Here is a 57,671-nt window from a genome sequence, read left to right as displayed (position 1 = left end):
ACCATTATTTCCATTTTTTGGGTTTATTATTTGTTTTTTTAATTCTTCTACTTCGGCAACTATTTTAGGCAGATTTTTGAAATGAACATACGATTTATTAAAATCGGTATATCCAAGAGACGGTGTCCCTTGTAATATTTCATCGTCCTTAATGTTTCTTGCTACTCCTGACTGAGCCTGCAATCTCACATTATTTCCTATTGTCAAGTGTCCTGCGATACCTACTTGCCCGCCAATCATACAGTTTTCACCAATTTTTGTAGAACCGGCCACACCTGATTGCGCTGCAATAACGGTGTTTTTGCCAATTTCAACATTATGTGCAATCTGAATCTGATTGTCTAATTTAACTCCCTGTCTTATGATTGTCGAACCAAGAGTTGCTCTGTCTATTGTTGTATTGGCACCGATATCAACGTTATCTTCGATAATAACATTACCAATTTGTGGTACCTTACTGTAAACTCCTTCTTCATTCGGAACAAAACCAAAACCATCCGCACCAATGATAGTGCCGGAGTGAATGGTACAATTGTTACCAATTATAGTTTCAGAGTAAATTTTAGCGCCTGCAAAAATATACACATTATCGCCAATAACAACATTATCGCCAATAAAACTGTTTGGGTAAATTTTTACATTATTACCTAAAATCACGTTTTGTCCAATATAACTAAAGCTTCCTAAGTACAAATTGTCTCCGTATTTAGTGCCTTCTGTTATATAAGACTGCGGTTCTATGCCGTTTTTGTTTAATTTAACCTGATTGTAAAACTCTAAAAGCTTAGAAAAAGAAGCGTAGGCATCTTCTACTTTTATTAAAGTTGTGGTAATTTCCTGCTCAGGCACAAAGCTATCATTAACAATAGTTACAGATGCTTTAGTCGTATATATGTGGTTGATATATTTTGGATTGGCCAAAAAAGTAAGCGATCCCTCCTCACCTTCTTCTATTTTAGATAATCGAGAAACTTCTACATTGGGATTCCCAACAACTTCTCCTTCTAAAATTCCCGCTATTTGTTCTGCTGTAAATTTCATTGCGACAAAAATATAAAAAATAGATTTTAAATGTTAATTTTAGATAAGTTGTTTTGGGAAACAGATGTAATATTTTGTTACCAATTTAGATAAAGACCTTAAATTCAGCTGATCAGATGCTTCTACAACATCTTCAATTGTTTTGTCTTTTTTCAAAATTCGTATCGGTTCAGCTTCTTTACTGTAGGCCTGATTTTTGATTTTCCCACCAAAAATAAAATAACCCGCTTCTAATTGTGTAATATGGTGTTCGTTAGCGAATTCTTCTTTCAGAGATTGCAATTCTTCGGCCGGTATTTTTTCTGCAGTAAGCTTAATTTTAAGCAAATCTCTGTTAATAAGCATTTTGCTTAAAGTGGAAAGAATAAAATCATCCTGTTTCTGCCAGGCCTTTAAAGCACTGATAATATCAAAATCATCAAGTTGAGAGAATAAATCTAATTTTTCGGCGTCAAAGTCCTCTAAAGTCACTCTGTTCTTCATAAAATACATAAGAGGCTCACTGCAAGGCAAAGACACTCCTTTTAAAGTCAGTTCTCTTGCTCTTTTCAGTACCCTCATCAAAATCAATTCAGCCACCAGACTCGTTTTATGCAAATAAGCCTGCCAGTACATCAGCCTTCTTGAAAGCAAAAACTTTTCGACTGAATAAATTCCTTTTTCTTCAATCACCAAAATACCGTCTACCACATTCATCATCTGAATTAAACGCTCAGAGTTGACATTTCCTTCCGCTACACCGGTATAAAAACTATCTCTTTTCAAATAATCCATTCGGTCCATATCCAACTGACTGGAAATCAATTGCAACATGAATTTTCGATGATAATCCCCCTTAAAAACCTGAATGGCCAGACTCAGTCTTCCTTCAAATTCTTCGTTTAACTGGTTCATAAACAACAATGAAATAGCTTCATGGTTCACATCTTCCACAATACTCTTCTCCATCGCGTGTGAAAAAGGGCCATGACCAATGTCATGCAGTAAAATTGCAATGTACAACGCATTCTCTTCTTCAGCTGAAATTGCAACTCCTTTAAAACGAAGTGTGTCTACAGCCTTTTGCATGAGATGCATACAGCCCAAGGCATGATGAAAACGTGTATGATTAGCACCGGGATAAACCAAATACGACAATCCCATTTGCGAAATGCGGCGTAAACGCTGAAAATACGGGTGCTGAATTAGGTCGTAAATAAGTTCGTTCGGAATGGAAATAAACCCGTAAATGGGATCATTAAATATTTTTAACTTATTGATATGAGTCACTATTTGGTTATTTTTAAGTCAACAAATATAAGTAATTAACTATAACGAAGTTTGCGTTTTTTGCTTAAAAATTGCTAAACCTTTAGTCTGAATATCAATTTAATAGCGATACCTTAAAAACTTATTCTGTAAAAATTACCATTCTCAATTCTGAAATTTATACTATTTTTAATACTTTTTAAGTTCTATACTTCTAAATTGCATTAAAATAAAAATCGTTTATGGACAAGATAAAAATACTTTGGGTCGATGATGAAATCGATCTTTTAAAGCCACATATATTATTTCTGGAGAAAAAAAACTACACCGTAACAACTTCTAACAACGGCTTAGATGCTATTGCTTTATTTGAAGAAGACAATTTTGATATTGTTTTTTTAGATGAGAATATGCCCGGAATGAGTGGTCTGGAAACGCTTTCTGAAATGAAAGAGAAAAAATCGGCAATCCCGATGATTATGATTACCAAAAGTGAAGAAGAATACATCATGGAAGAAGCCATTGGTTCTAAAATCGCTGATTATCTGATCAAACCGGTTAATCCCAATCAGATTTTACTGAGTTTGAAGAAAAACCTGGATCATTCGAGGTTGATTTCTGAAAAAACAACCTTAGATTACCAAAAAGAATTCAGAAAGATCTCTATGGAATTGGCCATGGTAAATTCTTTTGAAGACTGGATAGAACTCTATAAAAAATTGATTTTCTGGGAACTGGAGCTTGAGAATATTAACGATCAGGCGATGATTGAAATTCTTGAATCTCAAAAGGTTGAAGCCAATTCGCAATTCGGAAAATACATCGAAAGAAACTATGAAGACTGGTTTGCGCCAAAAGCAGACAAACCTATTCAGTCGCACAATTTGTTTAAAGAATTAGTGGTTCCGGAAATCAAAAAGAAAGACAAGCCGATTTTATTTGTCGTAATTGATAATCTTCGTTACGATCAATGGAAGTCCTTTGAAACTGTGGTTTCTAATTATTACAAACTGGAAAAAGAAGTACCTTATTTTTCTATACTTCCAACAGCTACGCAGTATGCGCGTAATTCTATTTTCTCTGGTCTGTTACCAATAGAAATGGAGAAACAATTTCCGCAGTACTGGAAAAACGACGTAGAAGATGGTGGTAAAAACCTGTATGAAGCCGAATTTCTTTCAGCACAACTAAAGCGTTTGGGTTTAAATATTAAGGAAGATTACTTTAAAATCACCAACTACGCCGGCGGAAAAAAACTGGCAGAAAACTTCAAAGCTCTAAAAGGCAACGATTTGGTAACTGTTGTGTATAATTTCGTCGACATGTTGTCGCATGCCAAGACCGAAATGGAAGTTGTAAAAGAATTAGCCTCTGATGATAAAGCGTATCGTTCGCTCACGTTAAGCTGGTTTAAAAATTCCCCTCTTCTGGAAATTATTCAGCAGGCGCAGCTGTTGGGCTTCAAACTAATTCTAACCACCGATCACGGTACTATTAATGTAAAAAATCCTTCGAAAGTTGTTGGAGATAAAAATACAAGTTTAAATTTGCGCTACAAAACCGGGCGTAGTTTAACGTACGAGCAAAAGGATGTTTATGTGGTAAAAGAACCTAAAGTGATTGGTTTGCCTGCCATAAACATGAGCAGTTCGTTTATTTTTGCTAAAAATGATTACTTTTTAGCTTATGTAAACAACTACAATCATTATGTGAGTTATTATAAAAACACCTATCAGCACGGAGGAATTTCATTAGAAGAAATGATTATTCCGTTTTTAGTATTTAATCCGAAATAAAAAGATTTCAGTCGCAGTTTTCAGTTTTCAGCAGAGACTGTGAACTGTGACTAATTAAAATAAACAAGAAATGAATATCGTTTTTTCATTAGATCAAATCAAAGAAGTAGCAGAGCAAATTTTAGCCTCAAATCCAAAAAAAATCATCCTTTTTAATGGAGAAATGGGTGCTGGGAAAACTACTTTAATCAAGCAGTTGTGTAAAAGCCTGGGAGTTCAGGACGCGACCAGCAGTCCAACTTTTTCTTTAGTTAACGAATACTATACTACTAGTAATCAAATTATTTATCATTTTGACTTTTACCGATTAAACAAAGAAACCGAAGCTCTGGATATGGGTGTTGATGATTATTTGTACTCTGGAAACTGGTGTTTTATAGAATGGTCTGAAAAAATAGCGAATCTGCTTCCGGAAGAAACTTCTACAATTTCAATTGAGTTGCAGGCAGACGGACAGAGAAAACTTGAATTAAATTAATTACACAAAGATTCACATAAGCAGTAATAAAAATGCTTAACGAATTTTTGAGAAACAAGATTGAAAATGAATACCCAGGACACAGTCGAAATAATTCCTTTCTCTTCCGATCTGAAAGAGCATGTAAAAATCTTAAATATAGAATGGCTCCAAAAGTATTTTAGAGTTGAAGAAAGAGACCAAGTGGTCCTTTCCAATCCACAGGAAGAAATTATAGACAAAGGCGGATTGATTTTTTATGCCAGATACAAAGGTGAAATCATTGGAACGGTTTCTTTGATGAAAATTAATGATACCACATTTGAATTGAGTAAAATGGCGGTTTCAGATAAAGCACAAGGTCTTGGAGTTGGAAACAAACTATTAGAACACTGCATGACCGTTGCCGAAAACAATAATATCAAAAAGCTATTCCTGTATTCCAATCGCATACTGCTTCCCGCGCTTCATTTATATGAGAAATTTGGTTTTATTGAGGTTCCTTTGGAAGATGTAAGTTATGAAAGAGCAGATATAAAGATGGAGAAAATTCTGTCTTAATTCTTAAACAAGTATTAGCAGAATTTTTACATTGATTTTAAAACTTTTTACGTAATTTGTACTCTTAATTTTTCGCACCACCCATGTCAATTACCTTAACCCCATTTACGAAACAGCAATTGTTGCCACAAGAAGAAAAACTTGAAATTGGCCGATTCAAAAGCGAGCTTTTTATAGGAATTCCTAAAGAAACGAGTTATCAGGAACGTCGTATTTGCCTGACACCGGATGCAGTAAACTCTTTGACCTATGAAGGTCACAGAGTAATGATTGAGGCTGGAGCAGGAGAAAGTTCAAGTTATACAGATAAAGAATACTCAGATGCCGGGGCTGAAGTAACAAAAGATACTAAAAAAGTTTTTGGATGTCCGTTGTTGCTTAAAGTTGAACCCCCGACAATAGCTGAAATCGAAATGATTAATCCGGAAACGATTATAATTTCGGCCATTCAGTTAAAAACGAAGAAAAAGGGATACTTTGAAGCTTTGGCTCAAAAAAAGATCACAGCACTTGCTTTTGAATATATTAAAGACGAAGACGGATCCTATCCTGCAGTAAAATCATTGAGTGAGATTGCCGGAACAGCTTCTATTTTGATTGCTGCCGAATTAATGATCACAGATGAATTTGGAAAAGGTCTTTTGTTTGGAAACATTACCGGAGTCCCTCCTACTGATGTTGTCATATTAGGAGCCGGAACTGTTGGTGAATTTGCTGCCAAAACGGCTATAGGTCTTGGTGCGAATGTTAAAGTTTTCGACAATTCGATTACCAAACTACGCCGTTTACAAAACAACCTGAACCAACGCATTTTTACATCAACCGTTCAGCAAAAAGCCTTGTTAAAAGCTTTAAGACGTTGTGATGTTGCGATTGGTGCTATGCGTGGCAAAGAACGTTGCCCGATTATTGTTACGGAAACCATGGTGGAACACATGAAAAAAGGTGCTGTAATTGTCGACGTGAGTATTGATACCGGCGGATGCTTTGAAACTTCGGAAGTTACCACTCATGAGAAACCAACTTTTATTAAAAGCAATGTTCTTCATTATTGCGTACCTAATATACCTTCACGATACTCTAAAACAGCTTCGTTGTCCATAAGTAACATTCTGACTCCTTACTTGCTTCAAATAGCGGAAGACGGTGGCTTGGAAAGCGCGATCAGATGTAATAAAGGATTAAAAAACGGAATTTACCTCTATCACGGAATCCTTACCAACAAAGCAATTGGCGAATGGTTCGATTTACCGGATAACGATATTAATTTACTTGTATTTTAAAGGAACTTTAGTGTACCTTTGCAAAAAAAATATTTCATGAAGTTCGTACATCGTTTTGCTTATTATTTGATTGGTTTGGTTATAGGATGTTTTTTTGTAGCCCTTGTGTTCAGTGGAAAAGATACACGTTGCAATTACTTTCCAAACGCCAGAGTTTTAAACAATTTACGTACGAAGCCTTTTCAGTATTCTGATAAAGCAATTCAAACTTTAAATGAAAAATGGGTTGACACTGCTGATATTAAAAGTACACTGACTTATGGAGATGTTGATTTTGATAAAAGCAATGTACCGGCAAATAAAGGAAAACTTTACATCATTGAAGGTAAAACCGCTAAAAACCAAGAGATTATATTAAAAGTAGTTAACTACGAGGATAAAGCGATTCTAGAGGATATTATCAAAAAAGATAAAGAGTAATCACTGTTATCTCCAATAAAACTTTATTGGTTATTGTTTTTTTTACAACCATTCAATGGCTTTTATTCCTTTAGATTTCAGAAATTCATTTGTTTTACTAAAATGCTTGTTTCCGAACCATTTTCCCTGGTTAGCACTCATTGGTGAAGGATGCCCGGATTCTAGAACACAATGTTTTGAACGGTTAATTTTAGCCCCTTTTTTCTGAGCAAAGCTTCCCCATAATAGAAAAACAACATTCTCTTTCTGATCAGAAATAGCTTGAATTACAGCATCCGTAAACAAATTCCATTTCAGATGTTTGTGACTGTTTGGACTATCTTTACGAACGGTTAATGAAGCATTTAAAAGTAAAACGCCTTGCTGTGCCCATTTTTCAAGATTCCCTGAAGTTGGCATAAAAATAGAATCGAGATCATCATTTAATTCCCGATAAATATTGCGCAGTGATGGTGGAATTTTGACCAAATCATTTACAGAAAAGCTCAAACCATTGGCCTCTCCTTCTCCATGGTAAGGATCCTGTCCAATAATGACTACTTTTAAGTCTTCAAAAGCACAGCTGTTAAAAGCTGAAAAAATCAATTCTTCTGGTGGGTAACAGGTATGTGTCTGATATTCTGTTTCCAGAGCTGCTGTTAAGGCTGTAAAATAGCTTTTTGAGTTTTCTTCTTTAAGTACCGCTTCCCAGCCTGGAGAAAGATTGATTTTCATTTTTTGATTTTTATTACAAATTACGCAAAGTTTTCTTCAAAGTACTAATTAATAGTGCTATTTCGTTTTAAAACTTTGTAACTTTGAACCTTTACAACTTACGATATATAATGATATCTATTACCGAAAAAACATTACAAGATTTACAATTTCCAACAGTACTCGAAACCATTTCTGCAGGCTGTAATACTGATATTGGAAAAGAAAAAGCTTTACAAATAACTCCTTTTAGAGATAAAGAAACATTTATGCAGGCTTTAATGCAAACATCGGAATATGTTTCCTCTTTTCAAAATAACAATGCCATTCCCAATCATGGGTTTGACGCGATCACGCACGAAATTAAGTTTCTGGCTATCGAAGATAGTTTTCTGGAAGTGGGTAGCTTTAGAAAAATTGCAACCCTTTCTTCAACCTCCAACTTTTTATTAAATTTCCTTAAAAAGTTTGATGATTATTATCCGAATCTAAACGCCAGAGCTTCACGTGTTGAATACACCAAAGACATCGTAACGACCATTGATGCAATTGTAGACAAATACGGAGAGATCAAAGACAATGCTTCGCCGGCTTTACTAAGCATTCGACAAAACATGAATTTGGTTCGTGGTAAAGTAAATCAGAGTTTTGGAGTAGCCCTGACGCAATACAATAGCCTTGGTTATTTGGATGATATTAAGGAAAGTTTTGTACAAAACCGTAGAGTCTTAGCTGTTTTGGCCATGTACCGCCGAAAAGTGAAAGGTTCTATTTTAGGAAGCTCAAAAACCGGAAGTATTGCTTATATCGAACCCGAAGCTACTTTACAATACTCGAGGGAACTGGCAAATCTGGAATACGAAGAGAAAGAAGAGATTACCCGAATTTTAAAACAGTTGTCTAACGCGATTCGACCGCACTTACCTTTGTTAATCGAGTATCAGGAATTTTTAAGTGATATTGATGTTGTTGCCGGAAAAGCAAAATACGCCAATAGAATCAACGGAATTTTGCCTGCCATTACCGAAGAAAGAAGATTGTTCTTCAGAGAAGCATATCATCCTATTTTATACCTGAACAACAAGCAGAAAAACGAAGTTACGCATCCTCAGACTATTGAATTAAAGCAAGACAACCGAATTATTGTTATTTCAGGACCAAATGCGGGGGGGAAAACTATTTCCTTAAAAACAGTTGGTTTGCTGCAATTGATGTTGCAATCAGGAATGTTGATTCCGGTGCATGAGCGAAGTGAAACATTCTTGTTTGACAGAATTTTAACGGACATCGGAGATAATCAATCTATTGAAAATCATTTAAGTACCTATAGTTATCGTTTGAAGAACATGAATTACTTCCTGAAGAAGTGCAACAAGAAAACCATGTTTTTGATTGACGAATTTGGTACAGGTTCTGATCCTGAATTAGGAGGTGCTTTAGCAGAAATATTTCTTGAAGAATTTTACCATCGTGAAGCTTTTGGAATTATTACCACGCATTATTCCAACCTGAAAATTCTGGCCAACGAATTGCCTTATGCAACCAATGCGAATATGATGTTTGATGAAAAAACATTAGAACCGATGTACAAGTTGGCGCTGGGACAGGCCGGAAGTTCGTTTACTTTTGAAGTCGCGCTGAAAAATGGAATCCCTTTTGGATTGATTAATCGTGCCAAAAAGAAAATCGAAGTGGGTAAAGTTCGTTTCGACAAAACCATTGCTACACTTCAGAAAGAACGTTCCAAGCTTGAAAAAACATCTCTTAATTTAAAAGAGGAAGAAACCAGGGCTCGTGAGGAAAGCAAAAAGATGGAAAACATCAATGTAAAAATCAAGCAAAAATTGGAAAGCTATCAGGAATTGTACGACAGCAACCAAAAGACGATTTACATAGGTCAAAAAATAGAAGATATTTCAGAGAAATACTTTAACAATAAAAACAAAAAAGAGCTTATTGGGGAGTTTTTGAAAATTATAGAAATTGAAAATTCAAAACGTAAAAAAGCTACTCCGAAAGAAGTCAAGGCCATAATCGAAAAGAAAAAAGAAGTAATTGCCGAGATTACGGTAAAAGTGGAAGAAATTCGAAAAGAGAAAAAAGAGAAGAAACTTAAACCTGTAATCGAAAAACCAAAACCAATTTTAAAAGTTGGTGACAGAGTCAGAATGCTTGACGGAAGATCTGTTGGAAGTATTGATGCCATCGAAAAAAATAAGGCAACTGTCAACTACGGAATTTTTACTTCAAAAGTAAGTTTGGATGAATTGGAATTGGTGGAAGCTGTTAAAAAGTAAATTTTGAGCTCTAACCCTGTTTTTGAACCTTTGAAAGTTTAAAAAATAGGCAAAAATTAAAATAAAGCGATTTACACAACGATTTCTTAAAAGACAGTTATGAAGATGGATATTTTTCAAAAACAGCTTACATTTAATTTATGAAAGCTGTTTTTGATTTATAAAATTTATTGATTTTATTATTTTAATAAACAAAACTAATACGGAGTGATTGTCATCATTTTTGATATTCCCTGAAACTTAAAACCTGAAATTTTTCGTCAAATGCAAAATCTTCCAAAAAACAAAAAAATAATCCTCTTTGACGGTGTTTGCAATTTATGCAACGGTGCTGTTCAGTTTATCATCAAACATGATAAAAAAGATAATTTTCGTTTTGTGGCTTTGCAATCTGAGTTGGGAATTGAAATTTGTCAATATATTGGTGTGGATCAGAAGAAAATAGATAGCATTATTTTATACGATCCCGGTGTTGCCTATTATCTTAAATCATCTGCCGCAATTGAAATTGCCGATAACTTTGGTGGAATTTACAGCTTGCTTTCTGTTTTTAAAATTTTACCTGAAAAACTTCGAAATTACCTTTATGACTATGTTGCGAAAAACCGTTACAAATGGTATGGCAAAAAAGAAAGCTGCATGATTCCGACTGTGGAATTGAAGGCTAAGTTTCTTTAAAATTCAAATTCCAAAATTTTCAAATTTCAAATTCCAATATTTAGCGCAATCTTTGTCACTTCGACGAAGGAGAAGTTACATTCGAAAATCGACAAAGATTGAAGAAATACTTTATGGAGTTTCTAGTATGATTTCTCGTTCCTCGAAATGACACCTGGTTTGTAGTAATAAAAATTCCAAATTCCAATTCTTAGCGCAATACTTGTCACTTCGACGAAGGAGAAATCTCATCCGCAAATCGACAAAGATTTACTGTAATAAAAAATCCCAAATTCACGATAATTGGAATTTGGGATTTTTTTTATTGAAAATTTAGACTTTATTATCTAATCAATTTTCTGTATTTTAAACGTTTTGGAGTTAAATCACCACCTAAACGTTTCTTTTTGTTTTCTTCATAGTCAGAGAAACTTCCTTCAAAGAAATATACTTCTGAATCACCTTCGAAAGCTAGTATGTGTGTACAGATTCTGTCCAGGAACCATCTGTCGTGAGAAATAATTACAGCACAACCAGCAAAATTCTCTAAACCTTCTTCAAGTGCACGTAATGTATTTACGTCAAGGTCATTCGTTGGCTCATCCAGTAAAAGAACGTTTCCTTCTTCTTTCAATGTCATCGCTAAGTGCAAACGGTTACGCTCTCCACCTGACAACATTGATACTTTTTTGTTTTGCTCACCACCTCCAAAATTGAAACGTGATAAGTATGCTCTTGAATTTACCTGCTTACCTCCCATCATCACCAATTCCTGACCGTCGGCAAAATTCTCCCAAATCGATTTGTTCGGGTCAATGTTTGAGTGTGACTGATCTACATAAGCGATTTTTACCGTTTCACCAACTGAAAATTCCCCGCTGTCAGTAGCCTGCTCTCCCATAATCATTTTGAAAATAGTCGATTTACCGGCACCGTTTGGTCCAATGATTCCAACAATACCTGCTTGTGGCAAAGTAAAGTTCAGATTGTCGTATAATAATTTATCTCCAAAAGCTTTGGCTACATTTTTTGCTTCTATCACATTTGTACCTAAACGTGGACCATTTGGAATGTAGATTTCCAAGTTTTCATCCAATTGTTTTTGGTCTTCATTTAATAGTTTGTCGTAGTTCTGTAAACGAGCTTTTTGTTTAGTCTGACGACCTTTTGCTCCCTGACGAACCCACTCCAACTCGCGCTCTAAAGTTTTTCTTCGTTTAGAAGCAACTTTTTCTTCCTGAGCCATACGGCTTGATTTTTGATCCAACCAAGAAGAATAGTTTCCTTTCCATGGAATACCTTCACCTCTGTCTAACTCTAAAATCCAACCTGCAACATTATCTAAGAAATATCTATCGTGAGTTACTGCAATTACAGTTCCTGCATATTGTGCTAAATGCTGCTCTAACCAAAGAACTGACTCAGCATCAAGGTGGTTGGTAGGCTCATCCAGTAACAATACATCGGGCTGTTGCAACAACAAACGACATAAAGCTACACGACGACGCTCACCTCCTGAAAGGTTTTTGATAGGCGTATCTCCCTCCGGAGTACGTAACGCATCCATCGCGATTTCAAGTTTGGTATCAATTTCCCAAGCTCCAAGAGCATCAATTTTATCTTGTAAAGCCGCCTGACGATCCATTAGCTTGTCCATTTTATCCTGATCTTCGTAGTTTTCAGGTAAACCAAACAAATCATTAATCTGATTGTACTCTTCAAGAACAGCCATAGTTTCAGCAGCTCCTTCACGAACAATTTCGATTACAGTTTTAGAATCATCAAGAATTGGTTCCTGCTCTAAATAACCAACGGTATAACCTGGTTGAAAAACAACATCACCCTGATAGTTTTTATCAACTCCGGCAATAATTTTTAAAAGTGATGATTTTCCTGAACCATTAAGACCTAAAATACCAATTTTAGCTCCGTAAAAGAAACTCAGGTATATATTTTTAAGAACTGGTTTGTCTGCTCCCTGATAGGTTTTACTCAATTTTTGCATTGAGAAAATTACTTTCTTATCGTCTGACATATTATGTTTATTGTTATTAGTTTATTTTTTAATTTGATAGTGCAATTGACGGTGAATTAGACTCTTCCTTTCAAAGCGTTAAAAACCCAGGCGATAGAGAAAAAACCAACTCCAACTGCAACAAATCCCCAACCGGAAACGTCTCTGTATCTAAAAGCGCCAAGACCTATAAGTAACAATCCCATAAGTACCATTATAAAAGTAGCCCATCCTAAAATGGTATTTTTATTCATTCCCATAATTGCGTTATTAGTATTTTAAAAGTAGTATTTTTTTAGAGATGCAAATATCGTGAATTTTCGTAAATCTTAGACCGTTTTTTGTACAACATATTTTAAAATTGTTTTGCACAAAATATCAGGATTTATTGGCTTGTCTAGTTTTTCTAAAATTTTAGCCTTCTGAAAATTATTACTGCATATATTTTCTGAAATAGCTGTCAGCGCTACGATTGGTATTTCAGGTTTTAAACCGCTAATAATTTCTGATGCTTCAAACCCATCCATAACAGGCATCATAATGTCCATCAGTATTATGGCGTATTCTTTTTCTTTTACTTTTTCTATTGCTTCAAGACCGTTATTGGCCACATCACATCTAAAACCTTTGCTGATTAAAATTTTACTGGTTAACAGCTGATTTATTTTATTGTCTTCCACTAACAAAACTTCAATATTTGGGAGCTCCTCTTTTTCTTCCTGATGATTTGCAAAACAGGATTCATTTTGAATTTCTTTACAAATGTCAAAATCAATTATAAATGAAAAAGTAGTTCCTTTATCCTTTGTAGATTTAACTTCAATCGTACTATTGAAAAGTTCTAAGGTTTTTTTGATAATCGACAACCCCAGTCCACTCCCGCCATAATTAATATTGATTTCAGTGGATTCCTGTATAAAGGGTTCGAATATTTTATTTTGAACGCTTTCTGAAATTCCAATTCCTGTATCAGAAATCTCAAATTTAACACTGGCTTTATCGTTGTTAACGTTAATCAGTGCTGCTTTTAAAGTTACTGTGCCATTTTTTGTAAATTTTGTAGCATTTGTCATCAGCTCCATGATAACCTGAGTGAATCTTATTTCATCACTCTTTAAAGTCTGTGGAATTCTGTCATCAAAATCAAGTAATATGGTATTGTTGTTCGTCGTATTGATTTTAAACATTTCAATAACAGCGGTCAATATCTCTTTAAGATTAACATCTTTAAACTGTAAATTAATCCTATCGTCTCGTTTTAGATTTTTAAAATCTACTATATTATTGATAAAGCCTAAAAGGTAATCGGAAGAAAAGTTTAAGTTTTTAATATAGTCTTTCTTAAGTTGTTCCGATTTTTCGTTTTCAAGTAAGTAGGCTGTTCCTCTGATCGTATTTAAAGGAGTTTTTAATTCATGAGTTACCACATCAAGAAAATTATCTTTTATTTTTGAGGCCTCATTTAGCTCTTTGTTTATTTTTTCTAACTCTGAATTTTTCCTCTCCAAAATCAAATTAACCTTCATTTTATACTGATAGGCTCTAAATTGAATCATAAATAACACGATGAGTATTGTAACTAGCAGCAATGAAAAAAAGAGCAGATAATTTTTATAAGATTCACTTACACTTTCGAGTCTGGCTTCATTAATTTTTCTCCTATTTTCAATATTTTTTATTTTTAAAGTATTATTCAATTTGTTTGACTTTTGAATAAGCCTCATTCTGTATTGATTGAGTCTGATATACTTTGATACTGAGATTTGATAAAATTTTGTTGCAGTTGCCAGATCGCCGGTATTGTAATAATACATTGCCTTTAATTCATTCAGCTTTGCGTCATAAGGAACTCTTCCGTCAGCGTAGGGTACTTGAGTTTTCTCTACAAGTTGCAGATACTTATAAACGCTATCATTTTCTTTCAGGTGGTAATAATCTTCGGAAATGAAGAGGTATAAATTGGGAATCTTAAAATTATTCTTCTTCGAGGTATTGCTTTTTTTAATGTTTTCAAGCGAAATCATAGCAAAATCTATCGATTTCTTGTAGTCTTTATGGGACTTATAGTAGGCCGAGAGGTTGTAGTTTATGTTGATATTGTCCTCATTGTTGCCATATTTTTTTATTAATCGTTGCGCTTTCAAGTCGTACTGATGAGACAATGACTTGCTGCCTTCGTAATATCTTAAATCGCCAAGGGCTTCGTACAATAGCGCCAATTCCCGCTTGTTATGGTGTTTCTTTAAGATCTGAAAATTTTCAAAGAGATACGCATTCGGGGTTCCAAAACTTCGTAAATAAGAGATCAGCTTGATACTTTCTCTGTGAAAAAGCAAAAGACCTGCAGTATCTTTTCTTGACTTTAAGGAAGCTTCTGTTGCATTTAAGAGTTTAAGCCCCGAAAGATGATTTTGAACATTCTCCGTTCGGATTAGTTTTTTTATACTATCAATCTTTGACACTATAGCATCAGGGTTTGTTTTTAAGAGTATTTGAGACTGGGCATAACTCTTAAAAACAGTAGATAGGCAGACAAATAACACAAGAATGATTTTTATTCTTGTATTGCATAGGTTTAAGGTAGATGGGGTCACCGAATTGTTTTATGTAAATATTCGGGAAATATAACAAAATTACATTGTCTTTGCTAAAATTATAGTCAATTAATTATATATTATTATGGTAAATCTCTTATATAATTGTGTCTGTTTTGAGTATTTAGTAAAGAAAAAGCCAAATACTCTTCATTAATCAGGATTTTAAGCAGCTCTAGTTCACAGGAATAAATTTGGGCAAAGAATACATTTAATTCATACAAAGACACTTGCGGTAAAATGTTATCCTTAAATTATTAATTAAATATTTTATAGAGCATTTCTTTTAATAAATCAGATTGTGGCAATGCATTAGCCCCTACTCCTTTGCTTTTAACGTCAACATCGCGCAAGGCTCCTACAATCTGACTTACTTTACGCATAGGATAATTTTTTATGGCCAAATCATACTCCTTTAAAAAATAAGGATTTACACCAATTGCTGCTGCAACATTTTTCGGATTTTTATCTTTCAGTCCATGATATTTTAGAAGCTGAACAAAGAATCCAAACACTAATCCTGTTGTCATAACCAGTGGATATTCCTTCGGATTATGTGCAAAATTCTCTGCAATTTTATAGGCTTTCAGCTGGTTTCGCTCCCCTATCGCTTTTCGCAGCTCAAAAACATTATAATCTTTACTAAAACCAATATTCTCCTCAATATGCTGGGGAGTTATCATGGTGCCTTGCGGTAAAATAATCTGAAGCTTTTCGAGTTCGTTATTAATCTTACTCAAATCGGTTCCTAAAAATTCAACCAGCATTGCATTGGCTTTTGGATCAATGGTGTATTTTTTTCCAGCAAGAACACGCTTTATCCAGTCACCAACCTGATTTTCATATAATTTTTTACTTTCGTAAACGACTCCTTTCTGAGCGAGTAGTTTGGTTACTTTTTTTCGTTTGTCGAGTGTTTTATATTTGTAACAAAAAACCAATACGGTTGTCTGCATTGGATTGGCGACATAAGATTCGATTTTGTCAATTGTTCTCGATAAATCCTGTGCTTCTTTTACAATAACAACCTGACGATCAGCCATCATAGGATAGCGCTTGGCCGTTGCTACTATATCTTCAACAGAGACATCTCTTCCGTACAAAACGGTTTGATTGAATCCCTTTTCTTCTTCAGCAAGCACATTTTGCTCGATATATTCCGATAATTTATCAATATAATAAGGTTCTTCCCCCATTAAAAAGTAAATTGGTTTTATATCTCCCGCTTTTATCTCATTAACAATTTTTACAACTTCGTCCATTAAAATTTTGTTTCAAGTTTCAGGTTTTTGCTTATGGTTTCAAAACTTGAAACTTTAAATCAGAAACCTGAAACTATTTTATATTTTTGTCTTATGTTAAAACTAAATTTTCCAACATATACTTTCCGATTCAAAAATAGCGAAAATAAAGTGTCAATTTTTGATGAAATCAGGAAAAAATTTATCATTCTTACTCCTGAAGAATGGGTTCGCCAACATGTTGTTCGGTTTCTGATGATTGAAAAAAAGTACCCAAAATCGTTAATAAACGTTGAAAAAGTACTTACGGTCAATGGCTTGCGAAAAAGATACGATGTAGTTGTTTTTAATTCTGATGGCTCTATACATATATTGGTAGAATGCAAAGCACCCGAAGTTAAAATCTCGCAGGCAACTTTTGATCAGATTGCGCGTTACAATATGACAATGCAGGCACGGTTTTTGAACGTCACAAACGGACTTAGTCATTTTTACTGTCAGATGGATTTTGAAAATGAAAAATATCAGTTTTTAAGAGGCTTACCGGATTATAACGAATAAAATAATATTAAAATAAATAAAAATTACTTTTGGATAAAATAGCTGTTGTAATTTTAAATTGGAATGGAGTAAAATTGCTGGAACAATTTTTACCTTCTATTATTCAATTTTCTGAGGGAGCTCAAATATATGTAGCTGATAATGCTTCAACAGATGATTCTATAAGTTTCGTTAAGAACAATTTCCCTACGATCAAGATCGTTCAAAACAATGGTAATCATGGCTTTGCAAAAGGTTACAATGATGCTTTGCAACATATTGACGCTGAGTTTTATGCTTTGGTGAATTCAGATATAGAAGTAACTCAAAATTGGCTTAATCCTATCATTGAAACTTTTAAAAATGAAAAGTTAACCGCTATTATTCAGCCGAAAATTCTGGACTATAAAAACAAAGAATACTTTGAATACGCAGGTGGAGCCGGTGGTTTCATTGATAAATACGGATTTCCTTTTTGTCGCGGACGTATTTTTGATACTATCGAAAAAGATAACGGGCAATACGATGACAACTGTGAGTTGTTCTGGGCATCAGGAGCTTGTTTTTTTATCAGAAGTGAAGTCTATCATGACCTGGGAGGTTTTGATGAAAGCTTTTTTGCGCATCAGGAAGAAATTGATTTGTGCTGGCGTGCTGCAAATGAAGGACACATCATTAAGTACAATTCGGCTTCAATTGTCTATCATGTTGGAGGAGCCACTTTGCAACAAGGGAATCCCAAAAAGACCTTTTTAAATTTTAGAAATTCATTATTAATGCTTGTCAAAAATTTACCAAAAAAGGGATTGTTTTTTGTGATTTTCTTCCGAATGGTTTTAGATGGTATTGCCGGTATTCGTTTCCTTACACAAGGAAAGTTCGGGAATACTTTTGCCATTCTGAAAGCGCATTTCTCTTTTTATTGCATATCTTTAAAATACCTTAGGAAACGTAAAGATTTCCAGATACAACAATACTATACCGTGAAAAGTATCGTTTACTTGTATTACATAAAGAAATTACTTGTATTTAAAGAAATCTTTAACAGTAATCAAAATATTAAGAACTAAATTTGTAATCAACGTTTAATTAAATATAATACCTATGAGAAAAATAGTTATCGCACTATCAGTATTAATGGCCTTAACTTCGTGTGTATCGAAAAAGCAATATGCTGCTTTAGAAGCTAAGAACAAAGAGATACAAGATTTATTAAACTCTTGCACAGTTAAATTAAATACTTGTCTCGAAGAAAAAGCAGGATTGGCAGCAACTGCTGAAAGCTATAAACAACACAATCAGGACTTGATCAGTACTTCTAAGGATTTAACTGTTTTAACTACTAAAGGAGCTGAGAACCTTGAAAAATCTTTAGAAAGCTTAAAAGAAAAAGATTTAAAAATATCTAGACTTCAGGATGCTTTAACTAAAAAAGACAGTGTAACATTGGCTTTAGTTACAAGCTTAAAAGGAGCTGTTGGAATTAATGATCCGGACATCGAAATCAACGTAGAAAAAGGAGTTGTATTTATTTCTATCGCAGATAAATTATTATTTAAAAGCGGAAGTTATGACGTAAGCGACAAAGCAAAATCTGTTTTAGCTAAAGTTGCAAAAGTTGTAAACGACAAACCAGATTTCGAATGTATGGTTGAAGGTCATACAGATGATGTTCCTTACAAAAGCAACGGAATTATCTTAGACAACTGGGATTTAAGTGTTAAACGTTCTACTTCAATCGTTCGTGTATTAACTAATGATCTTGGTGTAAACCCTGCTAAATTAATCGCAGCTGGTAGAAGTTCTTACGTACCATTAGTAGCTAATGATACTCCGGACAACAAAGCTCGTAACAGAAGAACTCGTATTGTGGTTATGCCAAAAATCGATCAGTTCTATGATATGATTGAAAAAGAAATGAAAAAACAAGCGAAATAATCTCGTTTTTACATAGTTCATTAAACAGAAAAAGCAGGTCAATCGACCTGCTTTTATGTATTCCTAATTTTTTAATAACCAATTAAATATAAATCAAGAATAGCATTATCTTTAAATTAACTAACTAAATTTTAACTAATCTAAAGTTAGTTAATTATTTTAGATTATTATATCATTTAAGTTTTTTTTTACAAATAGCCCGATTGGCTATTTTTTTTGCCTTTTAACGATTCTATACCGTAATTAAGAGGCAGCATATCAGCCACTTTCTTTTCTTTAATTTTTCCTAAATATCGCGTTATTTAAAGAACATCTCAGAATTTCTATTTTATCGCATAATTTAAAGGTAACATTTCTGCTACTCTTTCTTCTCCAATTTGGCCTAAAAATACAATATCTGATATGTTAGAGTTATTTCCATACTTATAAACGTAAAAAGTATCTGTCTCAAAAATAACACTTGATTCTTCTTTATTTTTAAATAAAAGATCGTAGGATGCAATATAACTTTCATTCTTATTTTTCTCTTTTGGCTGCTTTACCACTTCTACCTTTGTATAAAATTCTCCTTTGGATATTTTGAAACAATTTTCAGAAAAAACTTTATCGTAATTTTTAGACATTAAAAACTCATCTTTACTCCATACGTTATTGACTAAATTTCTAAAAAAGTTAATTTGGGAGCCTTTGAATGCTTCTTCCCTTTTTTTAGAAATAACTTCTGAATTGGCAGTTTCTTCAAAAAGACTCATACCAACATAAAAGTTTTTGATTACATCCCTCGAAAATATACTAAGGTTGCTAAAGGTAATTTCAAACTTTTGCAATTGATAACTAATTTTATACCCTAAAGAAGGATTTAAAATTATTAATGGTTTGTCAGAAAAAGCTTTTAAAATAAAATTTTGCTTATCATATTTAAAATAAATATCATTTTCATTTTGAATGACAACTTTTTCACTGTTTACTGTTTTTCCAATAAAATACTCTCTGAATATTTTTAATTTCTGACTTCTTGAAAACTTATCTTTTCTGCTTACCACTACTTCGTTAAGCGAATTTTTAGCAGCATGCAAGTGTATGTTAAAATTTTCCAGGGAATCAAAACTCGATATATACTCATTCTCGTATCCGTCGATACTTACTACCAGAATACGATTGGCACTAGGCTCGAATTCAATGGTATAATTCCCTTCTGCATCGGAAATAGTTGAAATGGTTGTTCCGTCAAAGTAAATATTTGCGCCTTTTAGCGGAATATCATCTTTCCCAGTGATCTTTCCCTTGAGGGTGTTTTGCGAAATTACACTGATTGAAACCAATAAGAATAAAAATAGAAAGTGGTTTTTCATAAAATAATAAAGGTTTGATTAATTATTAGCTAATTACTCAAACCTTTATCTATAAACCTAAATAATATCTAGTTTTTTCTTATAAAATATCAACATCTCCTTTTCCTTCTCTCACAATTACCGGCTCATGTTCAGACAGATCTATGATTGTTGACCCTATATTATCTCCATATCCGCCATCAATGACCAAATCTACGAGATTCTGCCATTTTTCAAAAATCAATTCCGGATCTGTTGTGTACTCAATTACATCATCTTCATCTCGAATAGAAGTCGACACCACGGGATTTCCCAACTGACGTACAATTTCAAGTATGATGTTATTGTCAGGAACACGGATACCTACTGTTGTTTTCTTTTTAAACTCCTTAGGCAGGTTATTATTTCCTGGCAAAATAAAGGTATAAGGTCCCGGCAACGCTCTCTTTAGAATTTTAAAAGTCGACGTATCGATTTGGCGCACATAATCGGATAAATTGCTTAAATCGTGGCAGATGAACGAGAAATTTGCTTTCTCCAGCTTAACACCTTTTATTTTTGCAATTTTTTCCAAAGCACGCGAATTGGTAATATCACAACCTAAACCATAAACAGTATCGGTTGGGTAAATTACCAAGCCTCCATTTTGAAGCACTTTTACCACTTTGGCTATTGCAGCTTCACTGGGTTTATCCGGGTATATTTTTATGAACTCAGCCATTTTTTTAGTTTAAAGTTTGTTTTTTTTTAGGCTACACGTTTCAAGTTTCAGGTTTCAGGTTTCAGGTTTCAGGTTGCTGTAGAATAACTTGAAACCTGAAACCTGAAACCTGAAACAAAAGACTTTCTATCCTACAACATCTAATTTAGCAAATCTTAGTAACAATTTCTTGATTCCGCCTACCTCAAATTTTATTTCGGCTTTTTTATCAGCGCCAACACCTTCCAAATTCACCACTTCTCCTTTTCCAAAGCGTTCGTGCATCACGACATTTCCAATGGTCAGTTTGTTATCAAACAAATTCGGAGCAGCACTATTTGGATTGACACCGCCAACTGGTTTTAATTTTCTGATATTCAAATCCGGCTTCGGATCATTGCCTGTAACATGTTTGGGCGGAGTACTTCCGATTGGTTTTGCCAGACGTAATTTGGATTTATCGATATCTCCAAAAATATCTCCGTCGATTGGTGACTTATAACGATAGTTGGTTTCTGAGGGTGTTAAATACTCCAGGTATTGACCGTCGATTTCTTCAATAAAACGCGATGGTTCACTATCCGTTAGTTTCCCCCAACGGTAACGCGACTGCGCATAAGTTAGATAAGCTTGATGTTCTGCACGGGTTAAAGCTACGTAAAATAAACGACGTTCTTCCTCTAATTCGCTACGGGTACTCATACTCATGGCACTCGGAAACAAGTCCTCTTCCATTCCCACCACAAAAACATGAGGAAATTCAAGTCCTTTAGCCAGGTGAATGGTCATCAACGCTACACGATCTTCATCAGAAGTATCTTTATCCAAATCTGTAGCTAGCGCCACATCTTCCATAAACTCTGATAAAGCTCCTCTTGCACCGTCGATTTCTTTTTGTCCTTCAGTAAAATCTTTCAGACCGTTTAAAAGCTCTTCAATGTTCTGAATCTTTGCCATTCCTTCCGGCGTAGCATCTTTCTTCAATTCCTGAACAAGTCCTGTTTTTTTGGCTACATAATCTGTAATGTAAAAAGCATCCTGATTCTGGTCGATCACCTGAAAACTCTGGATCATGGTAACAAAGTCTTTTACTTTATTCTTTGTACCGGCATTTAATTTCAAATCGATTTTGTCAATATTAACCATCACTTCCCAAATCGAACGTTTGTAATGATTGGCTGCAATGGTCAGTTTTTCAACGGTTGTATCTCCAATTCCACGCGCAGGATAATTGATTACACGAACCAAAGCCTCTTCGTCTTTTGGATTGATTACCAGACGCAGGTAACACAATACATCTTTAATTTCTTTACGTTGATAGAAAGACAATCCTCCGTAAATTCTGTATGGGATATCGCGTTTCCTTAAGGCATCCTCCATCGCACGGGACTGTGCATTGGTACGGTACAAAATTGCAAACGAACCGTTATGCAGCTGGTTTTGCATTTTCTGTTCAAAAATGGTACTGGCAACAAAACGCCCTTCTTCTGCATCCGTAATGCTTCTGTGGACTTTAATTTTTGCACCAAAATCATTTGCTGTCCAAACAACTTTATCCAGTTTGGTCTTATTGTGTTCCATTACCGTATTTGCGGCTTCCACTATGTTTCGGGTCGAACGGTAATTTTGTTCCAAACGGAACATAATTACACCTTCATAATCCTTCTGGAAGTTCAAAATATTATTGATATTCGCTCCACGGAAGGCATAAATACTCTGTGCATCGTCTCCAACCACGCAAATATTCTGAAACTTATCCGATAACGCTCTTACAATCAAATATTGAGAATGGTTTGTATCCTGGTACTCATCAACCAAAATATAACGGAAACGATTTTGATATTTCGCTAAAACTTCTGGAAAACGAGTTAGTAATTCATTGGTTTTAAGCAGTAAATCATCAAAATCCATAGCACCTGCCTTAAAACAGCGCTCTACATACTGCTGATAAATTTCACCTAAACGTGGTCTTTTGGCCATTGCATCGGCTTCGACTAGTTCAGGATTATTAAAATAGGCTTTTACTGTAATCAAACTGTTTTTGTAGTTTGAAATACGACCTAAAATCTGCTTTGGTTTATAGATGTCACGATCCAGCTGCATTTCTTTTATAATAGAAGAAATCAATCTGGCAGAATCCTGAGAATCGTAAATCGTAAAATTTGAAGGATACCCTAAATGATCCGATTCTGCACGAAGAATACGCGCAAAGATGGAGTGGAAAGTCCCCATCCAAAGATTCTTAGCTTCGCTGGCTCCTACGATATCTGAAATCCTGTGTTTCATTTCGCGGGCCGCTTTGTTCGTAAAAGTTAGTGATAAGATATTGAAGGCATCAATCCCCTGAGCCATCAAATAAGCAATTCTAATGGTTAAAACACGAGTTTTTCCTGAACCTGCACCAGCAATAATAATCATTGGCCCGTCTTTCTTTAGAACCGGCTGTCTTTGTGCTTCATTGAGCTGGTCAATGTACTTTTGCATGAAATTTTTCTCCATAATGATGCAAAAATAGCAATTATAGATGTAAAAAGAAATTAGTTCGTGAGTAAGTTATTAAGGTTTCAAGTTAGTTGTAGTTTATAGTAAAAACTCTATATTTTTCTGATTGCCCCTCTTTTAAATAGCGAAAAAACGAAGATCAGATATTGAACCTAGTTCTTAGTTTTTCTTTAAATTCTGAATAGTCAATAGTACGACCTGCTTTAATGTTTTCTTCGCTTTTTTGAAACTCTTGGATTAATATTTCTTCCGGAAATAATATAGCTGTAATAAGCTTTACTTCCTGATGTGTGAAATTTTTAGATTTCAATTTCCGATAATAAGTCGCGTGTTTTAAACCAAGTTTTTGCATAAAAAACTCTGCTTTATAATAAGATTTGCCAATTAACTCAGGCAGGCTATTGATGTAATTCTCATAATTTTCAACTATTTCTATCATATTATGATATTTTAAAATAACAAAGTATGATACAAAAATAGCATTTGTCACTACAACAACATCATAATCTGTTAATTATAACTTATTAGCCTCAGAAACTTAGTGCCTTAGAATCTCAGAACCTTAGAACCTCTTTACTTATAAAACACATCGTACGAGAATCTAATTAAAGTACCTATTACAACAATTAGAAAGAATACCCGAATAAAACCATTGCCTTTATTTATGGCGAGTTTTGCTCCTAGCCATCCCCCTAGTCCGTTGCTTACTGCCATTGGAATAGCGATTGTCCAAATAATTTTTCCTTTAATTGCAAACAAACAAATCGAGCCAAAGTTGGTTGCCAGATTCACCATTTTTGCATTCGCGGAAGCGTGTAAAAAATCAAATCCCATCAAAGCAATAAAGGCTACAACAAAAAAACTTCCGGTACCTGGACCAATAAAACCATCGTAAAAACCAACAATTATACTGATGAGAACTGCATACAAAATTTGTGTTGCAAAGGAATGATCTTTGGCTTCATGTTGTCCAAAATTTTTCTTGGCATAGGTGTAAATCAATAACAGCGATAAAACCACCAATAAAAGCGGTTTCATAAAATCATTGCTTACATAAGTCAGTAAAGTAGAACCCAAAAATGCCGACGGGACAGCCAAACACATCATAATTAAAAGAAGCTTCCACTGAATCACCACTTTTTTGAGATATTGAAAAGCCGCAAAAGCAGTTCCTGTAAATGCAGGCAATTTTAAGGTACCTATCACGGTCGAAACAGGTAAATTGGGTAACAGAATAAGTCCCATTGGGGTTTGAATTAATCCGCCGCCACCTACTATAGCGTCGATAAATCCTGCTGCAAAAGCTGCTAAACAAAGTAAAATGATGATGTAGGTTTCCATTATGATTGTATTTGAAGTCGTTTTAAGTAGACTTCACAAAAGTAAACTTCCAGATTGTTTATTACAATAATTTTAAAGTGGATTTCTCCTCAAAAAGTATATTTTTGCTGAAAATTTAAACCCAATGGATTTTACAAAAATTATAGAATTAGCCAGTTATACTTTACCTGCTGTTGTTACCGGATTTGTAGCTTACAGTTTTTTTGAATTACACATTAAAAACTTCGATAAAAAGCGCAATTTTTTATTGAACAAAGAGGCTCATAAAGAATCATTGCCGATACGTTTACAAGCTTATGAGCGCATGACTTTATACTTAGAGCGTATCAATTTGACTAAATTATTAATTCGTGTTGCGCCTATTTCAAACGAGAAGCACAACTATGAAAATTTTGTAATCGACCAAATCGAACAGGAATTTGAGCATAATTTAACGCAACAAATTTACATGTCGGATGAATGCTGGACGATTATTACGACAGCCAAAAATTCAACCATACAAATTATTCGCAAAGCCGCTATGAGCGACCGTGTTGACAGTGCAGACAAGTTACGTGAAGTAATTTTGAATGATTTACTGGAGAAACAATCTCCTAGTAATGCTGCTCTGGCGTACATCAAAAACGAAGTAGCAGATCTTTTCTAGATTTTTAGACTGGCTTAGACTAACTTAGACTAACTTAGACTGGCTTAGAGTGTTAGACAATTGGGTCATTCGATTCTTACATCTTTAGATTTAAGAATCGAATGATTTTTTTTGATTTTTCCCTTCGAATAATCCAAAAAAGTCTAAGCCAGTCTAACTATCTATTGTCACTCATAACTTCCGATTTGTTCTGAGCGTATTCATACCCTTGCTCCCACCATTCTTTCATGACTTCCTGATTGAAAATTAGGGCATTGTCGGTTAGTTTTGTTGGGGTGTAGTAAAGGTTTAGTTTTACATTTTTATTGTTTGCCAGCAGTTTTCCTATGGTAATATCATGTTTTTCAACCTGATCTAAAGCAATTCGGAACAAATCAATCATAAGGGAGAATGGATTTTTGCCAATAACCGTTTTATCCATATTAACTTCTGTTTCCAGAATGATTACGTCGATTTCTGTTGCTCCGCGGTTGATTGCTTCCCGGATTGGCACTAAGCTTGCAAATCCGCCATCGCCATATTCGTAGTTGTTTTTCTCTACCAAACTCATAAACGGAACATAATTGCTCGAAATCCAGGACCACTCGCAAAACTCCTCGTAAGTACAGTCTTTTACAGATTTATATTCGGCTTCATTTTTAGTAAAATTAGTTACGGTTATTACCACGTCACTATCCAGCTTTTTGAGTTTGTTAAAATCTGAAAGGGAAAAATTATTCTTAATGTATCGCTTGAGTCCTTTGCTTTCGCCAAAAGTTCTCTTGCCTTTAAAAAACTGACGTAATACGTTAAAATGATTGATGGTTACAATGTCTACCCCATCTTTAGTTTTGACCACAAATGGACATATATTAAAAATACTGGCCATGGTAACATTGGTATAAACGGAGTGAATTTTTTTAATATGCCCCAATGCCAAATGGGGTATCAGCAAGCTTCCGGTCGAAGTTCCTATAAACAAATCATATTCATGATTCTTTTCTTCGATTAGATATTGTGCTACACCGCCGGCAAATGCCCCTTTACTTCCTCCACCAGAAATAACCAATGCTCTCATATTTTTAAATTGTGCGTTTGGAGTTATGAATTAAATGTATCCGCAAATACTGCTTATGCACTTACTATCACTCAGTTTTCTATTCTTTTATTTCCAATAATTGACTATTATTTCTTTACTTCTTCAGCTAGTAAACGCTTTAGTTGAAATTGCTCGTCGGGGTTTAAATTAATCAAAATTCTTTCAAACGAAGTACGCATCTCCTGATTTTTTAATAATAATCGAATGGTATCTCTTCCGAACTTCGAAAATTGCCACATATGATGGGTGGTTGCCGAAACTAAATTGCTTAAAACAGCATCGTTGATAATCTTAAATGCGACTAATTTTTCAAGAGCATTTTGTCTTGTTGTTGCTTCGTATTTTGTAGAAGAAAAAGCAATCAGTTCCGTAATTAAGGCTTCTGAGTTTTCTGTATAATTTGGCGTTGACAGTGCCAACGAAAGCCATAATGTTCTTAGATTGTAGTCATTAAAACCAATCCAGTTCATTGTTTTGTTTAAGTATCGGGTACGGTGCTCCGGAAAGTTTCTCCACAGCCAATACAAAGCAACTTCCTGTGTTTGATACGATTTATCATCAAGCAAGGTTTCATATTCCGTTCTGAAATCTTCCGGAATTTTACTTAAACTACCGGCAACTGCTTGTCGAACCTGAATATCATTAGTTTGCATTGCAAGTAATAAGAGTGCTTTTTTAGCTTCGTATTTCTCGCTTTCTAATTGATTCACAATAGCTTCTTTTACAGTGTAATAAATGTCCAATTTTAAAGTTTTACTTAAAAAGTCTTCTTTCTCCGTTAAAGCTGTCTTTTTTAATTTATCTACCTCCAGACGAACCTGAATTGATTTGTTTTTACTCAATAAAGTATTTGCGGTTGGGGTATCAAAAATGGTCGATTCCAACCAGGTTTTCTGAAATTTATCAAGATCAAAATCGGCTACTTTTTTAATTTCATCAAAGAATTTCTGCGTATTTACGGTTTGATAGGCATACTTCTTTAGATAGTTTTTTATCGCTTTTTTGAATGCTTTGTCGCCAATGGATTCGTGCAATACAAACAGCGCCCAAGCCCCTTTTTCATAAAAAGTCAACGAACTTGCTTTGGCATTTAAAACCGGAATAGAATCGGTTCTGGAAGCAAATTTAAGCTGTTGTGCCGTATCGTATAATTTGGAATAAAAGAAATCATCGCCGTAAATCTCTCTTTCTGCCAAGGCTGCAAAATAAGTTGCAAAACCTTCCTGAAGCCAATGATGCGTGCTGCTTTCAGCTGTAATTAAATCGCCAAACCAATGGTGAGCCAATTCGTGTGCGTCTACATTGGTGTAATTACGGTCTTCAAAACCTATTGAATCTACCACATAACGTGTAGCAAAAAGCGTTGAAGTTGTATTTTCCATCCCGGCATACAAAAAATCACGAACCGGAATCTCTCTGTAGACTTCCCATGGGTATTTAACGCCAATTTCTTTCTCCATAAAATCAAAAATGCGCTTCGAATAACGATAGGTCGGTTCAAAACGATTTGCATCTTTATGTTCTAGATAATATTCTAACGGAATCTTAGATTTTGCACGGAATTCTTTTTTGTCATATTTTCCTATCGCAAGCATTAATAGATAGGAACTCATTGGCTTTTCCATTTTATACTGCCAATAGGTCTGTGTATCTGTTGTTGTTTTATTTTCGAGAATTCCATTCGAAACTACCTGATAAGCGGTATCGTAGGTTATTCCTAAACTGAATATGATTTTCTCGTTTACATCATCAAAACTAGGAAACCAGTTGCTGGTATATCTTCCCTGCCCCTGTGTCCAGATTTGAACTTCAGAATGCTCCATATTTACAAAATACAAAGCCTGTTTCGGTTTGGCGGTGTATTGAAAAGTCAGGTGGTTTTCTCCTTTCTGGAAATTACCAATAATTTGCAGTTCTTTCCCGGTGTTTACAAAAATAACTTCTTTGTTATCGATCTGAACCTTGGAAAAATCCATGTTTTTCGCATCAATCTTAATCGTATCAATAGGTTTCAGAACTTCAAATTGATAATCAACCGTACCGGAAATTGATTTTTCTATGGCATTTAAGGACAGTTTTCCTGAAACGGTTTTAAAATCAACAAATTGCGTTTGCTGAGCAAAAGTAAAAGTGGTAAAAAACAGTAGGATATATTTCATGGAAACAAAATTGAAGGCGAAATCCCAAAGTTACAAAGGTTTGATCAACAAATCGAATGAAATTTGTAAGTTTACGACACAAAATTACAGCAGCGTGTCAATATCTAAAAAAGCCTTATTTAACTGGAGTAGCGGAAAAGATTCTGCTCTTGCTTTATACAAAATTCTCCAAAATCCTGATTTTAAAATTGAGTGTTTACTCACAAGCGTCAATCAAAAATACCAGCGTATTTCGATGCATGGTGTTCGTGTTGAACTGCTCGAAGCACAGGCTAAAAGTCTTGGTTTGCCACTCAAGGTTATGGAGATCCCTGAAATGCCTACGATGGAAGCATACGAGAGTGTTATGACAGAAACCCTGACAGAATTAAAAGAGCAGGGAATCACACATTCTGTTTTTGGAGATATTTTTCTGGAAGATTTGCGTAAGTATCGCGAAAGTCAATTGGAGAAGATTGGGTTTGAAGGTGTTTTTCCGCTTTGGAAGATCCCTACGAGTGATTTAATACAGGAATTCATTTCTCTGGGTTTTAAAACGATTGTAGTTTGTGTTAACGAACGCTATTTAGACAAAAGTTTTGTGGGCCGAATTATCGATGCCGATTTTATTAAGGATTTACCTGAAAATGTCGATGTGTGTGGTGAAAATGGTGAGTTTCATACTTTTACTTTTGACGGCCCGATTTTCTCAACGCCTGTACCTTTTGAAATTGGCGAAATTGTTTACCGCAAATATGAAAAACCTAAAACACAAGAGTCCTCAAACACTGCTTGTGACACCAGTTCCAGCGATGCTTTTGATTATGGGTTTTGGTATTGCGATTTGATTTAAAATGAGAATATGTTCACGAAAGAAAATTCAGAAGTAGAGAAAATTTTATCTTTTCTTAATGAAATCGGGATAGATGTAATTGAAAAGGAACTGAATGACACTTTTCTGCCCGGTTTGGATTTGGGCCCCAATTGTATCTTTATTGATTACGGCAAATTATTATATCCGGGTGATATTTTACACGAAGCCGGGCATTTGGCTGTTGCCTCTCCTGCTGAAAGAGAAATTGTGGGTACTGATAAGATAGCTTCCAACTGGCCTACTGAAGCCGAAGAAATGGCAGCTATTTTATGGTCATTTGCCGCATGTACTCATTTAGAATTGCCTCTCGAACTGGTATTCCATCCTAACGGCTACAAGAATGATTCCGAATGGCTGATTTCCAGTTTTAAAGCTAAAAATTACATCGGATTGCCTTTTCTAGAATGGATTGGACTTACTTTAGGAAACGATCGTGCTCTTGAAGAAAGTAAGCCTCCGTTTCCAACAATGCTAAAATGGCTAAGAGGTTAATGAGATAATTAGATAATGTGGCAATTAGTCAATTAGAAAATTACTTCATTGACACATTATCTCATTGGCACATTATCTAATTAACTAAGAATACATGTTCAGCAAGTTAGTAACGGTGTTCCAGTTTCTAATTGTGGCTGTTACATTTAGTTTTTTCTCTATATATTTTTGATCGAACCTCGTTTTTCCGGCTCCAACGGCATATTTGATAAAAATTTTATTTCCGTCGATACTTGCTTCATCCGGCTTGAACTGGCTAATTTTAAGATCGTTTATGTTTTCGTTTTTTAAGGCAACTGAAACAAAAGCGACATAGAGCTTTTTGGTATCAATATCTTTTTCTTTCAAAAATGGGTTGTTTTCAAAACACAATTCTAAATCTTTTTTAGTGATAACGACCACAGGAACTTCGTGCCCAAAAACCTTAAAAATTTCCTGTTTGATCATAAAACCTACTTTAGAAGCGCTTTCTTCTTCTGTATCAACAAATACATTGCCGGACTGTAGATAGGTACGTACGTTTTGAAAGCCGATATTTTCTAACATCGTTTTCAAAGCCTCCATTTTCATCATGTTGTGACCGGAAACGTTAATACCGCGTAAAAGTGCTAAATGTGTTATCATTCTTTTTGTTTTTTGTTCAAAGATAAAGATTTCAATTCTTTTCTGCTCTTTTGGCAAAACTTATAGCTATCTCAACTATTCGTCCTCTTCGCCTACTTCGATACCAAACCGTACTAAAAAATCATTTAGTTGTGTTTTGTACTTCTCTTTTGCCTGATTTACAATTTCGTCCGTTTCTTCGTTTGAAGTTATGGCGTCAAGATTAAATTCTTTTTTCACCCATTGTTCAAAGACTTCCTTATTTTCACTTTCTTCATAATATTCTTCATCCTTATAAAAATAAGCCGAATCAAAATCAACTGAAATTTCGGTATCAAAAGTTAACAGATGTATTAATTCACGAGTATTTTCGGCCACCACATGAATTCCGCCTTCGTCACCAAAAACCACTATCGGACACTTATTTAAATCACCGTCTATGAGCCAATATGCATACGAACTTCCTGATCCGTTTGCCCCTGCAAATTCAATAAAACTGTTGTAAAATTCTTCTTCTTCCGACCATGTTTTTATGCCGGTTTTGTCCTCTGTTATGGTCAAACCAAAACATTCTGAATAGCTTTCTACCCCATATTCTTGCTCGAATTTATATAATTTCACTAAATCTGCAGGCAAAACATAATTACCAAACTGAACTGAGAATTCTTCTAATGAAAAACTACTGTCGTATTCAGCATATTCGGTTTCGTCGCTTTCTTCTTTTTCAACAGGTTCTTCAGTAAGTACTTCAAAAGCTTTTAAGACTGCTCGTTTTATACCATAAAATTCAATTCCGACTGCAGTTTCGTCGTTCATCCATTGGTATTTTGGATCTCCCTCTTCATCAAGATATTCAAGAAGTAATGTAATTTTCTCCGTATCATGACACCACAATCCACGCATTCTGATATTAAAACCGTTTTCGATTTCTTCTGAAATCTGACTGTATTTCATTCCTTCATAATCAAAAGAAATAAACAAGTACGTGGTGCCATCGATGTGGCGATAAAGCCTTTCGTCGTTTTTAAACTCTTCTTTTTCGGATAAAACTTCAATTAAATTTACAAATTGATTTCGGAAATTGCTGTACTGATACTTTTCGGTTTTGTTATAATCAATAATGGATAGCCCTTTTTTAAAGGCTTCCTCATAATAATTATTTCCTAGAATCTCTGTACCATATTGGGTTTGCTCTATAAAAGAATCGTTTATAATATCGCTTAATTTATGCGTTGATGGCAGATAATTTTCTACTGTTATAATTGATCCTTCGGCCGTAGTTAGATTACTGCAAATTAAAACATCAGGTCGGCTTACATTAACAATTGCCTGAACATTGGTAAACCGTTCAAAATGCATCCACATATCATCGCTGTAGATCAGCCAGGCTGTAACATCACCTTTAACAAAGAGCTCTCCGTGGTTGTATTCTCCTATAAGCGAATCACATTTTAAGCCACCTCCCAAATAGTGAACACTTCCAAACAAAGTAATGTTTGTTGTAATCGTTTCTCCTAAAACGATTAGGGCCGGTGAATTATCAGTGTCATAAGAACTTATACATTTCCCCACTGTTAGATTTCCTTTGAAAATAAATCCAAGTATAAAAACATCTGGCTGTTCTTCTGTACTATAATCCATCTCAAACGAATCCATTTCTACATCTTCTTCAGCTAGTAGAAATATCGGATTTTCTTCGTAGTCGGGAAAACGCCAGCTGTCTTCAAAAACGTTGTATATTTTCTGATTGTTAAAATCGGTAAGATCTCCAATAATAGTATGTGCTTCGTGTCGATTGATCACTTTGAATGCAACACCTGCAAAGGTCATGGTTTCAAAAGGAACTTTTTCTTCGTTAGTCATAGTAAGGGCTAATTGTCTTAAACATCTTAACAAATCTACTTATTATCTTTGTTTTTCAAAATAGCAAACGCACAATTTCGACTTTCAAATTTCCCAATTAAAATATATCTTCGCAGTTAGGAAAGAAAATAGAACGAAAAAATAGAGTCAAGAACAAAGAAGATAGAGTAAATTCTATATTCTTGGTTCTATAATCTTGACTCTTGGCTCTACAATCTACCAATCTAAAATCTAAAATCACTACATGTCTAACAATCTCCTTGAAACCCCAATCGAATACCTAAAAGGCGTTGGTCCCAGTCGTGGGCAGCTGCTTCGTAAGGAATTGGGAATTCATAAGTATGGAGATTTAGTTAATTTTTACCCCAACAGGTATATTGACAGGACGCGTTATTATAAAATTAATGAACTGCAAAATACCGGTTCTGAGGTGCAGATTATTGGAAAGATAATCAACATTAAAACCGTTGAATTTGCGAAGAACAAAAAACGTCTGGTGGCTACTTTTGTAGATGATACAGGGCAAATTGACTTGAATTGGTTTCAAGGACACAAATGGGTTCGCGAGAGTTTGAAACTGAATGAAGTTTGTGTGATTTTTGGAAAATGCTCGTTGTATGGAAGCCAGTTCAGTATGGCGCATCCCGAAATCGAATTGTGGAGCGAGCACGAAAGAAGTCTTCGCTCGGCCATGCAGCCGGTTTATCCATCAACAGAAACACTGGCCAATAAAGGCATCTCAAACCGAACCATTAACAAATTAATGGAGCAATTGTTTCTGGAAACTCAGGCTTTGTTTACAGAAACTTTTCCGGCCTATTTAATCGAAGAGTTAAGACTTATTTCAAAGAGAGCTGCTCTGTTTAACATTCATTTTCCAAAAAGTACCGATGCTTTAGCTAAAGCCCAATATCGATTAAAATTTGAAGAGCTGTTTTTTATACAACTGCAGTTAATCACCAAAAATCTCATTCGGAAGCATAAAATCAAAGGGCATCCTTTTGTAAAAGTGGGTGAATTTTTTAATGAGTTTTACCAGCATCACCTGCCCTTTCAGCTAACGAACGCTCAAAAAAGAGTGGTGAAAGAAATTCACTCCGACATGGGAAGTAATGCCCAAATGAATCGATTGTTGCAAGGTGACGTAGGTTCCGGAAAAACGATTGTCGCTTTTATGAGTATGCTTTTGGCTATAGACAATGGCTTCCAAGCTTGTCTGATGGCTCCAACAGAAATCCTTGCCAATCAGCATTTTATCGGATTATCAGAATTAGCTAAAACACTAAATATCAACATAAAACTTCTAACTGGTTCAAGTAAAACTGCAGCCAGAAAGGTCATTCATGAAGAACTCGAAAACGGAAGCTTGCAGATCTTAATTGGTACACATGCACTTTTGGAAGATAAGGTTAAGTTTCAAAATTTAGGTCTGGCTGTAATTGACGAACAGCATCGTTTTGGCGTAGAACAACGTTCGAAATTGTGGAAGAAGAATGAGATTCCGCCACACGTTTTGGTGATGACCGCTACCCCTATTCCGCGAACTTTAGCGATGAGTTTGTACGGTGATTTGGATATTTCTGTAATTGACGAATTGCCTCCGGGACGAAAGCCTATTCAAACCGTTCATCGATACGATAGCAATCGTTTGAAAGTATGGAAATTCCTGCGCGACGAAATTGCCCTGGGAAGACAAATTTATATCGTTTATCCTTTGATTCAGGAATCGGAAAAAATGGATTTTAAAGATCTGATGGACGGCTACGAGAGTATTTCCCGTGATTTTCCATTGCCGCAATATTCCATTTCGATCTTACATGGAAAAATGAAACCTGCCGACAAAGAGGCTGAAATGAAACGCTTTTCGGAAGGCAAAACCAACATTATGGTGGCGACAACCGTAATTGAAGTAGGTGTTAATGTACCCAACGCGAGTGTAATGATTATCGAAAGTGCCGAACGTTTCGGATTGTCTCAGCTGCATCAGCTCCGAGGGCGTGTGGGACGTGGAGCAGAACAAAGTTATTGCATACTGATGACGAGTTTCAAGTTGAGCTCTGACAGTAAAACCCGTATGGAAACAATGGTTCAGACTAACGATGGGTTCGAAATAGCCGAAGTAGATCTTAAGCTGCGCGGCCCGGGTGATTTAATGGGGACTCAGCAAAGCGGTGTTTTAAACCTTCAGATAGCCGATATAGTCCGTGACAGGGATATTTTAAGTACGGCCCGTAACTATGCTATGAAGATTTTAAAAGAAGACGGTCCACTTCAAAAACCGGAACACGCCATTCTTAAAGCTGTTTTTATCGAGCTGACGAAAAAGAAGAATATTTGGAATTATATTAGTTAGCAAGGTACTGAGGTGCTAAGATGCTAAGGTTCTGAGGTTTTTTTTTCTTTTTTATACCTGATTACTAGCGTTTTACCGCATTTGGGTAAAAAAAAATACTTCACTGTAATAAAGAGTAAAAATTCAACGACCGATGTTTTTGGTGATTTAAATTCGTTGGGGGACAAATTTTTGGAAGTCGAATATCTTAGTCTCTTACAATGAAGTATATAATTCTGCCTGAATTTATTTTTTAGGAGCCGATTTCTTTTCAAAAAGACCACTAAAAAGCCCTTTGCTTATTTTGTTTTTATCGTCTTTGCCTGTAGCGATCAAATGATCTACATACTCGGTGTACGTTTTTTTGCGCTCTTCTAAAAAGCCAATCAAATAGTCTTCGGCAGCACCTATCCCGCTTGCTTCTTCAATGTGCAGCAATTTTTTGTACAAAGGCTCAATAAATTTTGTGATAATTTCATCCGGTACCGCCTTTCTGGTTCCGAAATAACCAACAATTTCTCCATCACCATCAGCTATAATTTTAAAATCGGTTACAACCCAATAATATCGCCCTGTTTTAGACATATTTTTGATAATGACATGGATGTTCTGACTTGATTTGATACTGTCCCATAAGAATTTAAAAATCACTTTGGGCATATCAGGATGTCGCACTATATTATGAGCGTGACCGATTAATTCATGCTCATCATATCCCGAAACGTCAATAAACGCTTCGTTTGCATATAAAATAGTTCCTTTTGTATCGGTTTTACTTAATAACACTTTGGTTCTGATCCAGTCGACCTCTCTGTCTGATGGAATCGGGCGGGTAATTCTGTTGTCCATAAGTCCTGTATTTAAAATTAGTAAGCAATCATCCTTTTGCCTTGGGCCTGTATTTTTTTTTTAAGTGTATTCAAAATAAGTAACTGATTTTTAATACACTAAATATCTTTATTCTAACTTCTGGTATCGGTTGATTTCACATGAATATCGTTTACCAGGTCGTCTATTTTCTTGGCGCTTTCACGCATCATTTCAAGATAACTCAACAATTTATCATTGTCTGTATGTCCTTTCGAAACATCAATAAGCTTAAGTACTGAGCTTACCGGTAGTTTTAAATCCAGCGTAGTTCTGTGAATAAAATCGTTGTAATCCTTAGTAGCGGTTAGCGAACTGTATTTTGCCGAAGCCAGTTTCATGTTCTCCAATTCGTACTCGTCTGATATTTTAGAGATGTGATTCTGACTGTGTTCTTTAAAATAATAAGCCCAGTAGCCGTTCATGAAAAATACTACGGCCGCCAAGACAACGTGGATTAGAAAGGTTTCCAAATCAAAATTAACCTGCGAAAAGTACAGCTGCAGTCCTTTTGGATCGTTGAAAACCGTATTTTGCATATAGGCTAAAGCTCCGTGATGCAATACCACTAAAAGCGTTAAAGGAATTTGCAGTTTCCAGTTTTGATAGATAATCAAAATTGTACTGGCGATAAAAACGGTAAAATGCATTTCGAACAAACCGTGCATCTGATAAATATATTGCGCCATAAATATAGCCAAAACAATGGCCAGCACATATTGATAAAAGTTAGATTTTTTGAAGAAAAACTTTGCCGAATAATACAGTAACAAATTCAGAAGACCTACTCCCACTCCAACCTCAAACGTATCGTATTTAAAGGCTAAAGCAATTCCGAGAAGAAAATAAATCGCTAATACATAATTGATAATGGTGTCTGATCTTTGTGTCATTGTCGACATAAAATTGTGCAAATAATCTTGTTCATTCAAACTGGCTCTTGTTTTCATAAATTAAAATGATTTAGGTTAAGAATTTGGTTTATTTATTGCATTTTGGTAGCGAACATCCGTAGGCTCTCAGAGCCAAAGCATCAAACGAAGGGGAGTGATTTTGTTTTAATAGAGCATCAATTGCCATTTGAGCATAATTACTGTCGGCATTCGTGCAGTACCTGGTTTTATTGTAGTTTCCGCGATAATACAGCTGCTGTGAGCCGTCCAGCAGCACAGCCTGCGGAGTGGAGAATACACCACAGTTTTTGGCAATACTCTGATCAAAGTAAACCGGAATCTTAGCATCAAACTTATCCTGAATTTCTTCTATGGTAAATGTTTTCTCTTTATTGAGTACTACGATTTTAAAATTAATCTGATCACCATATTTCTTAATGAGCTCGCTTACATGAGGAATGTTAAAACGCGAACAAGGGCAGTCAGGATTAAAAAAGTGGATAAAAATAGGTTTTCGGTCTGCTAAGCAGCACTTTAAGTCAACTCTACTTCCTACGGCTATCTCTTTGTAGTTTTTAGGAACTGGTGTAGGTAAACTGTACTTAAATTCGTTTTGCCAAAACAAAAACGATATAGCGGCAACTAACAATGCCATCCATAAACCAACTAGTAATTTTTTTAGCATAAACAGGTGAATTTGGGGTGAAAACTTAAAAAATGTCTAAACAATTGTTAACTAACTGCTTTACTATTTAACTATTTTAACTTTGAATAAAATAAAAAATCTACATATTTTAACGCTTAACCCTCAAAAACATTAGCCGTCAGATAAAAAACATGTCATTTTGTTTAAGCTTATCAATGTTACAAATAAAATCGATAAACTGCAAATAAAATCGGACAAAATACACAAAATTGTAGCTTTGTGCGTTTTTTTCTATTTTTGAAACCCGTAGTTCTACGTCTTTTGTGCGTAAAACCATAAAAAAGACTTTTGCGAACCTTATTTTACTCCCCTACAATTTATTTTCATTTTTTTTCATTTTTTTTCACTTCTACATTAAACCATTGTAAAGGAAAACAGTCTAATCAGGGCCTTGTTTAAAATTTGTACGTACAAATGTTAAATAAAAGCTAAGCTCTTCAGATTTCACAACAAAAAGTTAAATTTGTGAGCTTACTAAAAACATACACCAAAAAATACATTTACCTCAAGTTTATGAAAGTAAAAAACCTTGTTTATGCCCTTTTAATCATTGTATTGGGAGGATTTATTGCCTACAGAGTCGTATCGAACAAAAAGAAGAACGACGAATCAAAAAAGTTTGGAGACAAAGACACTCCTACGACTGTAACCGGAATTATTGTTAAAACTTCCACTTTCGATAATAATTTATCGTTATCAGGGTCTATTGAGGCAAACGAACAGATCGAAATTCGGAGCGAGGTTTCGGGAATTGTGGAAGGAATTTATTTCACAGAAGGTACTTTTGTAAACAAAGGTCAGGTACTTTTTAAAGTAAATGATATTGAACTGAAAGCGCAACTAAGACAAGCGGTAACCAGAGAAGGTCTGGCTGCTGAGAATGAAAGAAGAGCCAAACTGTTGCTTCAAAAAGAAGCGATCAGTCAGGAAGAATTTGATGTTGCCAGAGCCGATCATGCGTCTGCACAGGCACAAAGTCAGTTAATCAGAGCTCAGATTGCAAAAACTTCGGTTAAAGCTCCTTTCTCAGGAAAAATTGGTTTGCGTTCTATTTCGCCGGGAACCTACATCACCCCTACTATTTTGGTGGCTAAATTGGTAAATACCGGTAAACTGAAAATTACATTTTCTATTCCTGAAAAGTATGCTTCACAAGTAAAAACAGGATCATCGATTGATTTTACCGTTTCAGGTTCTGACAAAGTCTATTCAGCAAAAACATACGCTATCGAACCGGAAGTTGAAGTGGCTACTCGTACACTACAAGTTCGTGCTATTGCCGATAATATTGACGGAAAACTTTTTCCGGGAACTTTTGCCGATGTAAAATTACCTTTAAACATTATAAAAGATGCTATCGTAGTGCCTTCAGAAGCAATTATTCCGGTGCAAAGCGGTAAAAAAGTGTACATCGCCAATAATGGTAAGGCCAAAGAAGTTATGGTGGATGCGACTACAAGAACAGACTCTTCTATTTTAATTTTATCGGGATTAAAAGCCGGAGATACTTTAATTACAAGTAGTGTGATGTCGTTAAAAAATGAAGCTCCAGTAAAAGTTAACGTAAAAAAGTCATAAAACCGAAAGTTCAAAGTCTTACAGTCATAGGTTTAAAAATTAGAAAACTAAAATTTAAACGCTAAAACCCAAAAATCTCATATGAGTTTATCAACCACAAGTATAAAAAGACCTGTTTTAACCATTGTACTGAATCTTTTAATCATTCTGTTCGGTTTTATTGGTTATACGTTTTTAGGGGTCAGGGAATTTCCTTCGATCGACCCTGCGCAGGTTTCTATCCGAACCAATTATACCGGAGCCAATTCTGACATTATAGAGTCGCAAATTACAGAACCTCTCGAAAAGGCAGTAAATGCGATCGACGGAATCCGAAACATCACTTCTTCCAGTAATCAGGGAAGCAGTAATATCACCATCGAGTTCAACCTTGATAAAAATTTAGAAGAAGCTGCAAACGACGTTCGTGATAAGGTTTCCCAAGCCATCAGAAGTTTACCACAAGATATCGATGCTCCTCCGGTAGTCTCAAAAGCAGATGCTGATAGTGATGCTATTATTTCGATGACGGTACAAAGTGATACCCGAAATTCATTAGAATTGAGTGATTATGCCGAAAATGTTATTTCACAACGTCTGGAAACCATTCCGGGAGTCAGCGGAGTTCAAATTTGGGGACAAAAACGTTATGCTATGCGTTTGTGGATTGATCCTGTAAAGCTAACGGCTTATAAATGTACCGTATCTGATGTTCGTAATGCGTTAAATGCTCAGAATGTCGAATTGCCTTCAGGAAAACTAACCGGAAACAATACCGAATTAACCGTAAAAACGGTCGGAAATCTTTCAAAACCCGAAGAATTCAACAACATTATCATTCGTACTAACGGAGATAAAATTGTTCGTTTAAGCGATATTGGAGGAGCTGAATTAGGTCCGGAAAACATTGAAACAAAACTAAGTCAATCCGGTCTTCCGATGATTGGTTTGGCTATAGTACCGATGCCGGGAGCCAACTATCTCGACATTTCTACAGAATTCTACAAAAAATACGAAGCCTTAAAAAAGGATCTTCCAAAAGACATCAAGCTGAATATTGCACTTGACAATACCATCTTCGTAAAAAAATCAGTGCTCGAAGTTGCCGAAACTTTAGGGATTTCGATCATACTGGTAATCATTATTATTTACTTATTCTTTAGAGACTGGGCCATCGCGTTCCGACCTTTAATTGATATACCAGTTTCCTTAATTGCTACGTTTTTTATCATGTGGCTTTTCGGATTCTCTATCAACGTACTAACCCTGTTGGCAATTGTACTCGCAACCGGTCTGGTGGTGGATGACGGAATTGTGGTTACCGAGAATATCTTTAAAAAAGTCGAAGAAGGAATGTCGCCAATTGAAGCGGCAATCAAAGGGTCTAATGAAATATTCTACGCGGTAATTTCTATTTCGGTTACGCTTGCGGCAGTATTCCTTCCGGTAATATTCTTAGAAGGTTTCGTAGGCCGACTTTTTCGGGAATTCGGGGTCGTCATCGGGGCAGCTGTATTAATTTCGGCCTTTGTATCCCTGACGCTAACACCAATGCTAAACGCTTATCTGATGAAAGGCGGAGAACAGAAAAAATCTAAGTTTTATGTTCGAACTGAACCTTTCTTTGAGAAGCTAAACAGCGGTTATGCAGATTCTTTGAATCGTTTTATCGCCAAAAAATGGCTTAGTTTCCCAATCCTGATTGCGTGTTTTGGATTCATTTATCTATTCTTTACCATTTTGCCAAAAGAAACCGCTCCGTATGACGACCGTAGTTCTGTAACCATGCGTATGACAACTCTTGAGGGTTCGACTTACGAATACACAGACCGTTTTATGCAGGAAATTTCAAGACTGGTAGACGATTCGATTCCGGAGAAAAAAGTAAGTTTGGTAATTACCGCACCCGGTTTTGGTGCTTCGGCTACCAACTCCGGCTTTATACGACTTTCATTGGTTGAACCTGATCAGAGAAAAAGATCTCAGAAAGATATAGCCGATCAATTGACTAAAATGACCAAACGATATCCTGATGCAAAAACATCTGTGATTCAACAGCCTACAATTGCTGTAAACCGACGTGGTGGTTTGCCGATTCAATATATCATTCAGGCTCCTAATTTTGAAAAACTGAGAGAAAAAATTCCGGTTTTTATGGAAGAAGTGGGCAAAAGCGATGTGTTCTCGGTTACCGATGTCAATTTAAAATTCAACAAACCGGAAATCAACGTTAGTATTGACCGTGAAAAAGCAGAAAGCCTTGGTATTTCAATTATTAATATCGCTCAGACTTTACAGCTTTCTTTAAGCGGACAGCGTTTTGGCTATTTCATCAAAAACGGAAAACAATACCAGGTAATTGGTCAGTTTGATCAAAAAGACCGTTCGAAACCTCTGGATCTGACTTCGATGTTTGTGAAAAACAAAAGTGGAGAATTGATTCAGATGGATAACGTGGTTAAAATTGAAGAACAAAGTAATCCGCCGCAATTGTACCACAACAACCGTTACATGTCAGCAACCGTTTCAGCAGGTTTGGCTCCGGGAAAAAGTATTAGCGACGGTATTCAGGAAATGGACAGAATCAAAGAGAAAGTGCTGAACGATACTTTTACCACTGATTTAAGTGGAGAATCAAGAGATTTTGTTGAAAGTAGCTCAAACACTTCTTTTGCTTTTGGACTGGCTTTATTATTGATCTTTTTAATTCTTGCTGCACAGTTTGAAAGTTTTATCGATCCGTTAATCATTATTCTAACAGTACCTATGGCGGTTGCGGGAGCTTTATTCTCGCTGTGGCTTTTCAATCAAACCTGGAATATTTTTAGCCAGATTGGAACCGTAATGCTTATCGGACTGGTGACCAAAAACGGTATCCTGATTGTTGAATTTGCGAATCAGTTGCGCGAACAGGGAAAACCAAAATTAGAAGCTATTTTAGAAGCCTCAGAAGCACGTCTGCGTCCAATTTTAATGACAAGTTTGGCGATTGCTTTAGGTGCTTTACCTATTGCAATGTCGCTTGGAGCAGCTTCTACGAGTAGAATTGGTATGGGAGTCGTAATTGTTGGTGGAACTATTTTCTCGTTGGCCCTGACCCTATTTGTAATTCCGGCTATCTATTTAATGTGGTCTAAAGCCAGAAAACATTATCCTGAATTTGACCATATTGAAGAATATGAAAGAGATACAAAATAATTGATATAAATTTTGAAACCTATAGAAGCTTCGGCCTTCTTTTTAAAGAACCAACCGCAGCTAATCCTTCATCACATGAAAGCTAAAATAATAGTAACAAGTCTCGTTTTATTTTTGTTTTGCACAGCAAAAACGCGCGCGCAGGAAGTCTTAACGATCGAAGACGCCATGAAGATCGCCTTAGAGAATAATTTCGAAATTAAGATTGCCAAAAACAACTCTAAAATAAGCGAAACCAATGTAACCATTGGAAATGCCGGAATGTTGCCATCGGCTACTGCTTCGGTAACAGACAACAACAGTGTTACCAACTCTTCACAAACACGTCAGGACGGAACTTCTACCTCCTTAAAAAATGCCAAAAACAACAGTTTGGCTTATGGAGTAAGTCTGGGATGGACGGTTTTTGACGGGATGAAGATGTTTGCCCGACTGGATCAGCTTAAAGAATTACAAAAACTGGGGGATTCTGAATTAAAAAGAACCATACTGGTAAAAATTGGTCAGGTAAACACCGCTTACTTTGATCTGGTACAGCAACAACAGCAATTATCGGCACTCGATACCACAATCGTAATTTCGAAACAGCGACTAACACTGGCGCAAAATCGCTTTAGCATTGGAAAAGCTTCCAAATTGGAAGTTTTGAACGCCCAGGTAGATTTAAATTCCGATCAGGTTGCTTTACTGAGACAGAAAGAATCTTATGCTAATGCTAAAATTTTACTGAACCAGTACTTAGCCCGTGACCCAAAAATAAACTTCACCGTAACCGATGAAGTTACTGTAGACAATAAGCTCGTTTTGGTTGATTTAATCGATTTGGCACAGAAACAAAATCCTGCTTTGGAAGCCCAAATTATCAACAAACGAATCGCTGAACTTCAGTTAAAACAGGTCAAAGCAGACCGTTATCCAGTAGTAAATCTGACTTCTGGCTACAACTTTAACGAAAGTCAGTCCAGTCTTGGTTTTACGAGTCAGGCTTCTTCCAAAGGTTTCAATTACGGTTTTAACGCTACTTTAAACCTGTTTGATGGTTTAAATCAGCATCGAAATGAAAAAGTAGCCAAGCTGCAAATCGAAAATTCGCAGATTGCCATAGAACAACAAAACATGATTTTAAATACGCAATTAAGCACTGCCTTTCAAACCTATTTAACCAATCTGGAACTCATTGGATTAGAGGAAGACAACGTAACTATTGCAAAGCAGAATTTAGACATTACTTTAGACAAATTTAAAATCGGAACCATTACCACTATTGATTTCAGGACAGCTCAGCTGAATTATGTGAATGCAAAAGTACGCTACAGCAACGCACAATTTCAGGCAAAATTATCTGAAATTGCCCTTAAAGAATTAGCCGGAAATATTAATTTTTAAAGTAAATTTGTTTCAAAACAGATTCAAATGATTTCATACAACACCAAAGATTGGTTTACTTTTATCTTTCATTTTCATAAATCGGATACCGTTAGAAAACTGCTCCCGATCATGATTGCTATCGGAGTTTACTCCTCGATAGTAGGGTATCTTGAAGTCTCTTATTTTAAAATAGGCAAAAACGATTATATTCCCAACATCCCGATCATGCACGGGATGTTGGGTTTTGTAATATCCTTATTATTGGTTTTCAGAACCAACACTGCCTACGATCGTTGGTGGGAAGGTCGCAAACTTTGGGGAGCCCTTGTTAATAACAGTCGAAATCTGGCTATTAAACTTTCGGCCATGCTCAAAGAGGAAAACGATCGTAAATTCTTTCGAAAGTTTATCCCTGCCTATGCCTCTGTTTTGCACAAACACCTGCACGATGCTGATACCGGCAAACAGCTTTTTGAAGATGTCGATTTAGAAATTGACCACCACAAACACAAACCAAATCAGGTAAAAAAAATAATTTTTCAGAAAGTAAACGACCTGTACGAAGCTAAAAAAATCAGCGGAGAACAGCTCATTATCCTAAACGAGGAATTACAATCTTTTACAGACATCTGTGGTGCGTGCGAGAGAATCAAAAACACTCCTATCCCCTACTCTTACAGTGCTTTTATCAAAAAATTCATCTTCTTTTATACCATGACATTACCTTTTGGCTATTCTGTAAGTCTGGGATATTATGTGGCGCCTGTTGTGGTTTTTATTTTTTATGTACTGGCAAGTTTAGAACTTATTGCCGAAGAAATTGAGGATCCGTTTGGTGATGATGAAAACGATCTGCCAACAAAAAAGATCTCGGAAAACATCAAAAAACACATTGAAGAACTGATTTAACTAAAATGAGTTGTTTGCTCATTTTTCTCGCAGATTTCGAAGATTTCGAAGATTCTTTTTCTTTCGATTGTGTTTCTTTTGTCTACTCCACTAGATAGGAAACAATAGTTATCCATGTTTAAAATAATATTCCTTTAAGTTAATAACTATAAAACTGTCTGAAAAAAGCAAATAAATTGTTTCTTACTACAATGTGCAATCCTTATATTTGTAACCTCATACAAGAACAAAAAAAGTCAAAATGAAAATATCTTACAATTGGTTAAAACAATTTATAAAAACGGACTGGCCATCTGATCAAACTTCAGAATTACTAACAGATTTAGGGCTTGAAGTAGAAGTTGTCGAAAAATACCAATCGATCAAAGGCGGTTTGCAAGGTGTTGTTGTAGGACATGTATTGACTTGCGAAAAACATCCTGATGCCGACAGATTAAAAGTTACAACTGTAAATATTGGTTTAGAAGCGCCTATACAAATTGTTTGTGGTGCTGCTAACGTTGCTGCGGGACAAAAAGTACCTGTTGCTACGATAGGAACTGTTTTATATGACAAAGAAGGTGCTGAATTTACCATTAAAAAAGGAAAAATCCGCGGAATGGAAAGCCATGGAATGATCTGTGCCGAAGACGAATTAGGTTTAGGAACGGGGCATGACGGAATTATGGTTTTGGCCGAGAATCTGGTTCCTGGAACTGCAGCTTCAGAAGTTTTTAAAGTCGTTAATGACGAAGTTTTCGAAATCGGATTAACTCCAAACCGTGCTGATGCTATGAGTCACCTGGGTACTGCCCGTGATTTAAGAGCAGGAATGCTGCAACGCGGTGTAAATATTGAGTTGATCACTCCTTCTGTAAGCAATTTCAGAGTTGACATGCGTACGCTGAAAATTGACGTTAATGTTGAAGAACCGCTTTTAGCACCAAGATACTGTGGAGTAACGATTTCAGGAATTACGGTTCAAGAGTCTCCGGCATGGTTACAAGACCGTTTAAAAGCGATCGGACTGACTCCAAAAAATAATATTGTCGATGTTACTAATTATGTTTTACACGAATTAGGACAGCCTTTGCATGCGTTTGATGCAGCAAAAATCAACGGAAAAGTAATTGTAAAAACACTTCCTGAAGGAACTAAATTTGTGACTTTAGACGATGTGGAAAGAACTTTACACAAAGAAGATCTGATGATTTGTGATGAAAAAGGACCACTTTGCATCGCAGGGGTTTTTGGAGGTAAAAAATCGGGAGTAACAGAAGGAACTACCGCTATATTCCTTGAAAGTGCTTATTTTGATGCTGTAAGCGTGCGTAAAACCGCCAAAAGACATCAACTGAATACGGATGCTTCTTTCAGATTTGAAAGAGGTATTGATCCAACGATTACTGAATATGCTTTAAAACGTGCTGCACTTTTAATTCAGGAAGTAGCCGGAGGAAAAATCACTTCTGACGTTATTGAGGTTTATCCTAAAAAAGTAGAAGATTTTTCAGTTTTATTGAATTTCAGCCACGTTTCGAAAATTATCGGACAGGAGATTCCAAAAGATACTATCAAAAAAATCTTGGTTTCTTTAGACATAAAAGTAAATAGCGTTTCAGATTCAGGCTTAGGTTTAACGATTCCTGCTTACCGTGTAGACGTGCAGCGTGAAATTGACGTAATCGAGGAAATCTTGAGAGTTTACGGATACAACAACATTAATTTTTCTAAAAAATTCAATGCTACGGTAGCTAACGCTCCAAGAACCGAAGATTATAAAGTACAAAATGTGATTGCGTCTCAACTGAACTCACAAGGGTTTCACGAAATGATGGCGAACTCTTTAACTACAGCCGCTTATGCAAAATTATCGACTGCATTAAAAGAGGAGCACAATGTTACGATGTTGAATCCTTTGAGCAGTGATTTATCGACCATGCGTCAGTCTTTATTGTTTTCAGGATTGGAAGCGATCTCCTATAACATCAACAGAAAGAACTCGGATTTAAAATTGTTTGAATTCGGAAAGTCATATCACAAATATCTTAACGGATATGAGGAGCACAAACACCTTACTTTGTTGATTTCAGGAAACCGAAACAAAGAAAGCTGGACCAACCCTCAAAAAGCTACTGATTTCTTTTTGCTAAAAGGATATGTAAAAGGGGTACTGTCGCGTTTGGGAATTGATAAAATCACCAATGCCCCGGTACAATCTGATGTTTTTTCAGAAGGAACGGCAATTTGCTACAACAACGAAACTTTAGTAGAAACCGGAGTGATTAAAAAGTCGATATTGAAACATTTCGGAATCAAGCAGGACGTTTATTTTGCTGATTTCAACTGGGATCTGATTTTAAAAATCATTACCGGAAAAATTAAATACACCGAAATTCCAAAATACCCTGAAGTACGCAGAGATTTGGCCTTATTGATTGATAAAAGCGCGACGTACGAAAGTATTTTTAACCTTGCCAGACAAACCGAGAAATCTCTTTTAAAAGACATCAACCTATTTGATGTTTACGAAGGAAACAAGCTTCCGGAAGGTAAAAAATCATATGCGTTGAGTTTCACCATTCAGGACAATACCAAAACGCTTACAGATGCTCAAATTGACAAAATCATGTCGAAACTACAGCAAACGTTTGAAACTGAACTTGGAGCAACTTTAAGATAAATTTTTAAATTCCAAATATCAAATTCCAAATCCCAATTCTGAATCTAATTTAGAATTGGGATTTTTTTTATCTGTTTTTAGATTCTAATCCTAAGATTTTTGATTTCAGGTGTAAAATGTTGGATGTGAAATGTTAGATGTTAGATGTTAGAGAAAACATAAAATCAAAAATCGTTAATCTTCATTCTCAAATTGAATTAATAGGTGATAGCGGCAAAGATGGGATGCTTGCTTATTTTTTCTCTTCCGTTAAGAAAACCAAGTTCCATCAGAAAGTTGCATTGCACGATCTCCCCTCCTAGTTGCTCTACCAATTCACAAACGGCTTTTGCGGTTCCGCCTGTTGCTAAAACATCATCATGAATCAAAACCCTGTCTCCTTTCTTTATCGCGTCTGTGTGCATCTCTAAACTGTCTGTACCGTATTCGAGTTCGTAAGAAGCCGAAATCGTGTCGTATGGTAGCTTATTTGGCTTTCTTACAGGAACAAAGCCCGCATTCAGTTCCTGCGCCAGTAAAATTCCAAAAAAGAAGCCCCTGCTTTCAGCCCCCACTACTTTATCGATTTTTTGCCCTTTTAAAGATTCTGCCAGAATAGAAACCGCCTCTTTTCGGGCAATGGGGTCATTTAGCAACGGAGTGATGTCTTTGAACAAAATTTCTTTTTTTGGAAATCCCTGAATATCACGTATGTAATTTTTAATCTGCATTTATTTTTAATTTAATGTTATTTTATGCTTGTATATCTCACATTTATGTCTATCTTTGCACCCGCAAACAGCAATCAACAAAGCTACTAAAAAATAGCTTATTGATAATAAAAAAAAGGCCTCGTGGCGCAACTGAATAGCGCATCTGATTACGGCTCAGAAGGTTACTGGTTTGAATCCAGTCGAGGTCACAAAAATCCCATTTCTTACGAAGTGGGATTTTTTTTTGCCTTTTAAAAAACAATTCTAATAAACAGTAACGGTCCAGTTTTAAGGACAATGCTAAAATTCTTTGTATAAGAATTACTACCTAATCTCTCCCTTTCTTCAGATCTTTCCCTGAATGCATACTAGCACTTTAACTTGTAATTATTTTTATTTAGAATAGTTAAATATTATCTTGCTTCTCAACAGTTTTAATAATAGTTTTGCAGACCAATTAAATCTTATGAAGCTGAAACAACTTACGTGGTTTCCTTCTTAATACCATTGGACTTAATAGCTTTACATAACTAATGAGAAAATTTCTAAATAAAATACATTTATGGCTCGGGCTTGTAACCGGATTAGTTGTATTTGTAAGCATGCTGGCGGCCAGTATTTTTGTCTGGGAAGAAGAATTATCTGCCTGGTATCATAAAGACAAAATTTTTGTTCCTGAAGTGAAGAGTACTGTTCTACCGCTTGACAGCCTCTATGCTACTATAAAACTAAAACATCCATTTGCAGATTACGCTACAATTAGCCATAATCCAAAAAAAAGTTATGTATTTAACAGCTACGAAGAAAATACAGAACCGCATTGGACAGCAGCTTCAGATTGCAAAAGCTACAGTAATATTTATATTGATCAATATACAGGTAAAGAATTAGGAGAAGTCGATTTAAGATACGATTGGATCTTTAATCTTAGAGTACTGCATCAAAATTTGCTGCTTACTTATGATGTAGGCCATTATATAGTAGGTTTTTCAACCTTGTTTATTTTCGTTTTAATTTTAACCGGAATCTATTTATGGTGGCCAAAAAATAAAGCAGCTTTAAAACAAAGAGTCTGGTTTCGTTGGAAAAGCACCACAAAGTGGAAACGAAAAAATTATGACTTCCATAATATAGGCGGTATTTATACTTTTATTTTTATTCTGATTTTTGCCATTACTGGATTGGTCTGGACATTTGACTGGTGGACCAACGGAATATATAGAATTCTGGGTAATGATCCTGAAAAGGTATGGGCCAAAACCCCTGAAATTTCCAAAGTAAACACTGTGAATACACAAAATCCTTTTGAGTACATGGTTCAGGATATAAAGGTTAAAATTCCAAAATGGACTTCTATTGGCTTATCACTACCTGAAAAACCTACTAAGGAAGCTGTTCCGGTTGCGACTTTTATCAAACACGAAGGAAGTTCAGGCTGGGACGAATCTGATATTTATACTTATAACAGCGTCTCTGCAAAAAATTATTATACCGTTAAGCATAAAGACAAAACGCTGGGAGCAAAATGGAGAAACAGCAATTATGCAATTCATACAGGAAGTATTTATGGCTTTCCGACTAAATTATTGGCTTCTTTAGTTTCTTTGTTTTGCGCTTTACTTCCCGTCAGTGGTTTTTTGATTTGGTGGGGAAGAAATAAGAAAAACAATCGCAAATCAAAATAGAATGGTTTGTAAATTGCCGAATCGAGATCAAAAAAAATCCCACTTCTTTCGAAATGGGATTTTTTTGCGTCTTTTTTGTACTATAATTGCATTTTAAAGTTTGAAAGATCTGCAAAGTCAAATGGCATTAACCATTAACTACTTAAAGCATTTGAATTTTGTAAATTCAGCGGATAAAAATGTGGCAGAACTTCTTGTCCAATCAATTTTAGGGCTTCTTCAACCGGAACTTCTGATTTTCTTAAATGAAGTGCCATGTGGTTTACCCCTGCCAGTTCATATAAACGCAATAATTTCGTTAATCCATTAATACCAACAGCGCCTCCAAAACGATGCGGTGTAAAAGGAGCGTCAGGATTTTTCAAAAGATTTAAGTGGAAAGCTGATATATAAGGTTTCGATGCCTGATTGTTATCATAAAGTGCGTTTTTCCATTCTCTTACCAAAACTTCTGTGTCTGAAACATTTCTTGGATAATTGAACCAGCCCTGCATGTTTTGAGCAATCCAGTCCATACTTTGTTTTGCTCTTCCGGCTAAAATCCACGGAATTTCATTTTTAGGTTTTGGGTAAACTTGAATTTCATTGGATAAACCTTCATAATATTGATTCAGCTCACTTTGCTCTTTCCAGGCTTCTTTGATTATCTCATGGTTTAAAGCAAATCTTTCGGCTCTGGTTTCAAAATCAAATCCAAACAGAGGAAATTCTACAGGACGATCACCTAAACCAACACCAAAAAGATAACGGCTTTCAGATAAATTTTCGATAGTTGCAATCGCTTTTGCCAATTGAAGCGGATCATGCAAAGGCAGTACAACCGCCGCAGTTCCAATGGCAATAGAATCGGTAATGGCAGCAACATATCCCAGATAGGATAAGGTGTCAAAAATTTGCGCACCATCTCCAAAACCCGGATCATATACCGGAACTTCGCGCATCCATAAAGCAGCAAACCCAAGTTTGTCTGCCAGTTTAATAAGTTCTGTGTGTTTGCTTATATCAGGAATCCCGAAAGGACGTCCTTGTTTTTTTCTTTTTTTCTCTCCTTCAAGAGACCAGTCGTTGTCTAATGGAAATTCTAGCCCAAGAGTCATTCGGCCGGGTATATGTATTTTACAAATTGTTTTCATTTTTAAATTAAATTAACGATTAACAGATTACGAGTTATTTTAATTATTTGCTTTCTTTCTTACTTGATATTTTTGAGCTTAATAAGGTTGCACCTATAGCAAGTACTACAAACAAAGCGCCAACCCAGGGAGTAGATTCAAGTCCTAAAGTAGATTCTACTACTAATCCGCCCACATAGGCCCCAATGGCAATTCCCACATTAAAAGCGGCGATGTTAAAGGCAGATGCCACGTCTTCGGTTCCAGGCAGGTAACGTTCTGCCAATTGAACCACGTACAATTGTAATCCGGGAACATTTGAAAATGATAAAGCTCCCATGATAAACAAAGTAATAATTCCAAAAAGAGAATCACTCGCCGTGAATGTAAAAACCAGCAATGCAATCGCCTGTAAAACAAACATCCATAATAATGCTTTCAACGGATTTTTATTTGCGGCTTTCCCGCCTATAAGATTTCCGAAAGCGATCGCTATACCGTACAATACAAGCACTACATTCACCATTGATTCAGAAAGCCCCATGATTTTTTGAAGTATTGGAGACAAATAAGTAAAGGCAACAAAAGTTCCTCCGTACCCCAGCGTAGTCATTAAAAAAGCTAGCAGCAATCGACCGTTTGCTATTACTTTAAACTGCTCTTTTATTGCGATTGTTTTTTCATTTTCGATTTTATTTGGGAGTAAAATCCAACCCGAAATCAAACCGATCAGTCCCAAAACGGCAACTCCAATAAAAGTAGCACGCCATCCAAATTCCTGTCCAATAAAGGTTCCGAAAGGTACTCCGGTAACAATAGCAACCGTTAAACCTGTAAACATAATAGAAATTGCCGATGCTCTTTTATCAGGTGATACCAATGAAGCGGCAATGGTAGAACCTATCGAAAAGAAAACCCCATGAGCCAATCCTGTAATGATTCTTGCCATAACCAAGGTATAAAAACCAGGTGCTATTGAAGCAAGACCATTTCCTATAATAAATACAATCATTAACCAGATCAGTAATTTTTTTCTTGGAATACTTCCTGTTAAGGCTGTTAGTATTGGTGCTCCAATTGCAACACCAATGGCATATAAACTCACCAGTAATCCTGCTGATGGAATACTAATATTTAAATCTGTGGCAACTGTTGGCAATAAACCCACAATAACAAACTCTGTAGTACCAATTCCAAATGCGCTTATTGTTAATGCCCATAGCGCTGCAGGCAGTCTTTTTCGTGTAGTGGCAGTTTGTGCTATAACTGCTGTTTCATTTGTTTTCATATCGTTGTTTCAAATAAAATTATAAATGATTTAGGAAGGGAAAGGTTTAAAAAGGTAAAGAGAAATAAGAGAATGCCCCGAAGGACATCCTCCTATCCTACAACCAGTTTAATTAATCTTAATGCGTCCTATATAGTAAAGGAGAATGTTATTATTTAATCCCGCTGGATTATGAATTTCAATACCAACTAGAGATGAGGAATGTTTCCCGGAATTACTTCCAGAACTATTGACATTCTTTCTGATTTATTTTGTGCATTATGTGCAGTGCCTAAAAAAGCGGTAACTGCCTGCATAAAATAGTGGATCGTTTTCATAATTGCATTGTTTAAAATTAACAGTACAAAGTTCTAACGATAACACAAGATATGCGAGGAGGAACATCACAGTTTTGGAGTGATGTAGATCACACTTTTTATCCCTTAAAGCGGCTGAGGGTTTCGCGGGTAACACCTAAATAAGAAGCCAAAAGCTTTTTAGGAACTCGCTGAATTAGTAAAGGAAGTTTTTTGATGAGATTATTATAACGTTCTTCGGCTGTTTGCGTCAGTAAAGACATGATGCGCTGTTGCAGGGCGATATAACCATAATGCGATTTAATTCTGAAGAAATTAGTCATTTTTGGAATTTCACTACACAGCCTTTCCCTGTTTTCTAACCGAAGACAAAAGAATTCTGAATCTTCAATACAATCAATAAACAAAGTTGCCGGAACCTGATTCTGAAAAGCATGAAAATCGCTTGTCCAATATTGTTCCATTGCAAACTGCAGAATATGCTCCTTACCTTCATTATCAATAGCATATGTTTTCAATAAGCCACTTATAATCCAGTATTCAGAAGGAACAAGTTCATCTTTTTGCACTAAAAACTGATGCTTTCTTAATTTCTTATAAGTAAAACAAGCAGCGACAGTTTCCCATTCTTCATCAGTTAATGGACTTATTTCCTCTATATGTTTTCTTAATTGTAAATAATGGTTTTCCATAAACTGCAAATTCTTTTAGAATTACCTGATTTAATCCTTACGAAAGTAACAAAAAACTTTTTACCGATGATGAAACAAAACTCACACGATTGGTGTGAGTTTTGAAAAACCAGCTACTGCCCTCCTCCCAAAGCTCTGTAAAACTCTATATAAGCCAAAGCTTCCTGCCTTTTTAAACTGGATAAATTCAGTTCGTTTTCTATTAGATTTTGTTCTACCAGAATTACTTCTAAATAATCGGCCTGTCCATTTGTAAATAAAAGACCGGCATTGTTTATCGCGGTTTGCAACAATTCATTTTTTGATGTTGTAATTGTAATTTTCTCTTTCAGTTTTTCGACTTTAACCATCGCATCCGAAACTTCTTTTGTAGCTTGTAAAACTGTTTTTCTAAACTCTTCGGTCTTTTGCTCGTAGGCAATTTTACTCACGTTAAAAGCTGTTTTTAGTTTTCGTTTATTAAAAATAGGTTCCGTAAGTCCGCCTGCTAAAGTTCCAAATAGCGAACCCGGAATGTTTAACCAATTGGAGGATTGAAAAGAATTGAGACCACCCGCAGCTGTTATGTTCAGGGTCGGATACAAACCCGCCTGAGCAACACCTATTCGCGCCGAAGCTGCCCGTAACTCAAATTCTTTCTAACGCACATCCGGACGATTCGACATCAATGAGGCCGGAACTCCCGATGTTAATTGCTCTGGAGCCGTAAAATTAGCTTTACTTTCTGGTAGTACAATTGGATCAGGCTGATTGCCCATTAAGACATTTAAAGCATTTTCCTGAATGAATTTTTCCTGCTCTAAATCGGGAATAATAGCTTGTGTCGATCTGTACTGAACTTCGGCTTGCTGTACCGCCAGTGCAGTCGCTTCGCCGTTTTCAAACTGAACCCGGATTAATTTAACCGTATTGTCGCTTAAAGCTAAATTTTTACGCGTTATGGCCAGTTGTTCGTCGAGCATTAATAAAGTGTAATAAGACGAAGCGGCCGATGCAATCAATCTGGTCTGCAAAACTTTTCTGCTTTCAAGACTTTGCAGCCATTCGTTCAACGCCGCTTTTTTCTGATTTTTTACTTTTCCCCAGATATCAATTTCCCAGCTTAAACCTGCATTTAAGGTGTAATCTTCTACCCTTTTCGTTCCGATGGTATTGCTTAAATTAAAACCGTTTATACCGTTTAGACTATTATCAGAATAGTAATTCCTCGAAGTTCCAATTCCTGCAGAAACTGATGGTAGCCAGGTTGCTTTTGATTCTTTCAGGTATTCCTCATTAATCTGAATCGAATTCAGCGCTATTTTCATATCATAGTTGTGCTGTAAAACATTATCTATAATATTTTGCAAAGCAGGATCTGTAAAAAAGCTTTTCCATGGCAGTAAAGTACTGTCCTTACTTTGCTGCAGTGCATTATTTCCTCGAAATTCCTTAGACATTGCAAGGGTTGGGCGCACATAATCTTTCCCAATCTGACAGCCGGAAAACACGGCCAGAATAAGTATGTAGTATGTTATTTTCGTCATTTTAATGATTGGATTGAATTAAATGTTGATCGGTTGCAGGTGTAATTTTTAGACCGAAAAAACGTTCGTGTAAAGATTGGAATACGATAAATAAAACTGGTATTATAAAAATTCCCAGTACCACACCAAAGAACATTCCTCCTATCGTTCCCGATGCAATAGAACGGTTTCCCTGCTCTGTAGCACCACCGGCAAAAAGCAAAGGCAGTAATCCTGCAATAAAAGCAAAAGAAGTCATTAAGATTGGGCGCAATCGCAATGCCGAAGCCTGAACGGCAGATTCTACCAAAGATTTTCCTTTATGTCTCATTTGTACGGCAAACTCAACGATAAGGATGGCATTCTTGGCCAAAAGACCAATAAGCATAATCATCCCAATCTGTACATAAATATTATTGGTAACGCCTATTAAATTGATAAAAACAAAGACACCAAATATTCCGGTTGGCAAAGATAAAATTACGGCCAGTGGTAAAAGATAACTTTCATACTGCGCAGATAACAGAAAATACACAAACAAAATACAGATTCCGAATATAAAAATGGTTTGGTTTCCAGCCTGCTGCTCTTCTCTTGCCATTCCGGTATATTCATGCGAATAACCTAACGGGAGCGTCTCGGCAACCTCATTTATGGCTTTCATAGCATCTCCCGTCGAATAGCCTTTTTTAGCCTGAACATTCAAATTAATAGAAGTCGACTGGTTCAAATGCGTAACGACTTCGGGACCAAAAACACGTTTTAATTGCACAACAGATTTAAGTGGCACCATTTTGCCCAGATCATTTTTAGCATATACTTCATTCAATGCATTTTCATCTACTCTAAAAGGTGCTTCGGCTTGTACCACCACACGATAATATTTTCCAAATCGGTTAAAATCAGAAGAATATATACTTCCAAAATAAGCCTGCATAGTTTCTAAAATCGTACTGACATCAAGTCCCAATTGTTTTGCCTTAACCGCATCAACATCAAGCATGTATTGAGGAAATTTTGCATTAAAAGAGGTAAAAGCCGCTGCAATTTCCTTTCTTTCTTTTAACGATTTTATGAACTCATCATTTACCTGAGCCAATTTATCAATAGAGCCTCCGGCATTGTCTTTAAGCACAACATCTAAGGCATCCACATTTCCAAACCCCGGAACGGTTGGCATCGAATACGTAAACGAAGATCCTTCGGGTAAACCATCAAATACAGTTTTGATAGAATCCATAATTTTATTGATGTCCTTAACTTTTCCCCGGTCTTCCGGCTGTTTTAAAATGGTATACGAAGCAGCGTAGGATGGTGAAACCGTATTGGCCAATAAATTACTACCGTTCACTATCGCATTAAAATATACGCCTTCAAATTTACTCAGCTTTTTACTTGCCTGCGTGGTTACTGTTTTGGTGCGTTCCAAAGAAGTTCCCGGTGGCATGCTTAAAGCGGTCATTACGAAACTTTGGTCTTCTGTTGGAATAAATGCTTGTGGCGTGTTACGTGCCAATACTATGGTTAAAATGGTGACCAAAACTAATCCGCCCAAGGCAAGCCATTTTCTTTTAATCAGGAAAAGAACAGCGCTGGTATATCTTTTTGTTGCAGCATGAAAACCAATATTGAAGAGCTCATAGAATCTTTGTAATCCTTTTTTGTGTTTGTCCTGATACAATTCGGCATGCTTGTTTTTAAGTAAAACCGCACATAAAGCAGGACTTAAGGTTAAAGCATTAATTGCCGAGATTACAATAGCAATAGCAAGGGTAAAAGCAAACTGCCTGTAAAACACACCAACCGGACCTTCGATTAAACCAATAGGTAAAAATACTGCCGACATTACCAAGGTAATAGATAAGATTGCTCCTGTAATTTCGCCCATAGCGCTGATTGTCGCCTTTTTAGCATCGGTAGAATGGTGTTCTAATTTATGATGAACGGCCTCGACGACGACAATCGCATCATCGACCACCACTCCAATGGCCAGAACGAGCGCAAAAAGCGTCAGCAAATTGATGGTGATGCCAAAAACTCCCATAAAAAAGAAGGTTCCAATAATCGCCACGGGTACTGATATGGCCGGAATAAGTGTAGAACGGAAATCCTGAAGGAAAATAAAAACAACAATAAATACCAGTATAAAAGCTTCAACCAAAGTATGCTCTACCTGATTGATAGAAGCATCCAAAAAACGTTTTGTACTATAAGTCGTTCGGTAACTAATTCCTTTTGGAAAACTCTTTTTGGCTTCTTCCATAAATTTCAGAATTTCAATCTGAATATCATTAGCATTAGAGCCTGGTGTCTGGAAAATAGCCACTCCAATTCCCGGATGCCCATCCAGCGTTTGTGCCGATGCATACACATGATCTAATGATCCTAATTCAATCTTGGCAACATCCTTTAAACGGAGTACAGAACCATCCGGATTTGCCCTGATTACAATATCTTCATAATCCGGTTCTTTGTTCAGTTTTCCTTTGTATTTAATAGTATATTCAAAAGCCGTTGCGCTTCCTTCTCCAAATTTACCCGGAGCGGCTTCAATATTTTGATGGTCAATAGCCTTCATGACTTCCTGCGCCGTCATTTGATAACTCGCCAATTTTCCGGGATTCAGCCAGACACGCATGGCGTAATCCTTACTTCCAAATACCTGCGCTTTTCCAACTCCCTGAATACGCTGAATTCCCGGAACAATATTAATAAGATCGTAATTGTTCAGGAAAGCCGAATCGTAATTAGGATTGGTGCTTTCGAGATCAATAATCATGATCATACTGTTGTTTTGTTTGGAAGTATTGATGCCTGTTTTTACGACTTCCTGAGGCAGTTGATTGGTGGCCTGCGAAACTCTGTTCTGTACGTTAATTGCCGCCTGATCCGGATTGGTTCCCAGTTTAAAATAAACAGTAATCGTTAATGTACCATCATTTGAAGAAGACGATGTCATGTAAATCATATTTTCTACTCCGTTAATTACCTGTTCCAATGGCGTGGCTACAGAACGGGCAACGGCTTCGGCACTGGCTCCGGGGTAACGTGCGGTAACCACCACAGACGGCGGTGCGATTTCCGGAAAGGTTTCCATAGGTAATTTCTCCAGAGCCAAAAAGCCTAAAATTACCAATATAAGTGAGATGACAGTAGCCGTAACCGGCCTGTCGATTATTTTCTTTAACATAATTTGAAAACGCTAGATTATTATTTTGAAACTTTTACCTGTATGCCTTCATGCAAGCGTTCAAGTCCTTTTGATACCAATACATCTCCAGGTTTTAATCCTTCGGAAATGATATAATTTAAAGCTGTTTTTTGTCCTATTTTTAAGGAAACACTTTTCAGTTTATTGTTTTTTTCGACCACATAAGCCATGACTTTGTTCTGCAATTCATAGGTAGCCGACTGTGGAATTTGAATTACATTTTTGTTGTATTGTGACATGATAATTTTGCCTGTATTTCCGGAACGTAAAAGCCCTCCGACATTAGGAAACGAAGCTCTAAACGTAATAGAACCTGTAGATTTATCAAATTGTCCCTGAACAATATCGAC

At 35.9% G+C, this 57,671-nt stretch carries 48 protein-coding genes, 1 tRNA gene and 1 pseudogene (3 of these 50 only partly in view); 21 read left to right on the top strand and 29 right to left on the bottom strand.

The window, feature by feature from the left end; genetic code table 11:
* Positions 1–5, bottom strand: the start of a protein-coding gene (locus ACN1CN_RS00875) for a bifunctional UDP-3-O-[3-hydroxymyristoyl] N-acetylglucosamine deacetylase/3-hydroxyacyl-ACP dehydratase (protein WP_264523957.1). 1,384 nt of this gene lie to the left of the window's left edge; 5 of the gene's 1,389 nt are visible here — the first part of the coding sequence; it begins with the start codon at positions 3–5; its stop codon lies off the left edge, out of view.
* A protein-coding gene (gene lpxD / locus ACN1CN_RS00870) for a UDP-3-O-(3-hydroxymyristoyl)glucosamine N-acyltransferase (protein ID WP_264523958.1) crosses the window boundary here: on the bottom strand, positions 1–1,041 show its 5' portion. 3 nt of this gene lie to the left of the window's left edge; the window shows 1,041 of its 1,044 coding nt (coding positions 1–1,041); the start codon lies at positions 1,039–1,041; its stop codon lies off the left edge, out of view. The genes ACN1CN_RS00875 and lpxD overlap by 8 nt, the downstream gene beginning before the upstream one ends.
* A gap of 39 nt (positions 1,042–1,080) precedes the next feature.
* The gene (locus ACN1CN_RS00865; RefSeq protein WP_264523959.1) at positions 1,081–2,310 is read right to left on the bottom strand and encodes an HD domain-containing protein; all 1,230 of its coding nucleotides are present in this window, start codon (positions 2,308–2,310) and stop codon (positions 1,081–1,083) included.
* Positions 2,311–2,531: 221 nt separating this feature from the next.
* Between ACN1CN_RS00865 and ACN1CN_RS00860 the strand changes: the two genes are divergently transcribed.
* From ACN1CN_RS00860 to ACN1CN_RS00840, 5 genes are all read left to right on the top strand, one after another.
* On the top strand, positions 2,532–4,085 hold the full coding sequence (locus ACN1CN_RS00860) for a PglZ domain-containing protein (RefSeq protein ID WP_419134307.1): 1,554 nt from the start codon (positions 2,532–2,534) through the stop codon (positions 4,083–4,085).
* A 70-nt stretch (positions 4,086–4,155) separates the two neighbouring features.
* Positions 4,156–4,563, top strand: a complete 408-nt coding sequence (gene tsaE, locus ACN1CN_RS00855) for a tRNA (adenosine(37)-N6)-threonylcarbamoyltransferase complex ATPase subunit type 1 TsaE (protein WP_419134306.1) — start codon at positions 4,156–4,158, stop codon at positions 4,561–4,563.
* A gap of 66 nt (positions 4,564–4,629) precedes the next feature.
* A complete protein-coding gene (locus ACN1CN_RS00850) occupies positions 4,630–5,103 on the top strand; it encodes a GNAT family N-acetyltransferase (protein ID WP_419134305.1) in 474 nt (157 codons plus the stop codon).
* Positions 5,104–5,186: 83 nt separating this feature from the next.
* Positions 5,187–6,386 (top strand): alanine dehydrogenase, encoded by a 1,200-nt coding sequence (locus ACN1CN_RS00845; protein ID WP_264523962.1) that lies wholly within the window; start codon positions 5,187–5,189, stop codon positions 6,384–6,386.
* 36 nt (positions 6,387–6,422) lie between these two features.
* A complete protein-coding gene (locus ACN1CN_RS00840; RefSeq protein ID WP_419134304.1) occupies positions 6,423–6,806 on the top strand; it encodes a DUF4258 domain-containing protein in 384 nt (127 codons plus the stop codon).
* 42 nt (positions 6,807–6,848) lie between these two features.
* On the opposite strand, the gene ACN1CN_RS00835 is transcribed toward ACN1CN_RS00840, so the two are convergent.
* Entirely contained in the window at positions 6,849–7,520 is a 672-nt protein-coding gene (locus ACN1CN_RS00835) for a uracil-DNA glycosylase (protein ID WP_419134303.1), read from the bottom strand.
* 110 nt (positions 7,521–7,630) lie between these two features.
* Here ACN1CN_RS00835 and ACN1CN_RS00830 point away from each other — a divergent pair, with 110 nt between their 5' ends.
* Complete coding sequence (locus tag ACN1CN_RS00830) at positions 7,631–9,796, top strand: endonuclease MutS2 (protein WP_419134302.1); 2,166 nt, start codon at positions 7,631–7,633, stop codon at positions 9,794–9,796.
* Positions 9,797–10,060: 264 nt separating this feature from the next.
* Entirely contained in the window at positions 10,061–10,474 is a 414-nt protein-coding gene (locus tag ACN1CN_RS00825; protein WP_419134301.1) for a thiol-disulfide oxidoreductase DCC family protein, read from the top strand.
* A 322-nt stretch (positions 10,475–10,796) separates the two neighbouring features.
* Here the strand turns inward: ACN1CN_RS00825 and ettA are convergent, their stop codons facing one another.
* The 4 genes from ettA to holA all read right to left on the bottom strand — a co-directional run bounded on the left by ettA (position 10,797) and on the right by holA (position 16,323).
* Positions 10,797–12,488 (bottom strand): energy-dependent translational throttle protein EttA, encoded by a 1,692-nt coding sequence (ettA, locus tag ACN1CN_RS00820; RefSeq protein ID WP_419134300.1) that lies wholly within the window; start codon positions 12,486–12,488, stop codon positions 10,797–10,799.
* Between the two features lie 56 nt (positions 12,489–12,544).
* Positions 12,545–12,727: a CAL67264 family membrane protein gene (locus ACN1CN_RS00815; protein ID WP_173968319.1), complete on the bottom strand. Its 183-nt coding sequence runs from the start codon at positions 12,725–12,727 to the stop codon at positions 12,545–12,547.
* Between the two features lie 69 nt (positions 12,728–12,796).
* Entirely contained in the window at positions 12,797–15,010 is a 2,214-nt protein-coding gene (locus tag ACN1CN_RS00810; protein WP_419134299.1) for a hybrid sensor histidine kinase/response regulator, read from the bottom strand.
* Positions 15,011–15,318: 308 nt separating this feature from the next.
* Entirely contained in the window at positions 15,319–16,323 is a 1,005-nt protein-coding gene (gene holA / locus ACN1CN_RS00805; protein ID WP_291286279.1) for a DNA polymerase III subunit delta, read from the bottom strand.
* Positions 16,324–16,416: 93 nt separating this feature from the next.
* On the opposite strand from holA, the gene ACN1CN_RS00800 reads away from it, so the two are divergent.
* The 3 genes from ACN1CN_RS00800 to ACN1CN_RS00790 are packed head-to-tail and all read left to right on the top strand — an operon-like array spanning position 16,417 to position 18,780.
* A complete protein-coding gene (locus ACN1CN_RS00800; RefSeq protein ID WP_419134298.1) occupies positions 16,417–16,863 on the top strand; it encodes a type I restriction enzyme HsdR N-terminal domain-containing protein in 447 nt (148 codons plus the stop codon).
* 29 nt (positions 16,864–16,892) lie between these two features.
* On the top strand, positions 16,893–17,912 hold the full coding sequence (locus tag ACN1CN_RS00795) for a glycosyltransferase family 2 protein (protein WP_419134297.1): 1,020 nt from the start codon (positions 16,893–16,895) through the stop codon (positions 17,910–17,912).
* Positions 17,913–17,946: 34 nt separating this feature from the next.
* Complete coding sequence (locus ACN1CN_RS00790) at positions 17,947–18,780, top strand: OmpA/MotB family protein (protein WP_173968421.1); 834 nt, start codon at positions 17,947–17,949, stop codon at positions 18,778–18,780.
* A gap of 323 nt (positions 18,781–19,103) precedes the next feature.
* Here the strand turns inward: ACN1CN_RS00790 and ACN1CN_RS00785 are convergent, their stop codons facing one another.
* The 5 genes from ACN1CN_RS00785 to ACN1CN_RS00765 all read right to left on the bottom strand — a co-directional run bounded on the left by ACN1CN_RS00785 (position 19,104) and on the right by ACN1CN_RS00765 (position 24,654).
* Positions 19,104–20,132, bottom strand: a complete 1,029-nt coding sequence (locus ACN1CN_RS00785; RefSeq protein WP_419134296.1) for a carboxypeptidase-like regulatory domain-containing protein — start codon at positions 20,130–20,132, stop codon at positions 19,104–19,106.
* 79 nt (positions 20,133–20,211) lie between these two features.
* Complete coding sequence (locus ACN1CN_RS00780; protein ID WP_264523972.1) at positions 20,212–20,832, bottom strand: L-threonylcarbamoyladenylate synthase; 621 nt, start codon at positions 20,830–20,832, stop codon at positions 20,212–20,214.
* Positions 20,833–20,958: 126 nt separating this feature from the next.
* Positions 20,959–23,295, bottom strand: coding sequence for an ATP-dependent helicase (locus tag ACN1CN_RS00775; protein ID WP_419134295.1), 2,337 nt, complete (start codon positions 23,293–23,295; stop codon positions 20,959–20,961).
* A 157-nt stretch (positions 23,296–23,452) separates the two neighbouring features.
* Positions 23,453–23,752, bottom strand: a complete 300-nt coding sequence (locus ACN1CN_RS00770) for a hypothetical protein (protein WP_264523974.1) — start codon at positions 23,750–23,752, stop codon at positions 23,453–23,455.
* Between the two features lie 134 nt (positions 23,753–23,886).
* Positions 23,887–24,654, bottom strand: a complete 768-nt coding sequence (locus ACN1CN_RS00765; protein ID WP_264523975.1) for a sulfite exporter TauE/SafE family protein — start codon at positions 24,652–24,654, stop codon at positions 23,887–23,889.
* Between the two features lie 124 nt (positions 24,655–24,778).
* On the opposite strand from ACN1CN_RS00765, the gene ACN1CN_RS00760 reads away from it, so the two are divergent.
* Positions 24,779–25,300, top strand: coding sequence for a hypothetical protein (locus ACN1CN_RS00760; RefSeq protein WP_419134294.1), 522 nt, complete (start codon positions 24,779–24,781; stop codon positions 25,298–25,300).
* A 157-nt stretch (positions 25,301–25,457) separates the two neighbouring features.
* On the opposite strand, the gene ACN1CN_RS00755 is transcribed toward ACN1CN_RS00760, so the two are convergent.
* Positions 25,458–26,357 carry a patatin-like phospholipase family protein gene (locus ACN1CN_RS00755; protein WP_264523977.1) on the bottom strand — a complete coding sequence of 300 codons (900 nt, stop codon included), beginning with the start codon at positions 26,355–26,357 and terminating at the stop codon, positions 25,458–25,460.
* Between the two features lie 107 nt (positions 26,358–26,464).
* Positions 26,465–28,537 (bottom strand): M1 family metallopeptidase, encoded by a 2,073-nt coding sequence (locus tag ACN1CN_RS00750; RefSeq protein WP_419134293.1) that lies wholly within the window; start codon positions 28,535–28,537, stop codon positions 26,465–26,467.
* Between the two features lie 100 nt (positions 28,538–28,637).
* Between ACN1CN_RS00750 and ACN1CN_RS00745 the strand changes: the two genes are divergently transcribed.
* Both ACN1CN_RS00745 and ACN1CN_RS00740 read left to right on the top strand, forming a co-directional pair.
* Entirely contained in the window at positions 28,638–29,369 is a 732-nt protein-coding gene (locus tag ACN1CN_RS00745; RefSeq protein ID WP_419134760.1) for a diphthine--ammonia ligase, read from the top strand.
* A 9-nt stretch (positions 29,370–29,378) separates the two neighbouring features.
* On the top strand, positions 29,379–29,882 hold the full coding sequence (locus ACN1CN_RS00740) for a hypothetical protein (protein WP_419134292.1): 504 nt from the start codon (positions 29,379–29,381) through the stop codon (positions 29,880–29,882).
* Positions 29,883–29,966: 84 nt separating this feature from the next.
* On the opposite strand, the gene ACN1CN_RS00735 is transcribed toward ACN1CN_RS00740, so the two are convergent.
* Positions 29,967–30,506, bottom strand: coding sequence for a DUF1697 domain-containing protein (locus ACN1CN_RS00735; RefSeq protein WP_419134291.1), 540 nt, complete (start codon positions 30,504–30,506; stop codon positions 29,967–29,969).
* A gap of 75 nt (positions 30,507–30,581) precedes the next feature.
* A complete protein-coding gene (locus tag ACN1CN_RS00730; protein ID WP_419134290.1) occupies positions 30,582–32,348 on the bottom strand; it encodes a hypothetical protein in 1,767 nt (588 codons plus the stop codon).
* Between the two features lie 244 nt (positions 32,349–32,592).
* Here ACN1CN_RS00730 and recG point away from each other — a divergent pair, with 244 nt between their 5' ends.
* Positions 32,593–34,701: an ATP-dependent DNA helicase RecG gene (recG, locus tag ACN1CN_RS00725; RefSeq protein ID WP_419134289.1), complete on the top strand. Its 2,109-nt coding sequence runs from the start codon at positions 32,593–32,595 to the stop codon at positions 34,699–34,701.
* A gap of 225 nt (positions 34,702–34,926) precedes the next feature.
* On the opposite strand, the gene ACN1CN_RS00720 is transcribed toward recG, so the two are convergent.
* From ACN1CN_RS00720 to ACN1CN_RS00710, 3 genes are all read right to left on the bottom strand, one after another.
* Entirely contained in the window at positions 34,927–35,529 is a 603-nt protein-coding gene (locus tag ACN1CN_RS00720) for a PAS domain-containing protein (RefSeq protein WP_291286288.1), read from the bottom strand.
* A gap of 113 nt (positions 35,530–35,642) precedes the next feature.
* On the bottom strand, positions 35,643–36,497 hold the full coding sequence (locus tag ACN1CN_RS00715) for a hypothetical protein (RefSeq protein ID WP_264523983.1): 855 nt from the start codon (positions 36,495–36,497) through the stop codon (positions 35,643–35,645).
* Between the two features lie 31 nt (positions 36,498–36,528).
* On the bottom strand, positions 36,529–37,125 hold the full coding sequence (locus tag ACN1CN_RS00710; protein WP_419134288.1) for a TlpA family protein disulfide reductase: 597 nt from the start codon (positions 37,123–37,125) through the stop codon (positions 36,529–36,531).
* Positions 37,126–37,659: 534 nt separating this feature from the next.
* On the opposite strand from ACN1CN_RS00710, the gene ACN1CN_RS00705 reads away from it, so the two are divergent.
* The 5 genes from ACN1CN_RS00705 (at position 37,660) to pheT (ending at position 46,840) form a co-directional block, all read left to right on the top strand.
* Entirely contained in the window at positions 37,660–38,724 is a 1,065-nt protein-coding gene (locus ACN1CN_RS00705; RefSeq protein WP_419134759.1) for an efflux RND transporter periplasmic adaptor subunit, read from the top strand.
* Between the two features lie 81 nt (positions 38,725–38,805).
* Positions 38,806–41,901, top strand: coding sequence for an efflux RND transporter permease subunit (locus ACN1CN_RS00700; protein WP_419134287.1), 3,096 nt, complete (start codon positions 38,806–38,808; stop codon positions 41,899–41,901).
* A 75-nt stretch (positions 41,902–41,976) separates the two neighbouring features.
* The gene (locus tag ACN1CN_RS00695; protein WP_291286290.1) at positions 41,977–43,287 is read left to right on the top strand and encodes a TolC family protein; all 1,311 of its coding nucleotides are present in this window, start codon (positions 41,977–41,979) and stop codon (positions 43,285–43,287) included.
* A 27-nt stretch (positions 43,288–43,314) separates the two neighbouring features.
* Positions 43,315–44,178 (top strand): bestrophin family protein, encoded by an 864-nt coding sequence (locus tag ACN1CN_RS00690; protein WP_264523988.1) that lies wholly within the window; start codon positions 43,315–43,317, stop codon positions 44,176–44,178.
* Positions 44,179–44,419: 241 nt separating this feature from the next.
* On the top strand, positions 44,420–46,840 hold the full coding sequence (gene pheT, locus ACN1CN_RS00685) for a phenylalanine--tRNA ligase subunit beta (RefSeq protein WP_419134286.1): 2,421 nt from the start codon (positions 44,420–44,422) through the stop codon (positions 46,838–46,840).
* Positions 46,841–47,037: 197 nt separating this feature from the next.
* Here pheT and ACN1CN_RS00680 read toward each other — a convergent pair whose 3' ends face one another.
* On the bottom strand, positions 47,038–47,550 hold the full coding sequence (locus tag ACN1CN_RS00680) for an adenine phosphoribosyltransferase (protein ID WP_264523990.1): 513 nt from the start codon (positions 47,548–47,550) through the stop codon (positions 47,038–47,040).
* Positions 47,551–47,667: 117 nt separating this feature from the next.
* On the opposite strand from ACN1CN_RS00680, the gene ACN1CN_RS00675 reads away from it, so the two are divergent.
* Together ACN1CN_RS00675 and ACN1CN_RS00670 are read left to right on the top strand one after the other, a co-directional pair.
* A tRNA-Arg gene (locus ACN1CN_RS00675) sits at positions 47,668–47,741 on the top strand.
* A gap of 324 nt (positions 47,742–48,065) precedes the next feature.
* The gene (locus ACN1CN_RS00670) at positions 48,066–49,217 is read left to right on the top strand and encodes a PepSY-associated TM helix domain-containing protein (protein WP_419134285.1); all 1,152 of its coding nucleotides are present in this window, start codon (positions 48,066–48,068) and stop codon (positions 49,215–49,217) included.
* 134 nt (positions 49,218–49,351) lie between these two features.
* Here ACN1CN_RS00670 and ACN1CN_RS00665 read toward each other — a convergent pair whose 3' ends face one another.
* The 8 genes and pseudogenes from ACN1CN_RS00665 to ACN1CN_RS00630 all read right to left on the bottom strand — a co-directional run.
* Positions 49,352–50,350 (bottom strand): TIGR03571 family LLM class oxidoreductase, encoded by a 999-nt coding sequence (locus ACN1CN_RS00665; RefSeq protein WP_419134284.1) that lies wholly within the window; start codon positions 50,348–50,350, stop codon positions 49,352–49,354.
* A gap of 43 nt (positions 50,351–50,393) precedes the next feature.
* Positions 50,394–51,617 carry an MFS transporter gene (locus tag ACN1CN_RS00660; protein ID WP_419134283.1) on the bottom strand — a complete coding sequence of 408 codons (1,224 nt, stop codon included), beginning with the start codon at positions 51,615–51,617 and terminating at the stop codon, positions 50,394–50,396.
* Between the two features lie 188 nt (positions 51,618–51,805).
* Positions 51,806–51,934 (bottom strand): hypothetical protein, encoded by a 129-nt coding sequence (locus ACN1CN_RS00655; RefSeq protein ID WP_419134282.1) that lies wholly within the window; start codon positions 51,932–51,934, stop codon positions 51,806–51,808.
* A 98-nt stretch (positions 51,935–52,032) separates the two neighbouring features.
* Entirely contained in the window at positions 52,033–52,605 is a 573-nt protein-coding gene (locus tag ACN1CN_RS00650; protein ID WP_419134281.1) for a Crp/Fnr family transcriptional regulator, read from the bottom strand.
* Positions 52,606–52,718: 113 nt separating this feature from the next.
* Positions 52,719–53,225, bottom strand: a pseudogene (locus ACN1CN_RS00645) (TolC family protein); the annotation flags it as partial.
* 18 nt (positions 53,226–53,243) lie between these two features.
* The gene (locus tag ACN1CN_RS00640; protein WP_419134280.1) at positions 53,244–54,131 is read right to left on the bottom strand and encodes a TolC family protein; all 888 of its coding nucleotides are present in this window, start codon (positions 54,129–54,131) and stop codon (positions 53,244–53,246) included.
* A 1-nt stretch (position 54,132) separates the two neighbouring features.
* Positions 54,133–57,300: an efflux RND transporter permease subunit gene (locus ACN1CN_RS00635; protein ID WP_419134279.1), complete on the bottom strand. Its 3,168-nt coding sequence runs from the start codon at positions 57,298–57,300 to the stop codon at positions 54,133–54,135.
* 20 nt (positions 57,301–57,320) lie between these two features.
* Positions 57,321–57,671, bottom strand: the 3' end of a protein-coding gene (locus tag ACN1CN_RS00630; protein ID WP_419134278.1) for an efflux RND transporter periplasmic adaptor subunit. Its footprint extends 786 nt past the window's final position; 351 of the gene's 1,137 nt are visible here — the last part of the coding sequence; its start codon lies off the right edge, out of view; the stop codon is at positions 57,321–57,323.

It is taken from the genome of Flavobacterium sp. T12S277 (genome assembly GCF_048514875.1).
Taxonomy (GTDB): domain Bacteria; phylum Bacteroidota; class Bacteroidia; order Flavobacteriales; family Flavobacteriaceae; genus Flavobacterium.
Note: the sequence above shows the minus strand (reverse complement) of the source record. Positions and strands in the feature narration are given on the sequence as shown.

Excerpts from the sequence above, each read along its gene's own strand:
- ACN1CN_RS00860 (WP_419134307.1), top strand. The coding sequence starts at position 2,532 with ATGGACAAGATAAAAATACTTTGGGTCGATGATGAAATCGATCTTTTA.
- tsaE (WP_419134306.1), top strand. The coding sequence starts at position 4,156 with ATGAATATCGTTTTTTCATTAGATCAAATCAAAGAAGTAGCAGAGCAA.
- ACN1CN_RS00850 (WP_419134305.1), top strand. The coding sequence starts at position 4,630 with ATGAATACCCAGGACACAGTCGAAATAATTCCTTTCTCTTCCGATCTG.
- ACN1CN_RS00845 (WP_264523962.1), top strand. The coding sequence starts at position 5,187 with ATGTCAATTACCTTAACCCCATTTACGAAACAGCAATTGTTGCCACAA.
- ACN1CN_RS00840 (WP_419134304.1), top strand. The coding sequence starts at position 6,423 with ATGAAGTTCGTACATCGTTTTGCTTATTATTTGATTGGTTTGGTTATA.
- ACN1CN_RS00835 (WP_419134303.1), bottom strand. The coding sequence starts at position 7,520 with ATGAAAATCAATCTTTCTCCAGGCTGGGAAGCGGTACTTAAAGAAGAA.
- ACN1CN_RS00830 (WP_419134302.1), top strand. The coding sequence starts at position 7,631 with ATGATATCTATTACCGAAAAAACATTACAAGATTTACAATTTCCAACA.
- ACN1CN_RS00825 (WP_419134301.1), top strand. The coding sequence starts at position 10,061 with ATGCAAAATCTTCCAAAAAACAAAAAAATAATCCTCTTTGACGGTGTT.
- ettA (WP_419134300.1), bottom strand. The coding sequence starts at position 12,488 with ATGTCAGACGATAAGAAAGTAATTTTCTCAATGCAAAAATTGAGTAAA.
- ACN1CN_RS00815 (WP_173968319.1), bottom strand. The coding sequence starts at position 12,727 with ATGGGAATGAATAAAAATACCATTTTAGGATGGGCTACTTTTATAATG.
- holA (WP_291286279.1), bottom strand. The coding sequence starts at position 16,323 with ATGGACGAAGTTGTAAAAATTGTTAATGAGATAAAAGCGGGAGATATA.
- ACN1CN_RS00800 (WP_419134298.1), top strand. The coding sequence starts at position 16,417 with ATGTTAAAACTAAATTTTCCAACATATACTTTCCGATTCAAAAATAGC.
- ACN1CN_RS00790 (WP_173968421.1), top strand. The coding sequence starts at position 17,947 with ATGAGAAAAATAGTTATCGCACTATCAGTATTAATGGCCTTAACTTCG.
- ACN1CN_RS00785 (WP_419134296.1), bottom strand. The coding sequence starts at position 20,132 with ATGAAAAACCACTTTCTATTTTTATTCTTATTGGTTTCAATCAGTGTA.
- ACN1CN_RS00780 (WP_264523972.1), bottom strand. The coding sequence starts at position 20,832 with ATGGCTGAGTTCATAAAAATATACCCGGATAAACCCAGTGAAGCTGCA.
- ACN1CN_RS00775 (WP_419134295.1), bottom strand. The coding sequence starts at position 23,295 with ATGCAAAAGTACATTGACCAGCTCAATGAAGCACAAAGACAGCCGGTT.
- ACN1CN_RS00770 (WP_264523974.1), bottom strand. The coding sequence starts at position 23,752 with ATGATAGAAATAGTTGAAAATTATGAGAATTACATCAATAGCCTGCCT.
- ACN1CN_RS00765 (WP_264523975.1), bottom strand. The coding sequence starts at position 24,654 with ATGGAAACCTACATCATCATTTTACTTTGTTTAGCAGCTTTTGCAGCA.
- ACN1CN_RS00760 (WP_419134294.1), top strand. The coding sequence starts at position 24,779 with ATGGATTTTACAAAAATTATAGAATTAGCCAGTTATACTTTACCTGCT.
- ACN1CN_RS00755 (WP_264523977.1), bottom strand. The coding sequence starts at position 26,357 with ATGAGAGCATTGGTTATTTCTGGTGGAGGAAGTAAAGGGGCATTTGCC.
- ACN1CN_RS00750 (WP_419134293.1), bottom strand. The coding sequence starts at position 28,537 with ATGAAATATATCCTACTGTTTTTTACCACTTTTACTTTTGCTCAGCAA.
- ACN1CN_RS00740 (WP_419134292.1), top strand. The coding sequence starts at position 29,379 with ATGTTCACGAAAGAAAATTCAGAAGTAGAGAAAATTTTATCTTTTCTT.
- ACN1CN_RS00735 (WP_419134291.1), bottom strand. The coding sequence starts at position 30,506 with ATGATAACACATTTAGCACTTTTACGCGGTATTAACGTTTCCGGTCAC.
- ACN1CN_RS00730 (WP_419134290.1), bottom strand. The coding sequence starts at position 32,348 with ATGACTAACGAAGAAAAAGTTCCTTTTGAAACCATGACCTTTGCAGGT.
- recG (WP_419134289.1), top strand. The coding sequence starts at position 32,593 with ATGTCTAACAATCTCCTTGAAACCCCAATCGAATACCTAAAAGGCGTT.
- ACN1CN_RS00720 (WP_291286288.1), bottom strand. The coding sequence starts at position 35,529 with ATGGACAACAGAATTACCCGCCCGATTCCATCAGACAGAGAGGTCGAC.
- ACN1CN_RS00715 (WP_264523983.1), bottom strand. The coding sequence starts at position 36,497 with ATGAAAACAAGAGCCAGTTTGAATGAACAAGATTATTTGCACAATTTT.
- ACN1CN_RS00710 (WP_419134288.1), bottom strand. The coding sequence starts at position 37,125 with ATGCTAAAAAAATTACTAGTTGGTTTATGGATGGCATTGTTAGTTGCC.
- ACN1CN_RS00705 (WP_419134759.1), top strand. The coding sequence starts at position 37,660 with ATGAAAGTAAAAAACCTTGTTTATGCCCTTTTAATCATTGTATTGGGA.
- ACN1CN_RS00700 (WP_419134287.1), top strand. The coding sequence starts at position 38,806 with ATGAGTTTATCAACCACAAGTATAAAAAGACCTGTTTTAACCATTGTA.
- ACN1CN_RS00695 (WP_291286290.1), top strand. The coding sequence starts at position 41,977 with ATGAAAGCTAAAATAATAGTAACAAGTCTCGTTTTATTTTTGTTTTGC.
- ACN1CN_RS00690 (WP_264523988.1), top strand. The coding sequence starts at position 43,315 with ATGATTTCATACAACACCAAAGATTGGTTTACTTTTATCTTTCATTTT.
- pheT (WP_419134286.1), top strand. The coding sequence starts at position 44,420 with ATGAAAATATCTTACAATTGGTTAAAACAATTTATAAAAACGGACTGG.
- ACN1CN_RS00680 (WP_264523990.1), bottom strand. The coding sequence starts at position 47,550 with ATGCAGATTAAAAATTACATACGTGATATTCAGGGATTTCCAAAAAAA.
- ACN1CN_RS00670 (WP_419134285.1), top strand. The coding sequence starts at position 48,066 with ATGAGAAAATTTCTAAATAAAATACATTTATGGCTCGGGCTTGTAACC.
- ACN1CN_RS00665 (WP_419134284.1), bottom strand. The coding sequence starts at position 50,350 with ATGAAAACAATTTGTAAAATACATATACCCGGCCGAATGACTCTTGGG.
- ACN1CN_RS00660 (WP_419134283.1), bottom strand. The coding sequence starts at position 51,617 with ATGAAAACAAATGAAACAGCAGTTATAGCACAAACTGCCACTACACGA.
- ACN1CN_RS00655 (WP_419134282.1), bottom strand. The coding sequence starts at position 51,934 with ATGAAAACGATCCACTATTTTATGCAGGCAGTTACCGCTTTTTTAGGC.
- ACN1CN_RS00650 (WP_419134281.1), bottom strand. The coding sequence starts at position 52,605 with ATGGAAAACCATTATTTACAATTAAGAAAACATATAGAGGAAATAAGT.
- ACN1CN_RS00640 (WP_419134280.1), bottom strand. The coding sequence starts at position 54,131 with ATGACGAAAATAACATACTACATACTTATTCTGGCCGTGTTTTCCGGC.
- ACN1CN_RS00635 (WP_419134279.1), bottom strand. The coding sequence starts at position 57,300 with ATGTTAAAGAAAATAATCGACAGGCCGGTTACGGCTACTGTCATCTCA.